Below are 57,671 nucleotides of genomic sequence, written 5' to 3'. Positions count from 1 at the left end.
CCTCATCGGCGTCGCCCTGGCCGCCGCCACCCTCACGGGCTGCACCGAGGAGGCCGGCGGTGGCGCTGCCGCCGCCGGGGACGGCGCCGCCTGCGACCCCGCGGACGTCACCCTCGTCGGCCAGGTCCGCAACGAGTCCAACCCCTACGAGGCCGCGTGGCTGGACGGCGGTGACGCCTTCGCCGAGCAGGTCGGCCTCACCCAGGAGCGCCTCACCTACGACGGCGACTCGACGCGCCAGCAGGAGCAGATCAGCCAGCTGCTCGCGGGCGACACGGAGTGCCTCGTCATGAACATCCTGCCCAACGGTGACTCCGACACCCCGCCCATCGTGGAGGGGGCCGAGGAGGCGGGCGCCTACCTCGTCACCCAGTGGAACAAGCCGGCCGACCTGAACGTCACCGACTACGACCAGTGGCTGTCCCACATCACCTACGACGGCGTCGAGTCGGGCAAGCAGATCGGCGACGCGCTGGCCGAGGCCATCGGCGGCTCGGGCGGCATCGTCGCCCTCCAGGGCATCCTGGACACCGGCGCCGCCAAGGACCGGTTCGCAGGGCTCGAGGAGTCGCTGGCGGCCAACCCGGACGTCGAGCTGCTCGACGACCAGACCGCCAACTTCTCCCGCGCGGAGGCGCTGGAGGTCACCAAGACGCTGCTCACCAAGCACGGCGACGACGTCAAGGGCATCTGGGCCGCCAACGACGACATGGCACTGGGTGCGCTCGAGGCGCTGCAGCAGGCGGGTCGCGACGACGTGGCGGTGGTCGGTATCGACGCCGTGCCGGACGCGCTCACCGCGATCCAGGACGGCACCATGACGGCGACCGTCTCCAGCGACGGCCCCTGGCAGGGCGGTATCGGCCTCGCCATCGGCTACTGCGTGGCCACGGGCGAGCTCGCCGCCGAGGACATCGCCGACGATGACCGCGCCTGGTTCGCCGAGCAGTTCCTCATCCAGCAGGACAACGTCGCCGACTTCGTCTCCCCGGAGGTCAGCGAGGACGACTTCGCCTGCGACAACCTCTTCAGCCGGTCGCAGGGCGCGATCTCGTGACCATGGCACCCCCCACCGAGAAAGGCACAGGGGCCGGCACAGAACCCGGCACCGACGTCGTGCCTGCGCAGCGCCCCCGGCCTCGGCGGGGGGTGTCGCTGCGGGACGCCGGTCCGCCGATCGCCCTGGTCGTCATCTTCGGCGTCTTCGCAGTCCTCAGCCCCGACTTCCGGACCGTCTCGAACGTGCAGAACGTCCTCGACGCCGCGGCGGTGCTCGCCGTCGTGACCTGCGGCATCAGCTTCGTGCTGATGATGGGGTCGATCGACCTGTCGGCTCCAGGAATCATGGGGGCGGCCGCGATCACCGTCGCCCTCCTGGCCGCCAACAACCGCAACGACAACGACCTCGGGCTGCTCGCGGTCGTGATCGCCGTCCTCCTCGCCGCCGTGCTCGGCTGTCTCAGCGGGCTCGCGCTGGTCGTGCTGAAGGTGCCGTCGTTCATGACCACCCTCGGCATCTCCGCGGTGGGTCTCGGCCTGGCCACGCTCATGTTCGCGGGGGTCCAGCCCAACGTCTCCGACCCGATGCTGGAGGGCTGGGCGGTCGAGCGGTTCGGTGGCCTGGCCCGCCTGACCTGGATCGCGCTGGCCTGCGTGCTCGTGGGCTGGCTCGTGCAGCGGTACACGCGCCTGGGCCGGTACGCGTTCGCGATCGGCGGCGCCGAGGAGGTGCTCGCCCTCTCCGGGGTGCGGGTCGCGCCCTACAAGGTGGCGGTCTTCACGATGGCCGGCGCGTTCTACGGCCTCGCCGGCGTGCTGGTCACGAGCCAGCTCGGCGCGGGGCTCGTCCAGGCGGGCAGGGGCTACGACTTCTCCGCCATCACCGCCGCCGTCGTCGGTGGCACGCTGCTCACCGGCGGCCGCGGCGGCATCCTGCACTCCACCGTCGGGGTGCTGCTGGTGACGGTCCTGACGAACGGCCTCGTCCAGGTAGGGGTGAGCCCCTACTGGCAGGGCGGGGTCCAGGGCCTCATCGTCGTCGCGGCAGTAGCCGCCGCCGTCATCCCACAGCGTCGTAGGAACCAGGTGACCAAATGACCAGCAACCTGCAGGCCCAGCCCGCCTCGACGGTGCCGGCACCCGTGCCAGCCCTCGAGGTGCGCGGCCTGGTCAAGCACTACCCGGGCGTCAAGGCGCTCGACGGCGTCGACCTGGTCGTCCGCCAGCACGAGGTGCTCGGCCTGGCCGGTGAGAACGGTGCGGGCAAGTCCACGCTGCTCAAGGCACTGGTCGGCCTGGTGCGGCCGGACGGCGGCGAGATCTGGGTGCGCGGCGAGAAGGTGCGGCTGCGGAGCATCATGGAGGCCGCCGACCACGGCATCGGGATGGTGTTCCAGGAGCAGTCGCTCGTCCCCAACCTGACCGCCGCCGAGAACATCGTGCTCGGCAGCGAGGGGCCGGGCGTGCGCCGCGGCGTCTACCGCTGGAACACGATGCGCAGGCTCGCGCAGGAGCAGCTCGACAAGATCGGGTCGCACATCGACCCCCTCGCGCGCACCGACACCCTGAGCTTCGCCGACCGGCAGATGGTCGAGATCGCCAAGGTGCTCCGTATCGAGGAGCGCACGTCCCACCCGCCGGTGATCATCCTCGACGAGCCCACCTCGGTGCTGGAGTCCAAGGAGATCGAGACCCTGTTCACCCAGGTGCGCAGGCTGCGCGAGTTCGCGTCCGTCGTCTTCGTCTCGCACCGGCTCGACGAGGTGCTCGACGTCTGCGACCGGGTCGCCGTGCTGCGCGGCGGCCAGTCGGTGGGCGAGCTGCCCGCCGCGGACGCCGCCCCGGCCGAGCTGCACCGCATGATGATCGGCTCCACCGGGTCCGACGACCACTATCACGGTGCTGCCGCCGAGGGAGCCGACGATCGGTCCGGCGAACCCAGCAGGCCCCGCCTCGTGGTGCGCGGCCTGACCGGCAAGACCTTCCGGGACGTCGACCTCGACGTGCACGCGGGGGAGATCGTCGGCATCGTCGGCGTCCACGGCTCGGGCCGCGAGGACGTGTGCCGGGCGCTGTTCGGCGCCGAGCCCACCACGTCCGGCGAGGTGGTGCTCGACGGCGAGAAGCTCGACCTGTCCGGCACCCGCGCGGCCTGCGCCGCCGGCGTCGGCTACGTGCCCGCCGAGCGCAAGACCGAGGGCATGGTGGGCCCCATGTCGGTGGCCGACAACATGACCCTCACCAAGCAGCACGCCCGCTGCACCGGCCCCGTGGTACGGCCGCGCAAGCAGGCCACGCTGGTGGACCGGTGGATCGAACGGCTCTCGATCCGCACCCCGCACCGGGGCACCGCGATCCAGCGCCTGTCGGGCGGCAACCAGCAGAAGGTCGTGCTGGCCCGCTGGCTCGTGGCCGGCGACGTCCGGCTGCTGCTGCTCGACCACCCGACCCGCGGCCTCGACATCGGGGCCCGCTCGGAGGTGTACCGCCTGATGCGGGAGCTCGCGGCCGGCGGCGTCGCCACGGTGCTGCTCGCCGACAGCCTGGAGGAGGCGATAGGCATGTCCGACCGGATCATCGTGATGAGCGACGGCCGCGCCACCGCGGAGGTCCCCGCCCCAGCGGGCGGCAAGCCGACCCCGCTCGACCTCGTCAAGGAGATGGTCTGACCGTGTCCGCACCCGTCCTCACGACGCCGGCCCCCGACGCCGTCGTCCTGGCGCGTCCCACCGTCGGTCAGCGCCTGACGTCGTTCATGCCGGTCATCGCGCTCGTCGTGCTGCTCGCGGCGCTGACGATCGCCGACCCCGGCTTCCTGACCCTGAACAGCCTCACGGCAGCGGTCCGGACCTCGGCGCCGCTCGTCGTGCTCGCGGCCGGCGCCACCCTGGTGGTCCTGTGCGGTGGCATCGACCTGTCGATCGCCGCGCTCTGCTCGCTCGCGACGGTCTTCTTCGCGCTGTGGCTGCCCGACCTCGGCGGGCTCACCACCGTCGCGATCATCGCGGCCACCGCCGCCATCGGGGCGCTGCAGGGTGCGGCCCACGTGCTGCTCCGTATCCCGTCCTTCATCGTCACCCTCGGCGGCATGAGCATCTTCGCCGCGATCGCCCTGGTGATCTCCGACGCCGGGCCGATCCGGGTGGTCGACCGGGACGCCACCAACTGGCTCACGCTCTACGTGGGCGGCGTGGTGCCGATGGCGTTCGTGGTCGCGCTGGTGGTCGTCGCGGTCGTCTCGCTGGTGCTCCGGCTCACCCCGCTCGAGACCTGGGTCCGCGCCACCGGGTACTCCGAGTCGGCGGCCCGGCTGGCCGGCACCCCTGTCGACCTGGTCAAGGTCGCCGCGTTCACCGTCTCGGGTGCGTGCGCGGGCCTGGCCGCCGTCATGCTGGTCTCCCGGAACTTCAGCGGCAGCCCGTCGATGGCCGACAACCTGCTGCTGCCTGCGGTCGCGGCCATCGTGGTGGGTGGCACGGCGATCACAGGCGGCCACGGCTCGCTGTGGCGCAGCCTCGCCGGTGCGCTCGTGGTGACCCTGCTCCGGGTCGGGCTGCCGATCGTCGGCGTGCCGTCGGCGTGGGAGCAGATCCTCTACGGGGCGATCATCGTCGCCGCCGTCGCGCTCACCCTCGACCGGTCGAAGGTCCTGATCATCAAGTAGCCGCGCCCCTGCCTCAGTCCCACGAACGTCCTCGAACCCTAGAAACCACGGAAGGCTCTCATGTCCGAGAATCCCCAGCTCCTGCCCGCCGTCTCCTCGTTCCTCTCCTCGCCCAGGCAGCTGCTGATCGACGGCGAATGGGTGGACGCCAAGGATGGCCAGACCTTTGCGACGGTCAACCCCGCGACCGAGGACGTGCTCGTCCAGGTCGCCCAGGCCTCCGCCGTCGATGCCGACCGCGCGGTGACGGCCGCCCGCAACGCCTTCGAGCACGGCTCCCCGTGGTCGAGGATGACGCCGCGCGACCGCTCGCACCTGCTGTGGCGCATCGGCGACATGATCGACGAGCGCACCGAGGAGTTCGCGCAGCTCGAGTCGCTCGACAACGGGAAGAGCCTCGCGTCCGCCCGCGGCGACGTCGGCGTGGCCGCCGAGCTGTTCCGCTACTTCGCGGGCTGGGCCACCAAGATGGAGGGCACGACGATCCCGATGTCGGTGCCCGGCCGCGACTTCCACGCCTACACGCGCCGCGAGGCGATCGGCGTCGTCGCGGGCATCGTGCCGTGGAACTTCCCGCTCACCATGGCGGCCTTCAAGATCATCCCGTCCATCACGGCGGGCAACACGGTGGTGCTCAAGCCCGCCGAGCAGACGCCGCTCACCGCGCTCCGGCTCGGCGAGCTGCTGCTGGAGGCCGGCGTCCCGGCCGGTGTCGTCAACATCCTGCCCGGGTTCGGGGACGCCGGCGCGGCCCTGGTCGACCACCCCGGTGTCGACAAGGTCGCCTTCACCGGTAGCACCGAGGTGGGCAAGAAGATTGCCGCCGGCGCCTCGAAGAACCTCAAGAAGGTGTCGCTGGAGCTCGGCGGCAAGGCGCCCAACATCATCTTCGCGGACGCCGACCTGGACGCCGCGATCGCCGGCGCAGCGCTGGCCGGCTACTTCAACGAGGGCCAGTGCTGCGTCAACGGCTCGCGCCTGTACGTCCAGCGCGAGGTGTTCGACCAGGTGATCGAGGGCGTCGCCGCGGCGGCCAAGGCCATCAAGGTCGGCGACGCGTTCGACCCGGCGACCACCATGGGGCCGCTCGTCTCGCAGGAGCAGCACGAGAAGGTCATGGGCTACGTCCGCGGAGCGGTCGCCGACGGCGCGACGCTCGCCGCGGGCAGCCCGGAGTCGGCCGCCGACCGCGGCTACTTCTTCTCGCCGACCCTCATCACCGACGTCACCGAGCAGATGGCGGTCCAGACCGACGAGATCTTCGGCCCCGTCATCACCGCCATCCCGTTCGACAGCGAGGACGAGGTGGTCGCGGCCGCCAACAACACGGTCTACGGCCTCGCCGCGGGCGTGTGGTCGAAGGACATCGGCACCGCCCACCGGGTCGGCGGCAGGCTCCGGGCGGGCACGGTCTGGCTCAACACCTGGCACGCGGACGACGTCACCCTCCCGCGGGGCGGCTTCAAGCAGTCCGGCTGGGGCCGCGAGCTGGGGTCGTTCGGCCTCGACGACTACACCGAGCTCAAGACGGTCATCGCAGAGCTGCGCTGACCGTCCGCCGCGGTCCGGGCGGCCGGCCCTGCACGGGCCGGCCGCCCGGGTCGCCGTCATACCCCCTCACAACCCCGTGCGAAAAGGGATTCAACGATGAACCTGCTACGCAGACCTGACCTGCGGCGCCCCGGGCGCCGCCCCCGCCGGGCGCCCGCGCGCCTGGCGGCCATGCTGGCCGCCCTCGCGGTGGCCGTACCCCTCGGGAGCGGCGTCGCGCAGGCCGCCCCCGACACGTCCGCGCAGGCCGCGGTCGGCTCCGTCGACGACGGCGTGCTGCGGGTCCTGCTGTTCTACAAGCCCAACTTCCACGCCTCCCACGTCCAGGCCCGCCAGGCCGTGCGCGACCTCGCCACGCAGCTGGGCACCGAGTACGACCAGCCGGTCGAGATCCAGGAGACCGAGGACCCCGCCGCCTTCACCACGGAGAACCTCGCGACCAAGGACACGGTGGTCTTCGCGCAGACGGGCGGCGTGCTGTTCAACGTGGCCCAGCGCGCGGCGCTCGAGGCCTACATCCGCGGCGGCGGCGGGTACATGGGCATGCACTACGCCGGCTGGTCGGTCGGGCAGAGCGAGCACGACGTGAACCCGTTCTACGCCCGGCTCGTCGGCGCGATGTCCGAAGGGCACCCGGAGAACCCGGCGGTCCGCCCCGGCCGCGTGGTCGTCACGGACGCCGCGCACCCGCTCACCCAGGGGCTGCCCGCCGACTTCACGCGCAGCGACGAGTGGTACGACTGGCTGGTCAACCCGGCCCCTCACGTGCGCACCCTGCTCAACGCCGACGAGTCGTCGTACGGCGGCGGCAACAACGGCACGGACCACCCGATCACCTGGTGCCAGGAGATCGACGAGGGCCGGTCGTGGTACTCGGGGATGGGCCACGAGGGCACCGCGTACGCCGAGGCGCCGATCCGCACGCAGATGAAGAACGGCCTGGCCTACTCCGCGGGCCTGCTGCCCGCAGACTGCTCGCCGCCGGACAAGTCCGAGCAGGGCGCCTGGAGCGGCGTCACGCCCTGGCCGCTGGTCCCGATCAACGCGGCGCTGACGTCCGACGGCAAGGTCCAGTCGTTCGGCAGCGTCTCGTCGGGCTGCACCGACGGCACGCCCTACGACTTCGGCGGCAACTCGTGCGTCACGCAGGGCGGCCAGATGGAGATCGACGTCTGGGACCCCGCTGAGCCGCGCACCACCGCGAACGTGAGCGACAACGTCGTCACGAACTCGACCTACACCGACCTGTTCTGCTCGATGCAGGTCCAGATGCCGCACCGGCGGGCCACGATGACGGTCGGCGGTGACGACAGCCTGGGCGGCAACGCGCCCAACGACGGGTCGCTCGGTGTCACGAGCTACACGACGAACCAGGGCCTGCGCACCGAGGCCCCGATGAACTTCCCGCGCTGGTACCCCACGGGGACCACGCTGCCCGACGGCTCCGTCGTCGTGCAGGGCGGCAGCCTCGAGGGTGGCCCCGGCGGCCCCGGCGTGCTGACCCCGGAGATCTACACGCCGGACGAGGGCAGCTCCTGGAAGCTCCTGGAGGGCGCCACCAGCGCCGCGGCGTACGGCGACGGCGGGAACGGCAACGGGCCCGACGAGAACCGCTGGTGGTACCCGCGCGCGTTCGTCGCGCCGGGCAGTGGCAACGTCTTCAACATCACCGGCACGCAGATGTACGAGCTCGATCCATCGGGCGACGGCGAGGTCATCCTCCGGGGCACCCTGCCGGCGGACGTCGCCAACCAGGGCGGCCTCGGCAACCCGGTCGGCGCCACGTCGACGGCGACCATGTACCGCCCCGGCAAGATCCTGCAGGTGGGCGGCGGCTGGTGGGCCAACGGCGGGGGACCGGCCGGTGCTCGCGCAGGCTTCACCGTCGACATCACCGGCGGCACCGACGCCCCGGTGGTCGAGGCGACCGAGCCGATGAGGCACCAGCGCCACTGGGCCACCTCGACCGTGCTGCCCGACGGCAACGTGATCGTCACCGGCGGCTCGCGGGACAACAACGGCAACGGTGGCTACGTCACCACCGCCGAGATCTGGAACCCCGACACCGGCAGGTGGACGGTGGTGGACGTGCCCTACGAGCACGCCCGCCTCTACCACTCGACCGCGCTGCTCCTGCCGGACGGTCGCCTGATGGTGGGCGGCGGCGGCACGCCGGGCCCGCGCAACTACACGGACGTGGAGTTCTACTCCCCGGCCTACCTGTTCGACGGCAACCAGCCGGCGGCGCGTCCGGAGGTCACGGGCGTCCCGAAGAAGGTGGGCTACGACGGCACCTTCGACGTGCAGGCCGACGCCGGGGTCTCCCGGGTCACGCTGGTCCGCAACGGGTCGGTGACGCACGGGTTCAACAACGACCAGAACTTCCAGGACCTGGCGTTCGCCCAGGAGGGCGGCAACCTCACCATCGAGACGCCGGTCGACGGCACCTACGCCCCGCCCGGTGCATACATGCTCTTCGTGTTCGACGAGGACGGCACGCCCTCGGTGGCCGACATCGTCCAGATCGACCCGACGGTCGAGATGGACGCCCGGGCCCCGCACCTGGTCGACCAGCTCGAGTACCCGCGCATCCCGGCCGAGTGGCGCTCCGCCAACCCGCCGGCAGTGGTGGACGTCGAGCCCGGCAACGGCCGGATGTCCCCGTGGGAGGTCGACAGCGAGGTCCAGCTGGTCCGCGCCGCGGCCTCCAGCCAGGGCGGCCTCGGCGGCACCGGCTACCACCTCGGTATGGGCAGCGAGGGCAGCCTGACGCGCACGGTCCAGGGTCTCGACCCGGGCCGTGAGTACCGCCTCTCGCTGCGCTACGCCCGCGACAGCCGGTCCGCCGGTACAGCACCCGGCACGGCAGACCTCTCGATCGGCGACCTGTCGGCGACCCTGTCGGCGGCTCCGGACCTTTCGTCGCAGAGCAAGTTCGGCAAGTACGTCGGCACCTTCGTGGCCGGCGCACGGTCGCAGGACCTGACCATCACCGCCGGGGACTCCGGCGCGGGCGTCATGATCGACGACCTGGTGATCGTGGGCTCCGACCCCGGCGCCTCCGACGTCCCCGTGCACTACGAGTTCGAGGAGGGCTCCGGTACTCGGGCCGCCAACAGCGGGACCGACATGGCCGTGGGTGCTGCCACCCTGACCGGCGCGACCGGCTGGAGCGAGAACGGCGTGTTCGGCGGCGCGCTCGGCCTCACCGGCGGCGCCAACGCCAACGCGGCGGACCTGCCGGACAACCTGCTCCAGGGCGAGGAGAACTTCACCACCTCGTTCTGGGTGCGGCCCGACACCAAGGCGAACTGGATCGGTCTGTTCCACCTCGGGGACGGCCTCGCGGACGCGGGCAGCTTCTTCCAGATCCAGATGCAGACCAACGCCGCCGGTGCCACCGGCCTCGCGGCCACGTTCAAGGCCAAGGGCGCCGCTCTGCAGGAACGGGTCTACGCCACGCCGACCCGTGACGTCGTGGCCGGCGAGTGGAACCACGTCGCGTTCACCCGCCAGGGTGCGACCGGCACGCTCTACCTCAACGGCGAGCCCATCGCGTCCCGCGACGACCTGACGATCGACATGACCGACGTCGGGCCGACGGCCAACAACTGGCTGGGCCGCAACGGCTTCCCGGACCCGGCGTACGACGGCCTCATGGACGACGTCCGCGTCTACTCCTCGACCCTCGGCGACGCCGAGATCGCGGCCCTGTACGACGACGGCACCGCGCTCGCCACGACCACGACGGTCACGGTCGAGCCGGTCTCCCCGTCGCCGTTCGCCGAGCCGGTCACGGTCACTGGTGCCTTCACGGCCGCGAGCGGCGGAGCCCCCGCGGGCGTCGCCGAGCTGTGGGTCGACGGCTCCCGCCTCGGGGGTCAGGCCGACGTGGCCGACGGCGCGGTGTCGTTCACCGACGTCGCGCTCTCCCCGGGTGAGCACGACGTGGAGGTCCGCTTCCTCGCCGACGACGGGTGGCGCGACTCCGCGCAGACCGTCAAGCACACGGTCGAGCGACCGCCGCCCGGCGAGGGGACGCCGATCCACTACGCGTTCGACGAGGGCCAGGGCACGACGGCGGCCAACACCGGCCTGGACAGCTCGGTCGGGTCGGCGACGCTCGGCGGGTCTGCGGGCTGGACCCCTGACGGGCGGTTCGGTGCGGGTATCAACCTGCCCGGCGGCGCGTCGGGCACGGGCAACCAGGTAGAGCTGCCGGACAACCTCGACGCGGGCATGGACGACCAGTTCAGCGTGTCGATCTGGGCCCGCCCGGACGCCCTGCCCACGTGGGTGCCGCTGCTGCAGATCGGCAGCAGCACCGACACGTTCTTCCTGCTCCAGTCCAACACGCAGACCAGCGGAGCCACCGGCTTCGCCGCGACGTTCAAGGCGCCGGGCACCCCGGGCAGCGCCCAGGAGCGTCTGGTGCTGGGCCAGGGCAACGACCTGCCGCTGAACGAGTGGACGCACGTGGTGTTCACCCAGAGCGGGTCGGTCGGGAAGATCTACTTCGACGGCGAGCTGCAGGCCACGCGCAACGACTTCACCGTCAGCATCGGTGACATCGGCGTGGGCGGGCAGACGACGACCAACCTCATCGGCGGTACCAGCTGGCCGGACGCCCGCTGGGACGGCCTGGTCGACGACTTCCGGATGTTCGGGTACGAGCTGACCGCCGAGCAGGTGGCCCAGCTGACCGCCGGCCCGGCGGCCAACGTGGCCCCGGTCGGCGCCGCCGATGCCTATGGCACCGTCGAGGACGAGCCGCTCACGGTGGAGGCGCCGGGTCTCCTGGCGAACGACACCGACGTCGACGGCGACGACCTGACCGCTACCGGGCTCACGCAGCCGGCCCACGGCGACGTCGTCCTGGAGGCGGACGGTTCGTTCACCTACACGCCCGACAGCGGGTACTTCGGGACGGACACCTTCACCTACAAGGCGTCCGACGGCGCGGCGACGTCGGCGGCGACGATCGTGACCATCACCGTCGAAGAGGGTGAGCAGCCGCCGGTCAACACGGCACCGGTGGCGGGTGCCGACGCCTACGCCGCCGTGGGCGGGCAGCCGCTCATCCTCCCGGCGCCGGGTGTGCTGGCCAACGACACGGACGCCGACGGCAATGTCCTCACCGCCACCGGGGTGACCCAGCCCGCCAACGGCAAGGTCACGCTGGCGGCGGACGGGTCCTTCACCTACACCTCCGACGCCGGGTTCTCCGGCAAGGACGTCTTCACCTATCGGGCCGACGACGGGGAGGACCTCTCCGCGGCGGCCACGGTGACCATCACGGTGAAGTCACCGGCGGTGACGGCGGTGGCCGGGGTCGCCCTGCCGATCACGTACGGCACGGCGGGCACGGTCTCGGTGGCGGTCTCACCGGACACGGCGACGGGCTCGGTCGAGCTGTTCGACGGCGAGACCAAGCTCGCGACGGCCACCATCGCGGACGGGCGGGGAACCCTCGTCCTGCCTGCCACCTCGCTCCGGCCCGGGGTCTACGACCTCACCCTGCGCTACGGGGGCGACACCGATCACCGGGCGTCGTCGTCGAGGGTCCGGGTAGTGGTGGAGAAGGTGATGCCGACCATGGAGATCACGGCGGCGAAGGCCGCCGGGAACAAGGCGGTCGTCACCGTGTCGCTCACCGCACCGTACGACGTCCGGGTGACCGGCCAGGTGCGGCTGGCCGTCCAGGGTGGGCAGACGCTCACTGCGGCGATAGAGAACGGTCGAGCCCGGTTCGAGGTGCCCCGGCCACGGAACGGTGACCTGACGCTGACGTCGACCTACCTCGGCAGTGAGCTCGCGCTCGCGGCGGAGACCAAGGTGACGCTCAGGCTGAAGTAGGAAGCAGCGTGGGCCCGGAGGACGAATCCTCCGGGCCCACGCTGTCTCACTTTCTTCGAGGTCAGTCGTCCGCGAGGGCGGCGACCACGCCCGCGCGGCTCTCGTCCTCGCTGGCGAGCACGCCGCCGTTGGCGACGATGTCGGGGGTGATCTCGCTGAAGACCATGCGGACGTCCTGGCGGCGGGCGCCCAGGATCTCGACGGCGCTCTCGGCGACGGCCTTGGCGAACTCGCGACGCTGGTCGAGGGTGCGGCCGGCCAGCAGCTCGACGGTGATGTTGGGCATTTCTTCCCTCCGGTGGCGGCCGCTCCGCACACTGCAGCGTGTTCACGGAGGCGACCTTGGTTCGGTGACATGAACCACCGTACGTGTGCCGGAACGCGTCGTCTACGTTTTCGCCCATCGAGTTCACACTCTTGACAGCGGTTCGACCCGCTGGTTTGGTGTGCGAACCATCTCCACCCAGGAGTCACCATGAATCGCAGGACCGCCCTCCGTCGCGCGACCCTGACCGGACTCGCCGCCGCTGGCATCGTGGCCCTCGGGACGACGTCGGCGATGGCGCACGTGACCATCACCCCGTCCACCACGGCGGCGGGCGCGACGGCCGACCTCCGCGTCGAGATCCCCCACGGGTGCGTCGGGTCGGCGACGACGGCGATCACCATCCGGGTGCCCGAGGGCGTCTCGGACGTGACCGCCTCCGGTACCGGCCGCTGGGCGGTCGAGCAGGCAGCGGACGCCGTGACCTGGACGACCGACGAGCCGCTCCCGGACGCCGAGCACGCAGAGGTCGAGTTCTCCGTGCGCCTGCCCGACGACGACGGCGCGACGCTCGTCTTCCCCGTCATCCAGCGGTGCGAGCAGGGCGAGGCGGCCTGGACCGAGGTCGCCGAGCACGGGGAGGGTCACGAGGGGCTCGAGAGGCCGGCGCCCGTCCTCGTCGTGACGCCCGGCGAGCCGGGGGCGGGGAGCGAGACCGCCGATGCTGATGCCGAGGCGAGTGCGAGTCCCGGTACCGAGGCACCGACGGAGACGGCGGACGCCGCCTCGCCCAGCGCGCCCGCCGGGACCGAGGTCGCCGGCGGCGCCGCGGACGCCGACGCGCGGAACCCCCTGATCGCCTACGGTGCGGCGGGCGTCCTGGTCGCGGGCGTCCTGGCGGGCGGGGCGGTCCTGCTGCGCCGTCGGCGACGCCCATGACGTCCCGGGGCGTGGGGCGGCGCAGCGGCAGCTGGCTGCTCCTGCTCGCCGTCGTCTGCGCGCTGCTGCTCGGCCCGGCAGTCAGCGCCTCCGCCCACGCGACCCTCGTGCGCACCGACCCGGCGCACGGCGCGGTGCTGGAGACCGCCCCCGAGCGGATCACGTTCGGCTTCAACGAGTCCGTGATCGGCGTCCCGACCGGGATCAAGGTGTTCGACGCGACCGGGGAGGAGGTCGCCTCCTCGGCCTCGGTGCGCGGGTCGGAGCTCTTCGTGGACCTCGACGAGGAGGTCGGCGAGGGCACGCTGGTGGTCGTCTGGCGCCTCGTGTCGGAGGACGGGCACCCGATCGGCGGCTCCCTGAGCTTCTCCGTCGGTGCCCCCAGCGACGTGGTGGACGTGCCGTCCGCCGACGCCGACGCGGGCACCGACGCGCCCTTCGCCCTCGGCCTGGTCCGCGGGCTCGGCTACGTGGGCCTCCTCGTGGCCGCCGGGGTGGCGGCCTTCACCGTCCTGTTCCTGCCGCGCGACGGCGGCGCCGACCGCTCGCGCGCGCGGCTCCGGCCGGTCGCGCGGGTGGCGGCCGGTGTCGCGGCGCTCGGCTGGGGGCTGGCCGTGCCGCTGGTCGCGCTGTACCAGCTCGGCGTGCCGGCCTCGGCGATCACCGAGGGCTCCACCTGGTCGGCGCTCGCGCCCGGCGAGTACGCCGTCCCCGCGGTCGTCGTCGCGGGGCTCGCGCTGGCCGCCGGGGCGCTCCCGGCGTCCGCCGCCCCCGGCCGGGCGAGGGCCACCCTCGTGCTGGCCGGCAGCGTGCTCGCGGTCACCGCGCCCGCGTTCACCGGGCACACGCGAGCCGCCACGCCCGAGGCCCTGGTGGTCGGCGTGGACGTGCTGCACCTGGCCGCGGGAACGATGTGGCTCGGCGGCCTCGTGGCGATCGCCCTCGTGCTCGGGGACCTCGCGCGCGGAGACTCCGGCGCCGTCGTGCTCGGCAGGTTCTCGGCCTGGGCCGCGGGGCTGCTCGCGGTGCTCGTGGTCGCCGGGACGTTCCTGGCCTGGCGGATCGCCGGGTCCTGGGACGCGCTCCTCGACTCCGGCTACGGGGCCCTCCTCCTCGTGAAGGTCCTCGCCGCGCTGGTCGCCGTCGCCATCGCGGCGTGGAACAGGTTCGCCCTGCTGCCACGCCTCCGCACGGCGCCACGCCCCGGCACCAAGCCGAGTACCAAGCCGGGTACCAAGCAGCGCGACCGGGGCTTCCCCGCCACGCCGCTGGTTCGGACGGCGCTCGCGGAGGCGGGGGTGCTGGTCGTCGTCCTGCTGGTCACCGGCTTCCTGGTGGACCGGAGCCCCGAGACGGCCGCCACCTCCGTCGAGGAGTCGGCGGCGACCGCAGGGGAGGACGTGGTGCTGGGCCAGATCTCGGCGCGGATCGCCCTGGATCCGCCGGCCGTCGGTCCGGCCACCCTCACCATCACGATGACCGACGCCCTCGGGGAGCCCGCCGAGGGCTACGAGGCGCCGCGGCTCAGCCTGAGGTCCGGCGAGGTGGATCTCGGAGAGGTGCAGGTCGCCTCGCTCGCTCCGGGTGTCTACGCCGGCGAGGTGGTGCTGCCGACCGGGGGCGAGTGGGAGGTGCAGGTGTCGCTGCGCACCACCGAGTTCGACAACCCGGTGCGGACGGTGACGTTCCGTGTGCCCTGACGTTCCGTGTGCCCTGACGTTCCGGGTGCCCTGACGGTCACACGGCGTCGAGCGGCGCTCCCACCGTGAGGTGCGGGGCCAGCGCGCGCAGGAAGTCGGCGGCGTCGAAGGCCGCTCCGGCCGAGACGACACCGGTGCTCCGGGCCCGCCCGGTGAGGATGCGGTCGACGGCTTCCACCGCGAGCGGGGCGCTGATGGCGTAGATGTCCTGGCCGGACGCGGTCAGCCGGCGTTCCGCCCCGCCGGAGCGGACGACGACGTCGACGACGAAGGTCTGTGCGGACCGGCCCCGGTCGTCCACGGCCGCCGGGGCGGCGGCGTCCGGTGCGGCGAGGTCCGCGGCGGCGACCGCGGTCATGTAGGTCGTCACCTCGGGGACCACCAGGTGGCTCGGGACGGTGACGACGTCGGCCATGGTGAACTCACCGATGACCCGCTGGGGTCCCAGCGGTTCCGGGAACGGCCACCGAAGGGTCGGGCGTGCGTCGTCGTGGTACTGCAGCCGCCCCTGGGTGAAGCGGACCCCGCGGCCGCCGCGGCGGCCGTCCGAGACCGTGCCCGCGGCGAGCGTGCCCGCCGTCGGGTGCCAGCTGCTGAGGCCGTAGGCGACGTGCACCTCGTCGGCCGCCGTCCAGTCGCCCGCCGCTACCGTCACGAGCAGGTCGCCCAGCCCGCCGAAGAAGGCCATCGCCGGGACCACGACGGTGCCCGCCTCGCGAGCGCGCTCCCCGAAGTGCTCGAACGTGTCGACGTTGGCCTCGATCTCGGCCGCGACGTCCACGTATGGGATCCCCGCCCGGAGCGCCGCCTCGACCACCGGGGCGGCGGTCGCCGCGAACGGCCCCGCGCAGTTGATCACGGCGGCCGCGCCGGCGAGCGCCCGGTCGAGCGAGGCGGGGTCGTCGGCGGAGGCCTGGCGGCTCTCGAGACCCGGCAGTGCCGAGGAGAGTGCCGAGAGCTTCGCGGGGTCCCGACCGATCAGGACCGGGACGTACCCCCGCCCCAGCAGCTCGGCGACCACAAAGCGTCCGGTGTGCCCGTAGGCCCCGAAGACTGCCACGTTCAGGTTCGTCGTCATGTGGACGATCCTGTCGCGGGCTCCGGCCGCTGCCCAGTGTCCAGAACGACATGATGCGTACACTTTCGGACATGACGCCCGCACCACGCTCCGTCGCGATCGCCGCCACCGACGGGATGCTCCACTTCGAGCTGGCCATCGCCTTCGAGGTCTTCGGTTCCGCGCCGGACGCCGTCCCCGGCCCCTGGTACGACGTCGCCGTGTGCGGGTCGCACACCGTGCGGGCGGGGCACTTCATGATCGAGCCGGACCACGGGCTCGACCGGCTGGCACAGGCGGAGACGGTGATCGTGCCCGCCGTGGCCGACGTCGACCAGGCGCCGCCGGGCGACCTCGTCGAGGCCGTCCGCGCGGCCCACCGGGCCGGCGCACGCGTCGCGTCCCTGTGCACGGGCGCGTTCGTCCTGGCCGCCGCGGGACTGCTGGACGGGCGGCGGGCGACCACGCACTGGGCCCACGCGCAGGACCTCGCCACCCGCTATCCCCGGGTGACGGTCGATCCCAGCGTGCTCTACGTCGACGAGGGCACCGTCCTGACGTCGGCCGGCAAGGCCGCGGCGATGGACCTGTCGCTGCACATGGTCCGCCGCGACCACGGGTCGGCGATCGCCAACGTGGTCGCGCGTCGCCTGGTGGTGCCCCCGCACCGGCCGGGCGGCCAGGCGCAGTACGTCGCGACGCCGGTGCCCGCGCGGGACGGGCACGCCCTCGCGGACCTGCTGCCCTGGATCGTGCAGCGGCTCGATCAGCCGCTCACGGTCGAGGACCTCGCCCGCCAGGCGAACATGAGCTCGCGCCACCTGGCCCGCAACTTCCACGCCGTCACCGGCACGACGCCGCTGCAGTGGCTGCTCACGCAGCGGATCGGGCGCGCCCGGGAGCTCCTGGAGTCCACCGACGACGGGATCGACACGGTCGCGTCCGCTGCGGGTATGGGGACGGCGGCCACGCTGCGCCGCCACTTCCAGCGAGCGGTGGGCGTCGCGCCCGACGCCTACCGGCGCACCTTCCGCACGGCACGCTCGGCCTAGCCCCTGCGGCCCGGCCGCGCTTGACCTTGTGGCTGCTGCAACCTCGATCCTGGAGTCATGCTCACCATCAGCGACTTCAGCGAGATGTGCTACCTGTCGCCCCAGACCCTGCGCTACTACCACTCCGAGGGCCTGCTGGTCCCGGCCGACGTCGATCCGCAGACCGGCTACCGCTCGTACACGTTCGACCAGGTCGAACAGGCGATGCTGATCACGAGCCTGCGTGGCACGGGGATGAGCGTCAAGCTCGTGCGGCGTGCCCTCGACGAGCCCGCAGAGGCGCCCGCGCTGCTGCGGGAGCACGCCGCCGAGGTGGCGGCCCAGCGGCAGCTGCAGGACGAGGCGATCAGCGACGCACGCATGCTCGTCGGCTCGCGGCCGGAGGCGCGCCTGCGGCACGTCCCGGAGGCGACGGTGGTGTCGCGGCTGGTGACCGTCGAGTCCGGGCTCGACCGGTACGACTGGGCGGCCGCCGAGGCCACGCTCGCCGCCGCCGTCGACGACCTGGTCGCGACCGTCGGGTCGTGCGGCGCCGTCGTCGCCGGAACGCCCTGGCGTGGCTGGACGCGCGGGACCGAGGAGCAGCGGCAGGGTGCCGACGGGCCGCCCTGGCTGGTGACCGTGCCCGTCGAGGCGGACGAGAAGGCGCTGGCGGCCCTGCCCGACGACGTGGGGGTGCACACCTTCGAGGCCCGCGAGGAGCTGTCGATCTTCCTCCCGGGCAAGAGCTCGATGGCCAAGTTCGCCACCGCGATGTCCCGCCTCACGACGCACCCCCTCGACGCCGCCTACGTCGACTTCTCCCGCATGCGCCAGGTGCTGCACGACGACGGCGTGGAGACGGCGATGGCCGTGCGGCAGCTCGAGGACGCCGACCTGGCCGGATGATTCTTCGTTGAACGAGCCCGAGGCCTGTGCGAGGGTGAAATTGACACCCACACGAAAGGATCGAGGCACATGGACCGGCTCAGTGACGACTCCTGGGAGCTGCCCGGCGTGTTCGAGTACGAGGGTCAGCCCGTCCGCTGGCACGCGATCGGTGCCGGCGAACCGCTGGTGCTGCTGCACGGCACCCCGTTCTCCTCCGTCGTGTGGCGGCGCATCGCCCCGCTCCTCGCGCGACGGCGCCGGGTGTACTACTACGACCTCGTCGGTTACGGACGCTCGCACAAGGAGGACGGCCAGGACGTCTCGCTCGGTGTGCAGAACCGGCTCTTCGAGAGGCTGCTCACGCACTGGGGGCTGGAGCGCCCCGACGTGGTCGCGCACGACTTCGGCGGGGCGACCGCGCTGCGCACCCATCTGCTGGACGGGCGCGACTACCGGACGCTCACCCTGATCGATCCCGTGGCGCTCAGCCCGCACGGGTCGCCGTTCGTGCAGACCGCCCGCCGGCACGAGCAGGCGTTCGTCGAGCTGCCTGCCTACATCCACGACGCGCTCCTGCGCGCGTACGTCGCGGGCGCGGTGCACCGCACGCTGTCGGAGGAGGAGATGCTGCGTTACACCACGCCGTGGACAGGGGAGGTCGGCCAGGCGGCGTTCTACCGGCAGATCGCCCAGATGCGGGACGAGTACACCGACGAGATCCAGGACCGCTACGACGAGATGCGCTGCCCCGTCACGATCCTGTGGGGCGAGCAGGATGCGTGGGTGCCGCTGGAGCGAGGGCGGGAGCTGGCGCGGCGCATCGGTGGGGATCTCCGGACCGTGGCGTACGCCGGGCACCTCGTCCCGGAGGACGCGCCTGAGGCGGTCGTCGCGACGGTGCTCGAGGCCCTGGGCGAATGACGCGTGGGGATCCCGCCCGAGCGGGATCCCCACGCGGACCCGGCCGGCGATCAGCCGGAGATGTTGCCCTGCACGCGGTAGCCGGCACCGTCGCCGGAGATCAGGACGTCGATCGGTTGCGGCCGGTACGGCCCCACGTTCAGCTGGGAGCTGGACATGGCCGGGAGCAGCTGGCCGAGCGAGTCGTCGACTCCCGCGAACACGTGCGCGTGGAACCCGATGATGTCGTCGGGGTCCGTGAAGGACTGGAGCCAGATGCTCAAGCCCTCCCACACCGAGACCTTGAGCGCACTGATGACGTTCTGCACGGCCGTCCCGAGGTTCGCCCGCACCTCGCCGGCGATCACGTCGGGTTCGGCGAGGAGGTTCGACACGAGCTGGCCGCCCTCGACCAGCCGGGCGAGCTCGTTGTGCAGCGCGTCCTTGAGCTTGTCGATCTGGTCCCGGATCTCGCCGAACGGCGTGGCGTCGCTCTCCAGCGCGATGACGAACGCGCCGAACACCTCGGGGAAGGTGCCGGCTATCAGCGCGTCCCGCGACACGATCTGGATGCCGGGGAAGAAGAGCTCTCCCATCGACGCCGGGACGCCGACGGAGTCGCCGGCGTCGTCGAGGTCGTCGAGCTCGTGCAGGTCCCTGCCCCAGAACACCTGGGTGCTGCCGGGCGTCCGGAACCGCGAGCGGAAGCCGACGGTCACGAGGTACGGCTCGTCGCCGTCGCTGAGGAAGCCGTCCTCCTGGACGTCGTCCGCGACGATCCGTTCGATCCGGAAGCGCACTCCAGGCGGGACGGTGATGGGGAACCAGTTGTCGGCGACGCCGGACCACGGGTGCCCGTCGTGCCACCACGACGAGTAGACGCGCCCGTCGTTTCCCGTGATGAACAGGTCGAGGTGGTTGGGGAACCGGGCGACCGCGGCGATGGGTGCGCCGGCGGGGAAGAATCCGCCGATGGCTCCCCAGTTGTCTGCGGCGCCGGACCAGTTGTGGCCCTCGTGCCACCAGGAGGTGTAGACCCGCCCGTCGTTGCCGGTGATGAACAGGTCGAGGTGGTCCGGCGTCCGGGAGACGGCGGCGACGGGTGCGCCCGCGGGGAAGAATCCGCCGATGGATGCCCAGTTGTCTGCGGCGCCGGACCAGTTGTGGCCCTCGTGCCACCAGGACGTGTACACGCGCCCGTCGTTCCCCGTGACGAAGACGTCGAGGTGGTCGGGCACCCGGGCGAGTGCGGCCAGCGGCGCGCCGGGCGGGAAGAATCCGCCGATCGACGCCCAGTTGTCTGCGGCCCCGGACCAGTTGTGGCCCTCGTGCCACCAGGACGTGTACACCCGCCCGTCGTTCCCCGTGATGAACAGGTCGAGGTGGTTGGGGAACCGGGCGACGGCGGCGATGGGTGCGCCGGCGGGGAAGAACCCGCCGATCGGCGTCCAGTTGTCGGCGACACCGGACCAGGGATGGCCCTCGTGCCACCAGGACGTGTAGACCCGTCCGTCGTTCCCGGTGACGAACAGGTCCAGGTGGTCGGGTGTGCGGGAGATGACGGTGATGGGCGCACCGGGCGGGAAGAACCCGCCGATCGGCGCCCAGTTGTCGGCGGCGCCCGACCAGGGCTGGCCGTCGTGCCACCAGGAGGTGTAGACCCGGCCGTCGTTGCCGGTGACGAACAGGTCCAGGTGGTTCGGCATGCGGCTGACCGACGCGACGTGCGCGCCGGCCGGGAAGAATCCGCCGAGCGAGAACTTCCCCGACCAGGGCAGGCCGTCGTGCCACCAGCTTGATGTGACGCGCCCGTCGCCCTCGATCCAGAACACGTCGAGGTGCTCCGGGACTCGGGCGAGCGCGCTGATTCCGTTGGCCATCATTGGCTCCTTGCGCGGATGGTGCATGTGAGATCGGACAGGGGGCGATCGACGCTTGCGGGCCCGTCCGGCGCCAGTTGCTCCACCACGTAGGGAGTTCTTCCGATGGCGTTTGTGCCTGTGCAGGTCAGGGGCCAAGCCCCCGCTGACCGGCGTCGGCCCGCCGTCAGAGCGAGGTGCCGGTTTCCTGCGCGAGCACCTGGAGAAGCCGGTCCTGGAAGGCCGTGTCGTGAACCGCCGCGTGCGGCTCCCGGCGCTCCTGGTGGTACCAGTAGCCGCCGGTGGTGAGCGCCTCCGGGTCGTCGCTGGTGACCAGCCACTCCTGGGTGCGGTGGCCCAGCTCGAGATCGTCCGGCGCGCCCGGCCCACCCATCCGCGTCGGTACCCAGCCCGGGTCGACGGCGTTGCTCGGCACGCCGGGGCGCAGGCGTGCCACGGCGGCGGCCAGGGCGGTGACGAAGAGCTTGCTGTCGCCGTACGAGCCCGGCGTGCGGCCCGACCAGTCGACGCCGTCCAGCACGGGGCGGCCGCTGAAGTGCGAACCGCTGCTGAGATACACCAGGCGGCGAGGCCCGGGCAGCAGGGCCGTGAGGAGGTACGGGGCGACGACGTTCACCGGCATGACGGCGCGCCCGCTCCACACCCCGGCGTTGTGCACGACGGCGTCCAGCGGGGCGGCGTCCGCCAGCTCGGCGGCGATGGCGCGCACGGCGTCCCGGTCGGCGAAGTCGCCCACCACGACGTGCGCACCCCGGTCGACGAGGTCGCTCAGGTCCGCGGCACGGCCCGGGTTCCGGGCGTGCACCACCACCTCGTGCCCCTGCGAGAGAAGGGTGTCGGCCGCCGTGCGGCCCAGTCCGTCCGCGGAGCCGGTGACCAGGATCCGGCTCATGGCTGCACCTCGTACGCGCACTGGTTCATGGTCTCCACGCTACGACGTCAGCGAGGGTGCTTGCCTTCGAGCGCGCTCGAAGGCCTAGCGTCCCCGGCATGACGAACAGCGAGAAGACCAGCGAGAAGACGTGGCTCATCACCGGCGCCAGTTCGGGCCTCGGCCTTGCGCTCGCCGAGACCGCGCTGCGCGCCGGTGAGCGGGTGGTCGGGACCGCCCGGCGGACCGGCCGGTTCGACGCGCTCCGGGCCCGGTACGGCGACCGGCTGCTCGCCGTGGAGCACGACGTGCGCGACACGGACGCCGCGGCCGCCGTCGTGCAGCGGGCGCTCGACGAGTTCGGGCGGATCGACGTGCTCGTCAACAACGCCGGCGCCGGCCAGGTCGGAGCGGCCGAGGAGATCACCGACGACCGGCTGCGGGACATGCTCGACCAGCACCTGTTCGGCCCGGCGGCCTACGTGCGCGCCGTCCTGCCGCACCTGCGGGAGCGCGGCTCGGGTGCGATCGTGCAGATGAGCAGCCAGGGCGGGCGCATGTCGTTCCCGGCGGTCGGCAGCTACTCGGCCGGAAAGTTCGCGCTGGAGGGCTGGTCCGAGGCGCTCGCGGGCGAGGTCGCCCCGTTCGGGATCAGGGTGCTGATCGTGGAGCCCAGCCGGTTCCGTACGGAGTTCAACGCGCCGGAGGTGCTCGTGACGGCGGCCCAGGACCCGTCCTACGCGGCGGTGACCGGGGCGGTGCGCGCCAACATGGCCGACGCCGACGGCATCCAGGAGGGCGACCCGGAGCGTGGCGCCGCCGTCATCCGCGACGTGCTCGGCGCCTTCGACGCGCCGCTGCGGCTGCCGCTCGGCGCCGAGGCGGTACGCAACCTCCGGCGCGTCTACACGGAGGCGCTCGACGACGTCGAGAAGTGGGCGGGCGCCAGCGCGTCGGCGGACTTCCCGGGTGTGCCCGCCGCCGTGCGCGCGTTCTGACCGTGCCGATCTAGGGTGGCGGGCATGGCGATGGACGAGCTGATGTCGCGGGCGCTGGCGGCGCTGGGGGAGGACGGCGCGCCGTCGGTCGAGGTGATCCACGCCCTGGCTGACCTGGACGCGTCGACCGAGCCGATGTCCATCGCCGAGGCCGCAGCCCACCTCGACGTCTCGCCGCACACGCTGCGCTACTACGAGCGGGCAGGGCTGGTCGAGGTCGGCCGCGACTCCGCGGGCCACCGTGTGTACGACGCCGCCGCGATCCGCCGCCTGGTGTTCCTCACGCGGATGCGGCTCTCGGGTATGCCCATGCGGGACCTGCAGCACTACATCGCGCTGGTCGACGCCGGGGAGCAGACCGAGCCCGAGCGCCTCGACATCCTGCTGGAGCACCGGGACACCATCCGGCGGCGGATCCGGGAGCTGACGCTCTCGCTGGCCGCCACGGAGTACAAGATCGCGACCTACGGCGGGTCGACAGGCCCGGAGGTCTAACGGCCGATCGAGAACGGGGTTGTGTTCGATCTGGGGCCTGTCAAGAACACAACCCCGTTCTCGCCCGCGTCTGTGGGACGTGCGCGATACGTTGGCGCCATGGCAGTCGTCCTTCATCGTGCTCCGCGCACGGACCTGCTCGCGCGGGGCCTGGGGGACCTGCTCGCCGCGCCTCTTGCGGACCCGTTCGCGACCGAGGTCGTCGTGGTGCCCGCCCGCGGCGTCGAACGCTGGCTCGCGCAGCGGCTCAGCCACCACCTCGGTGCCGCTGATGGGCGGGACGACGGCGTGTGCGCCGGCGTGGACCTGCGCTCGCCGCACTCCCTGTTCGCCGAGGTCACGGGCACCCGGGACGACGACCGATGGGCGCCGGAGGCACTGACCTGGCCGCTGCTGGCGGCGATCGACGCGAGCCTCGACGAGCCGTGGGCCGGGCTCCTCGCCCAGCACCTCGGGCACGGGATGCCGGGGGAGGAGGGGGACCTGCGACGCGGCCGCCGGCTCTCCGTCGCCCGCCGGCTCGCGCGGCTGATGGCGGGCTATGCGACCCAGCGTCCGGCGCTGGTCGCGGACTGGGCGGCGGGCCGCGACACCGACGGGTGCGGGCGCGCCGTCCCCGCCGACCTCGCGTGGCAGCCGCCGCTGTGGCGCGCCCTGGCCGAGCGGGTGGACGCCGATCCGCCGCACGTGCGGCACGCCGCCGTCGTCGAGCGGCTGCGGGCCGAGCCCGGTGAGTTCGACCTGCCCGCGCGGGTGTCCCTGTTCGGGCACACGCGCCTGGCCGCGAGCGAGGTCGAGCTGATCGGCGCGCTCGGCGCGCACCGCGACGTGCACCTGTGGCTGCCGCATCCGTCGGCGCCGCTGTGGTCGGCGCTCAAGGATCTGGGCGGGCCCGTCGACCGGGCAGCGGACCGCTCCCACGAGCGGGTCGGACACCGCCTCCTGGCCACGCTCGGCCGTGACACGCGCGAGCTGCAGCGCACCCTGTCGGCGATCGAGCTGCGCGACGAGCCGGTCGTGGGTGAGCCCGGCGCCGACGGCGAAGCCGAACCGCCGTCCACCCTGCTCGGGATGCTCCAGCACGACCTGCGCGCGGACGCCGTCGGCGATGCGGGAGCGCGCCTGCTCGACCCCGCCGACCGCTCGGTCCAGGTGCATGCCTGCCACGGGCCTGCGCGCCAGGTCGAGGTGCTGCGCGACGTGCTGCTCGGCCTGCTCGCCGACGACCCGACGCTCGAACCGCGCGACGTGCTCGTCATGTGCCCCGACATCGAGACGTACGCACCCCTGGTCACCGCCGCCTTCGGCCTGGCGGACGTCGTCGGCCCGCAGGGCCACCCCGCGCACGGCCTGCGGGTGCGGCTCGCCGACCGCGCGCTGGACCGGACCAACCCGCTGCTCGCCGTGGTGATGCGCCTGCTCGACCTCGCCGGTGGCCGGGCGGGGGTGGGCGACGTCGTGGACCTGGCCCACGCCGAGCCGGTGCGCCGCCGCTTCGGGTTCCGCGACGACGACCTGGAACAGCTCGCGGGGTGGGCGCGCGAGACCGGCGTGCGGTGGAGCTTCGACGCCGGGCACCGCGCCGACTTCGGCCTGGCCGACTACGGGGCCGGCACCTGGCAGGAGGGCATGGACCGGCTGCTCGCCGGGGTCGCGATGTCGGACGACACGGGCACCTGGCTCGAACGCACCCTGCCGCTGGACGACGTCGGCAGCGGGCAGGTCGAGCTCGTCGGCCGCCTGACGGAGCTGGTGGAGCGGCTGCGGGACGTCACCGACGCGCTCGTCGGCGGGCACCCGCTCGACCACTGGCTCACCGCGCTCGAGGACGGCGTCGCCGCGCTCACCACGGTCCCGACGTCCGACGCGTGGCAGCTCGCGCAGGTGCGGCGCGAGCTCGCCCGCGTGCGGGACGACGCGACGGACCTCGCGGTGTCCCTGCGGCTGCCGGACGTGCGCGCGCTGCTCGCCGACCGCGTGGCCGGGCGTCCGACCCGGTCGAACTTCCGCACCGGCACGCTGACGGTGGCCACGCTCGTGCCCATGCGGTCGGTGCCGCACCGCGTCATCGCCCTGCTGGGACTCGACGACGGCGTGTTCCCGCGCGTCGGCATCACCGACGGCGACGACGTGCTGGCCCGCGAGCCGCGAACGGGCGAGCGCGACCCGCGCAGCGAGGACCGGCAGCTGTTCCTCGACGCCATCCTCGCCGCCACCGAGACCCTGGTGGTGACCTACAGCGGCGCCGACGAGTACTCGGGCCAGGAGCGCCCGCCCGCGGTGCCGTTGGGTGAGCTGCTCGACGCCCTCGACGAGACGGCGCGCACGCCCGACGGGCGCCTGGTGTCCCGGGCCGTGACCGTCCGGCACCCCCTGCAGCCCTTCGACCGGCGCAACGTCGAGCCCGGGGCCCTCGTGCCCGGCTCCGCCTTCACGTTCGACCGCGCGGCCCTGGCGGGGGCCCGGGCCGCCGCCGGCCAGCGCACCCCGGCGGGGCCGTTCCTGGCCGCGCCGCTCGCACCGCTGACCCTGGCGGGCCCGGCAGCGGCGGACGACGGCGTCGTCCCGCTCGACAAGCTGCTCGAGTTCTACCGTTCGCCCGCGCGCGGGTTCCTCGTCCAGCGCCTCGACGTCGGCAGGTCCTGGGACGAGGAGCCGCTCGACGACGGGCTGCCCGTCGAGCTCGACGGGCTCGGCCGCTGGGCAGTGGGGGAGCGCGTGCTGCGGGACGTGCTGTCCGGCGTCGCGCTCCCCGACGCCGTCCAGAAGGAGTGGCGCCGCGGGCAGCTGCCGCCCGGACGCCTCGGCTGGCGCCCCCTGGTCGGCATCGCCGCTGAGGTGGGGCCCCTCGCCGACGCCGCCGCGGGTGTGCGCGCAAGCCCCGCCAGGGTCGTGGACATCGACGTCGACCTGGGCGGCGGACGCAGCCTGCGCGGCTCGGTGCCCGGCGTGCACGGCGACCGCCTCGTGGCGGTGTCGTACGCCCGGCTCGGTGGCCGGCAGCGCCTGGGGACGTGGATCCGGCTGCTGGCGCTCGCGGCGTCCGACGACGACCGCCCCTGGGTCGGCTACGCGTTCGGCCGGCCGACGAACCAGCGGTCGCGCAAGACCTGGCAGGGGTCCCGGCTGGGGCCGCTGGACCATACGGCCGTCGACCTGCTGCGCGACCTCGTCGCGCTGCGCGACAGCGGGCTCACCGAGCCGCTGCCGCTGCCCGTCAAGGCGTCGGCGGTCTACGCCGAGGAGCGCAGGAGCCGCGCCGACCCCGCCGACGCGCAGTTCCGGGCCGGGCAGACCTGGACCGGCCAGCTGGGGCCCGGCGGACGCCTCGACGGGGAGTGCGCGGAACCCGAGCACGTGCGGGTCCACGGCCCCAGGGCTGCGCTGCCCGGGACCGGCGCGGAGCCGCGGCCCGGCGAGGAGCACCCGGGGGAGACCACCCGCTTCGGCGCGCTGGCGATGCGTGTCTGGAGCCCGCTGCTGGAGAACGAGAGGTTCAGCGACTGATGGACGTCTTCGATCTCACCGGGCCGCTGCCGCGCGGCACGGCGCTGCTGGAGGCGAGCGCAGGCACCGGCAAGACCTTCGCGATCGGCGCGCTCGTGACCCGGTACGTCGCAGAGGGCGTCGTACCGCTCGACCAGATGCTGGTGGTGACCTTCGGCCGCGCCGCTACCCAGGAGCTGCGCGACCGGGTACGTGGCGCCCTGCTGCGGGCCGAGCGTGCGTTCGCGGCCGCCCTCGCGGGCGGCGACACCGGACCGGTCGATGAGGTCCTGGCGGCGCTGCTCGACGTCGACGCCGCCGAGCGGGCAGCCCGGCACCGGCGGCTGGCCGACGCCCTGGCCGCGTTCGACCACGCCACCATCGCGACGATCCACCAGTTCTGCCAGCTGGTGCTGCGCTCGCTCGGCGTCGCCGGGGACACCGAGCCCGGCGCAGAGCTGGTCGAGTCCCTGACCGAGCTCACCGTCGAGGTCGTCGACGACCTCTACCTCCAGCGCTACGGCAACGCCCCCGAGCCGCCGCCCTTCGACCGGGCCTGCGCCCTCAAGGTCGCCACCGCCGCGGTCGAGGACCCGCGCGCCGCGCTCGCCGACGCCGACCCGGCCGACGCCGTCGGCTCGGCACGCGTCTCGTTCGCCCGCGAGGTGCGCGCCGAGATGGAGCGGCGCAAGCGCCGCCTCGGCATCCTGTCGTACGACGACCTGCTCGGGCGGCTCGCCGACGCCCTGGACCCGGCGACTGCGGACGGCGGTGCCGCCGTGGGCGCACGCATGCGGGAACGCTGGAAGGTGGTGCTGGTCGACGAGTTCCAGGACACCGACCCGGTGCAGTGGCAGGTGCTGGAGCGGGCCTTCGGCGCGGGGCAGATGGAGGGCCAAGCGGAAGCCCGGACGCACGCGATGGTCCTGGTCGGCGACCCCAAGCAGGCCATCTACGCCTTCCGCGGCGGCGACGTCGTCGCGTATCTCGACGCCGCCCGGGGCGCCGCCACCCGGGCGACGCTGGGCAGCAACTGGCGTTCGGACGCGCCGCTGGTCGAGACCCTGGGGGTGCTGCTGGGCAACGCGGCGCTCGGCCACGCGGAGATCGTGGTGCACGAGGTGAAGGCCAAGGGCGGGGACAGCCGGCTGGCCGGGGCGCCGCACCCCGCGCCGTTCCGGCTGCGGCAGGTGCTGCGCGAGGGCCTGCCCAAGGTCCGGAGCAGCGCGATCCAGGTCGGCGCCGCGCGGCAGCACGTCGCCAAGGACCTCGCCGCCGACGTCGCCGGGCTGCTCGCAGCGGGCGCGACGTGGGACGGGCGCCCGCTGGTGCCGGGCGACGTCGCCGTCCTCGTGTCGGCGCGGGTGCACGGCCGGCTCGTGCAGGACGCGCTCGCCGAGCGCGGCGTCGCGGCCGTGATGCCCGGCGGCGACGTGTTCGAGACGCCCGCCGCCGACGAGTGGCTGACCCTGCTGGAGGCGCTGGAGTCCCCGCACCGCTCGGGCCTGGTGCGCGCGGCGGCCCTCACGCCGTTCCTGGGTCGCACCGCCGCCGACCTCGACGAGGGCGGCGAGGACCTGACCGCCCGCGACGCCGACACCCTGCGCGGCTGGGCGATCCTGCTCCGTCACCGGGGCGTCGCCGCCCTGCTGGAGGCCGCCGAGGAGCGCGGGCTGAGCGCCCGGGTGCTGGCTCAGGCCGAGGGCGAGCGGCTGCTGACCGACGTCCGCCACCTGGGGCAGCTGCTGCACGAGGTGAGCGTCACCGAGTCGCTCGGCCTGACGGCCCTGCTGGCATGGTTCCGCGACGAGCGGCGCCGCACGGGCACCGCCGAGCGGCCGCGGCGCCTGGACTCCGACGCCGCCGCCGTGCAGATCGTCACGGTGCACGGCAGCAAGGGGCTCCAGTACCCCGTCGTCTACCTGCCGTTCGGCTACGACAACTACTCGCGCCCGGTCGAGATCGCGCTCTACCACGACGACCGCGGCGCGCGGACGATCGACGTCTCCGGCTCCGGCGCGCACTGGGACGCCCACTGCGCCGCGCACCGCGCGGAGGAGGACGGCGAGGAGCTCCGCAAGCTCTACGTGGCCCTGACCCGCGCGCAGTCGCAGGTCGTGGCGTGGTGGGCGCCGACGTCGAGCACCCCGACGAGCGGGCTGCACCGCCTCCTGTTCGGGCGCACCCCCGGCACGCGCGAGGTCCCGGGCACGCAGCCGGTCAAGGACGACGACTACGCGACGCGCGTCCTGGGGCTGCTCGAGGAGCTGGGCGGCCCCGCGGCCGAGGTCGCGGAACCCGCCGAGGCGTCGGCACCCGCACCGGCGGACGGGCACACGCCGTTCGAGGCCCGCGCGTTCGACCGCGCCGTCGACACCGAGTGGCGGCGCACCTCCTACAGCGGGCTCATCGCGGCGGGTGACGACGCACCTCACGTGGGCAGCGAGCCCGAGGCGGCGGGCAAGGACGACGAGCCGGCCGCACCCGAGGCAGACGTCGAGGAGCCGACGACGCCCGACGGCGGGACGTCCCCCATGGCGGACCTGCCCATGGGCGCCGCGTTCGGGTCGCTGGTGCACGCCGTGCTGGAGGACGCCGACCCGTTCGCGCCCGACCTGCGCGCCGAGCTGCTGGACCACGTCACGGAGCAGCTGCGCTGGTGGCCCGTGCAGGCCGACCCCGAGGCGATCACCGAAGGGCTCCTGCCGCTGCACCGCACGCCGCTCGGCCCGCTGGCCGGCGGTCTGACGCTGGGCGAGATCGGCCTGCCGGACCGGCTGCGGGAGCTGACGTTCGAGCTGCCGCTGAACGGCGGCGACCTCGGTGCCGACCTGGGCGGTAGCGACCGGGCCGAGGCCAGGCTGGGGGACCTCGCCCCGCTGCTGCGCGCCCACCTGCCCGCCGACGACCCGCTCGCCGCCTACGCCGACCGGCTGGAACAGCCCGCGCTCGGGGACCAGACGCTGCGCGGCTACCTCACCGGCTCGATCGACGTCGTGCTGCGGCTGCCGTCCGGGCGGTTCGTCGTCGTCGACTACAAGACCAACTTCCTCGGTCCCGCCGTCGCCGACTACTCACGAGACCGGATGGCCGAGGCCATGCTGCACTCGCACTACCCGCTGCAGGCCCTGCTGTACGGCGCGGTGCTGCACCGCTACCTGCGCTGGCGGCTGCCCGGCTACGACCCCGACACCCACCTGGGCGGGACGCTCTACCTCTTCGTGCGCGGCATGGCGGGGCCGGACACCCCCGACTCGGGCGGCGGCTCCGCTGCGGACGGCAGTCCCATGGGCGTGTTCTCGTGGCAGCCGCCGACGGCGCTGCTGGTCGCCCTCTCCGACCTGCTCGCCGGAGCCGCAGAGGAGCAGGCCGCATGACGCCCGCGATCGAGCGCTGGACCAGCGACGACCCCCACGACGCCCGGCTGGCGCTGGGCGCGACCGGGCTGCTGCGCACCTTCAATCACGCCGGCGTGCTCACCGCCGCCGACGTGCACGTCGCACGCCGCACGGCTGACGTCGTCGGCGAGGACGACGAGACCGTGCGCCTCGCCGTCGCGCTCGCGGTGCGGGCGGTGCGGCAGGGATCGGTGTGCGTGGACCTGGGTGGGTTCGACGACGGTGGATCCGACGGCAGCAGGGGCGCAGGCTCGACCGGTGCCTCGGACGAGGCGCCGCCCCTGCCGTGGCCCTCAGCCCACGGCTGGCTCGACCGCGTAGCGGCCAGCCCGCTCGCCGAGCGGTCGGTGGTGCGGGCCGACCTCGGCCTGCTCTACCTCGACCGGTACTGGCGCGAGGAGCGGCAGGTGCGCGACGACGTCGTCGCCCGGCTTGCCGCGCCCGCCCCAGCGGTCGACGAAGCCCTCCTCGAGGGCAGCGCCGCGCGGCTGTTCCCCGGCGACGCGTACGCCGAGCAGCGCGTGGCGGCGCTGTCCGCCGCACGTCGCCCGACGACCGTGCTCACCGGCGGCCCCGGCCGTGGCAAGACGACAACCGTGGCCGGGCTGCTCGCCCTGCTCGCGGAGCAGGCAGAGCACGCCGGCGGACGCCGCCTGCGCATCGCGCTCGCCGCACCCACCGGGAAGGCCGCCGCGCGCCTGCAGGAGGCGGTGGCCGACTCGCTGAGCGCTCGCCCGGAGGCCGGGCGGCCGGAGTTCACCGACGACGACCGGCGCAGGCTCGCCGGGCTCCAGGCGGGCACGCTGCACCGGCTGCTGGGCTGGCGGCCCGGGTCGAGCACCCGGTTCCGGCACGACCGCTCCAACCGCCTGCCCCACGACGTCGTCGTGGTCGACGAGACGTCCATGGTCTCGCTCACGCTCATGGCCCGGCTGCTGGAGGCCGTGCGGCCCGACGCGCGGCTCGTGCTCGTGGGCGACCCCGACCAGCTCGCGTCCGTCGAGGCCGGTGCGGTGCTCGCCGACCTCGTCGCCGGGCTGGGCGAGCGCGACGGCGGCGTCGTGTCGGCCCTGGTCACCGACCACCGTTCGGAGAGCAGGGCGATCACGCGGCTTGCTGCCGCGATCCAGGACGCCGATCCGGACGCGGTGCTCGCGGAGCTGACGGCGGGCGACGACGCCGTGGAGCTCGTCCACCCCGACGACACGGCCGGGCTCACCGCCCTCCAGGACGAGCTGACACGGCACGCCCTCGACGTCCGCGGCCTGGCACTGGCGGGCGACGCCGCCGGAGCGCTCGCAGCGGCCGACCGGCACCGCCTGCTGTGCGCCCACCGGGAGGGCTCGTGGGGTGTGGCGCACTGGAACCGGCTGGTCGAGCGCCGGCTCGGCGAGGCCTCCGGTGCCTACCTCGGCGCCGCGGTCGGCACCCAGTGGTACGCGGGACGGCCGGTGCTGATCACCGCCAACGACTACAGCCTCGGCCTGTTCAACGGCGACACGGGAGTGGTGGTGGCCGACGGCGAGCACCTGCGCGCCCACATCAGCGGTGGCGCGTCGTTCGCGGTCTCCCGCCTGGGCGACGTCGAGACGCTGCACGCCATGACCGTGCACAAGAGCCAGGGGAGCCAGGCCGAGGACGTGACGGTGCTGCTGCCGGACGAGACGTCGCCCCTGCTCACGCGCGAGCTGTTCTACACGGCGGTGACGCGGGCGCGGCGGCGGGTCCGGGTGGTCGGGACGCCGGAGGCGGTACGGGCGGCCGTCCTGCGCCGGGCGCGCCGAGCGAGCGGGCTGGCGGAGCGGCTGCGAGGTGACGCACCGACGGAGTAGGCCCACGGGGGGAGGGACTGTGGAATATCAGTCTCCGGGGGGAGGACGCGCGTACCACCACCTGCCTACGTTGGGGTCATGGCACACACCGGACCGGATGACCAGAGCGGCAACAAGACCGCCTCGCCCGCCGGCCGGAACTGGGGGGCCGGTGTCGCGCTCGGTCTGAGCATCGGCCTCGCGCTCGGCCTGGCGCTGGACAACCTCGCGGTCGGCCTGGCACTCGGTGTGGCGTTCTTCCCGGTGTTCGCGATGATGCGGGGCACCCCGGCGTCCGAGGACGAAGCCCCCGGTGACGGCACGAGGCCGCCCGGCAGCGACACCTGACAAGACGGCCTGCTGGAACCTGTCGAACAGCGACCAGAAGATCTTGTCCTGGGCGCCAGGCGTGGCCCGGCGCTGCGCCACGCCTCGGGGGCGGCACGTTGGTGCCGCCCCCGAAGGTAGGTGCGGGTCAGGCAGTACCGGTGACGGCGGTGCCGTTCCGGGTGACCGTGTACTGGAGGGTCTGGCCGCTCCGGAAGTGGAACGTCAGGGACACGGGCTCGCCGTCCTTGAGGCTGTCCAGGTATCGCTTGGTCAACGTGATGGTCCCGGTCTCGTAGTCGGGCCGGAAGTCGTCCCAGAACTCCGGGAACGTCGTCCAGTTGTGGAACCCGGCCCCGGTGCCGTCGTCGTACACCGACTCCATCGTGTCGAGCTGGTTGCCGTTGAACGTCGCGGGGATCACGAGCGACTCGTTGGTGCCGGTGGCGCTTTCGACGGCTGGGTCCTCAGAGGTGATCACGTGGAGCTTCCACGGCATGCCGCCGGAGAAGATGACCTGCAGCTCCGCGCTCGACCCGATCTCCCGGTCGCCGAGGACGCTCTTGAGCAGCTTTGCCTTGAGCGTGAGCTTGTTGCCGTACCGGGTGTAGTCGCGACCGGACTGCAGCGTGGTGTTCCCGAACTCGAGCTTCTTGAACTTGAGGCCGTTGAGGTTCAGGGTGACCGACCGGTCCTTGATCTTGCTGGAGGAGTCGAGGAACACGAGGTCGGTCGAGGCGGTGCCTGAACGACCGGTCCAGCCTCGGGTGATGTAGCCGAACTGCTCCTCGTCGCGCCACTCGCGCATGAAGCGGTCGAAGTGCGTGCCGTTGTCCCACCACATGGTCGTGATGCCCGAGGTGCGGGCCAGGTGGCCGAAGTGCTCGAAGAACTTCAGGTACTCGCCGCGCTCGACCTTGTTGTCGTAGTTGTCGAGCAGGCCGTACTCCCCGATGATGACCGGGATGTCCTTCGAGACGAAGGTGTCGACCTGGCTCTGGAAGCTCTCCTCCAGCAGGCCCTGCACCTCCTCGTTGTAGGTGGTGTACCCGGCGACGTTGACGCTGAACGGCCAGAACCCGTAGTTGTGGGTGGTGGCGGCCAGCATCGGGTCGTCGAGCGCCTCGATCTCGGCGACGAGGGCGTCCATGTGGACCTGGTCGGCTCCGGTGTTGATCGTCGGCAGCACCAGCAGGCGGTCGCCGTTCTCGCCCCCCGAGGAGCGCACGATCTCGTGGAACGAGCTGTTCAGCTCGGCGATGTGGCGGTGGCTCTCCTCGTTGCCCGAGGTGCCGGTGAAGCTCACCTCGTTGACCGACTCGAACATCAGCTCGCGCGGGTAGTCCTTGAAGGTGTCCGCGATCTGGGTCCAGGTGGCGTCGTACTGGGCCATCACCTCGTCGTGCTTCGTGGGCATGTGCGTCAGCCACTGCCATGAGTCGTGGTGCGTGTTGATCATGACGTAGAGGCCCTCCGCCAGGGCGAGGTCCACGACCTCCTGCACGCGCTCCATGGTCTTGGGCTCGACCGTGTAGTCGGGCGCGGGACCGGTGTGGTTGCCCCAGCTGACGGGGATGCGGACCGAGTTGAAGCCTTCGGCCTTGATGTCCCTGAAGAACGTGTCGTCGACGCGCGGGTTGCCCCATGCGGTCTCGTCGGCGCCGTCGCTGCAGCACTGTGCGTCGAGGGAGTTGCCGAGGTTCCAGCCCGGCTGCATGGCGGCGACGATCTCCGCGGCCGACGTCGGGGCGTCGGACTGGCTCCGCACGGGCGTCTGCGCACCGGCAGGGGCGGCGACGCTGGCCGACAGCGCCAGCCCGGCCGCCAGAGCGACGAGCTTCTTCCACGGGGGTCTCTTCACGGGTATGCCCTTCTTCGCGCATGGGTGGCTCGATGAGGGCGGTTGGCTCCCCGTCGAGCGGTCTGAGTGATCAGCGGCGATCGCTCGCCACGTAGTTCCGGCCCAGCATCCGCTCCGATTCCCTCGAAGCGCTTCAACAAAGTAGGGCGTTGGTCGGAGCCCGCGCAACCCCCAGTTTCAAGGTTAATCCATGCGAGATCGGTGAGGTCGACAGACGAAACCGATGTCGCCACGTCGAAGCGCTTCGAAACGAATGAGCAAGACCGTCGAAGGTCCAGGTGCTACCCGGGAGATCGAGGCCGTCCAGCGGCTCGTCACGGCGATCGTGGCGGCCGACGCTGAGCACGTCGACAGCGTCACCTTCAACGTGCATGACAAGCCGGCGATGCGCGACCATCTTCCTCCGCTCGCGCGCCGAAATTCGGATCGGCACATGGAGCCTCTAATCGGCCCGGCGAAGCGGTCGGCTGACAAGTGTGTGCGCGGTAGAGCGACCGGACCTGTCGTGCTCGTGGCCTACCTCGTTCCATCGGTGGTGGGCCACGAGCAAACACAGCGGTCTTGTGTGTCAGCTACAGGGTGGAGGCCGGTGCAGTGGAGTTCCCATTCGCGGACCGAACAAACTTGCTTAGTTTCTCGACCGAATCCTTAAGGTCGAGGACGTCCAGATGGGCTGGTGCGAGAAGGCGGGCGACTGCGTGAGATATGGCGACTTTGTCAAACTGTTTACCGTTCAGATTCTTCAAAGGGTTGGCGTGCTTATCCGCGGGCGGCTGAAACGCGACGGAATGGACTTCCTGGACCGCTATCGTCAGGATATCGCTCGGGATGTAGTTTTCGATCGTGTAACCGTTCGTGATCCACGCGAACCCCGGGCCTGAGTCCACCTCAAGGTACTCGCTAGCGATCCGCTGTTTTGTCGCTGCTATGTCCTTGTCGTGGCTAGACAAGTCTGAGTCGATAAGAACCATGCTAAACCGATTAAGGCGGCGGAGATTGATGAAGTCCGCAAACGATTCCTCGCTCGTGCTGAGGTGCGCTAAGAGCTTGCCACCGTAGAACATGACACTGTAGTCGATGCCTTCGGCGAGTTTCGGGTCTACGAGTTCAAGCCAGCGGCGAACGTATATGCGATCTGAGGGCCCTTCGACCCAAATGACACAGTTGGCCTGCTGAAGATCCGAAGGTCGGTAGCCAAGGTCATTACAGATCCGCACAAAATCGTGAGGACTGCGAGCCAGGGAGACTTGCGTGCCAGCTTCGGTTAGTTGCAAGTTATAGGCGGTTGCCCGTGCGTCGTCCAAGAAGTGGGACGAGTGGGTGGCGATCAGATACTGGTTGTCGGTCTCGTCAGTGAGGTAGCGCAGCAGCTTCTTCTGGAGGAGCGGGTGCAGATTCGTCTCTGGTTCCTCGATGCAGACGAGCGTTCTCGACGTGACGGTGGCTGCGGCCGCTAGGATCACCACCTGCTCTACTCCACTACCGAGACTGCTGAGTGGCAGGACTCGAGCCGAGGTCACCACTTGGATCGCCGACTTGTCGTGTGGAATGGACAGTCGCGCATCAGGGTCGCCGAGGACTGTCTGGACGAATCGGTTTATTGTCTGCCAGCGACTTTCGGAAGCTTGCCAATCGGTGTGCGTGGGAATCTGGAGTTTGAACAGTGCGTCGATAATGCCGCGACCCGAACCCCAGTCTGGATTGCCGCCGGAACCGCTGACGCGGCGATGCCCGCTTATTGTCATTACGGGTGGCATGACCGGTATCGGTATCGATCCGAGTAGTGCTCTCATTACTTCAGCGGGGTCCACACCTCCGCTGACCTTGAGTGCGCGGCGCACTTGCTCAAAGTCCGAATTCCAATTGGGCCACGCTTCGATTGCGGCGGTAACCTGTCGTTTTGTCGGGATAACTGTTCCGGGGTTTCCTGGCTCATAGTGCGGCCAGAACAGATGATCGTCATCCGAGAGTATCTGCATTAGTGACACGCAGACATCCTCGGCCGCGCCTCGCTGCAATGCGCTCTGTACGAGCTGATCGCTTGCCTCGGTGGGTTTGCTCACTATGCTTGGAATGCCAATTTCGAACTCTGGTTTTGTGGAGAATCCACGGGGTGTATCAAGCTCCGACATCTTCCACGTATTTGGTGCTCGGCCACGGCTGTCGCGTTTTCCCATGAGTGAAGGAAATACGTCCTGGACGATCCTCAGCACGTTAGATTTTCCGCTGTTGTTCACGCCAGCTAGTACAGTGACCTTCGTCGGCAGTAAGATCTGCTGCCATTCCGCGAAGGATCTGTAGCCAGCAAGTGCGATTCCTGGCAGTAGCGGTTCGTACGTGGGCTCCATTTGGCTCCCTAGCTGTGGAGTTATTGCGTGGGCGGCGCAGTAGGCCGACGTGATGCGTGCTGGTGTTCTTCGCCCGCAATCTCCCTGAGAGTGCGGGCGATTCGTAACCGCAAGGCAGACGGTGTTTTCTGTGTGGCTCCGACCGGCGTCGATCCGGTGACCCTTCGATTCTCAGTCGGTCTCCGACGTCTGCGGGCTCCTGTTGTACCGCTCCAGCGTCGCGTCGTCCGTCACGACGTCCATCAGGTCCAGCGCCCAGGGTCCGGAGTCGACATTGAGCTCCTTGTCGAAGCCAACCCACTTGCCGGCCATGGTGCGGCCAGTTGGATCAACGATGAGTTGCAACGCTCCGTGGTAGACCGCTCCGTGGTAGTAGCCGTCGACGGCTGTGTGCTCGGTCCAGGTGCCCGTTGCGACTCGTCCGCGCAAGGTCAGCGACAGGGACAAGGGGGAGTCGTTGGAGTCCGGAAGGCTCTCCACGGTGAGCTGATCGCCCTCCTGCCGGACGACCACATAGTGGTGCCGCGTGATCGGACCGCGCCCCGTGCTCTCGTAGGTGTAGTGGCTGTGCCAGACGCCGCCCAGGGCGGGCTGCTCCGGACTGCCCTGGTCAGACCGCTCCTCGTTCCCCATCCGGCCAGTCTGACGCAGATCGGCTCCGACGTCAGGGGCGTTGTGGAGTCGCGGTCGGCTGTCCGACGTTGGCTGCGTGCAACACTGCCGACATGCCGGTGCCCGCGTTGCTGCTCCCCTCGCCGGTCGAGGTGCTCGACGACGAACGCCTCGACGCGGCCGGCGTGCGGCTTCTGCTCAAGCGGGACGATCTGATCCACCCCGACCTGCCCGGCAACAAGTGGCGCAAGCTGAAGTACAACCTCGAAGCCGCACAAGCCGCCGGTGCTTCGCGGCTGCTGACGTTCGGTGGCGCCTACTCCAACCACATCCGGGCGGTGGCGGCTGCGGGGGCACTGTACGGGTTCGACACCGTTGGTGTGATCCGTGGCGAGGCGTATGACCCTCTCAATCCGTCGCTGCAGGTCGCAGTCGACCACGGCATGCATCTGACGTATCTGGACCGTCAGACCTACCGTCGAAAGCTCGACCCGGACGTGATTGCACGTTTCCGTAGGGAGTTCGGGGACTTCTATCTCATCCCCGAGGGCGGCAGCAACGCCCTGGCCGTGCGCGGGTGCGCGGAGCTGGTCGGTGAGATCACTGAGGACTTCGACGTCATCTGCTGCGGTGTCGGCACCGGAGGCACGCTGGCTGGAATCGCAGCAGGGCTCAAGCCTGGACAGCGGGCGATCGGCTTCTCCTCGCTGAAGGGCGGGGAATTCCTGTCCGATGACGTCGGCGCGCTCCAGCACGGGGCGCTCGGAGAAGTGACCGCGAACTGGGAGATCGAGACCGGCTATCACTTCGGCGGATACGCGAAGTCCACGTCTGAGTTGGCTGCTTTCATCGATGACTTCGAGTCCCATCACGGGCTGCGCCTGGACTGGGTGTACGTCGCCAAGATGGTGTGCGGGCTCTATGACCTGGTGGCCCAGGGCAGGTTTGATGCCGGGACGAAGCTCGTCGCGGTGATCACCGGGTTCCACTTCGAGACCCAGGTGCACTCCTAGCCTCTTCGTCACGGCCTTAGTGCGACGACGATGTCAGAGGCTGCCCATACGGTGCAGCCCATGAGCATGATTGGCGAGTACATGCGGCTGACGCCCCAGGACCTGGACAAGGCGCTGTCGGATCCCGAGTGGATACGCGATCTCATCGATGAGCTATGGGACTCGCAGAGTGCGGGCGGCGCGCTGGACACACGCTTGATGGATATCGACAAGGCGTGGCACGGTCTGGCGCTCGCCCTTGGGCGGGCGGGTGTGTCGATGGCTGCCGTCTACGGGGACGAGCCGGTCCCGGGCGTGGACGACTGGGGCTATGGGCCGCCGACATGGATGACCGTGGAGCGGGTCGCAGAGGTGTCAGCGGCGCTGAGCGGCTTGGACGCCGAGCAGACGATCGACGCCGTACCGCTCGCTGCTTTCGTCGACGCCGAGACCTATCCGGCCATATGGACTCAGCCGGATGCCAAGGACTATCTCGCTAGTCATCTGAAACAGCTCATAGAGTTCTTTGCTGAGGCCGCCGATGCCGGGATGGGCATGCTCATGTGGATCGACTGAGTGGTTGTTCGGCGTGGCGTGCAGACTGGGCAGATTCGCCACAGGGATCACGATCGTCACCGGTCGTGACTTCGAAACTTCGAGTCGTTCGTAGTACTCGCGCGCTGATGCTGGTGCACGCATGGCGACTCTGACAGCCTGGCCCGGTCTGTTGTGCCGAGGTGAGGATTTGCGATGTCTTCTGAGTCCATGGTCCGGTTCCGTTCTCTCGATGGGCTCGACCTGGTCGGTGACCTGACGGTCCCGGACGGGTCACCGACGATCGGCGTCGTGCAGGTTCATGGACGTGGGGTGACTCGGCACGAGGCGGGATTCTTCGATCGGATGGCAACGGGCCTCGCTGACGCCGGGGCGGCCGCTCTCCGGTTCGACGTGCGGGGGCACGGAGAGTCGGGCGGCACGCAGGAGGACCTCACCATCGCGGGAGTTCTCAACGATATTCGTGCCGCATTCGCCTATCTGAGGCAGGAGACCGGTGTGGAGCGCACCGCACTGATCGGCCAGAGCTTCGCCGGAGGCATCAGCGCCTACTACGCGGCCAAGCGCCCGGACGAGGTTGCCCGTCTGGTCATGCTGTGTCCTCGGATCGACTACAAGACGAGGACGATCGACAGTCGGCCCTACTGGTCGAATGACTACCTCGACGAGGTTCATGCCGACGCTCTCACCGAACAGGGCTTCCTCCAGTACGCCCCGACCTTCCGCCATGGGCGGGCCTTCCTCAACGAAGTGTTCTGGCTGCAGCCGCACACCGTGTTGGGGGACATCCAGGCACCGACGCTCGTCGTGCACGGCACGGCTGACACGCTCGTACCGATCGACACCTCGATCGCGGCCATGCCACTGCTGAACGCGGAATCTCAGCTGCTCCAGGTCGAGGGGGCGCAGCACGGGTTCGCCGTCGACGACGACCCGACCTACCTGGATCCGCAGAGTCGCGTGTGGCAAGCGCAGGTCATCCAGGCGGTCACGGAGTGGGTGACGGCCGAAGACTGAGGGCGTTGTTCAGTGCGGCAACCGAGTCTCGTGACTGCCATGGAACGAGCGCCGTCCGGGTCTCCTGGACGACGCGCTGCGTGCGCCGTGAGCCAGTGCGTGCCGCTGTGGACAGCGCTTCTCCGGCGCGCTGCGCGGCGAGGTCTGGCTCCGCGGCTTGTGCGAGTGCGACGGCTTGTCGGCTGCGGTAGTAGCCCATGTCCCGCACCGAGATGCTGGTCGTGGCCAGAGCCGTCTCGTAGAGCTCGGCGGCGTGCTCAGGCTTGCCGGCCTCGATCCAGCACGACGCCTCGCGCAGCATCAGACCGCCTCCCTGCGCGGCAGACCGGGCCTCGTCGAGAGCCCGTTCCAGATCGATCTGCTGGCCGACCATCAGTGCCCCGCGCGTCGCTTGGAGCAAAGCCTCGGCGCGGACGTGAGGTGCAAGTTGCCAGGGGCCGTTGAGCGCAGCGCGAGAGAGCATCACCACCTGGTGGCCTGCGCGGGACTCGAAGGCCATCTGCGACTTGCGCAGCAGGACGAACCCCTGCATCGACATGTCGCCGCCGAGCTGCGCGTACTCCATCGCCTGGTCGTACCAGTAGGAAGCCTGCGCGCTGTCAGCCAGGTCACGGAACAACCAGCCGGCGAACTCAGCGGCCTCAGCGCCTAGGGTCAGGATGACACCGCGGACGCCATCAGAGACGTGTGGCGCCACGGCTCGCAGGCCGCCGATGACACCAAGGGTGGACGGGAGCGCCGAGGCGGCGCCGTAGCGTCCGTCCAGGGCCTTGGCTGTCTCCAGCTGCAGCCTGAGCGCGTCGATCAGGCCTGTGTCGGCGTAGCGGGCCGGATCGGCGACGCCCTGACGCACACGTTCGGCCCACTCCAGCGTGGCATCGGTCGATAAACCCGAGGCGTACGCACCGGCTTGCGTGTCCCTGACCAGCTGGCGTTCGGCAGGGGAGAAGTGCTCCAGGTCCGCGTCGTCGAGCAGGTCTGCGACCGTGCAACCATGGCCAAAGGTCAAGGCGAGAGCGGCGAGGTTCTCCAGACTGGGCCGTGCACCGCCGTGTGGCCAGGACTCCCACTTGGAGATGCGAGAGTCGTCGATCCGAGCAGCGGTATTCACCGCCCGGTAAGCCCGGACCGCCTTCCACTGTTCCCAGCCCAGCGCATACCGCCATGCAGTACGCGGTCGGGCCCGGAAACGGAGCCCCATTTCGGACACGATCTGAGCGAACGGCGCACCGTTCGCCTGTAGCTGGCAACGCAGCCGCTCACGTTCGGCCTTCTCGCTGCGTGCCAATGGACCCCCGTCGCTCCGCCAGGTGATGCATTGGCATTCACCGCTTTCGTATAGCGCCAAGTATGGGCGAGCCGTTGCTACGCAGGTAGGTAGCGGTCGATTCGCCTGCGGAAATTTGCACCAGGAGCAATTTTCCGCGCGGCTTAGCCTATCCGCTGGCCCTTTGCCCTGGTCAGGACAGGTTGGTGAACTGTGCAGAAGTTTGCTCGGACGCCCAGGTCTTTCCGTGGCATCCCGCGTGAGGCTTTGCGGCATGGCCGCCCGGCCTTCCGAACTACCGGGAGACGCAGATGACACAGAGACCACCGCGAGAAGGACTAGGAACCTTGAACCGGTTTGTCCCGGTAAGCAACCTCGCTTCCGCCCGCTGCGTTCCAGCCAGCGTGACCCAGATCTGGAAGCGACGCCGACCATGAGCCATCAGGACACTCTCCAGAGCCGGACGATGCTGGCGGCGCTCGACATCGATGGCACCCTCGCGCGGTCAGGCATGACGCAGATCGCGCCGACCGTCAAGGCTGCGGTCGCTCGCTTCCGGGCAGACGGGCACCACGTGGTGCTGGCCTCGGGGCGATCCCTGGTCGGGGTCCTGCCCATCGCCACGGAGCTCGACCTGACCGACGAGTGGGTGATCGCGTCCAACGGTGCGATCACCGCGCGTCTCGACTCCCGGGTGCCTCGCGGCTACGAGCTCGAAGACGTGCGGAACTTCGACCCGGGGCCGGTCGTGCGGCTTGCGCGAACCATGCTTCCGGGCGTGCGGGTCGGTGCCGAACGGGTCGGGTGTGGCTATGACGTCACGCATCTCTTCCCGACGGGACAGCTCAACGGCGCCCAGCAGACCGTCCCGGCCGACTTGCTGGGGGAGCGGTCCACGACACGGCTCGTCCTGCGCGGTCCCGGCGTCGGTCGCCTCGTCGATCCTGTGCGCGCCGCCGGCCTGACTGCGCTTCTGGCGGAGCCGGACTGGGTGGACGTCACTGCTCCCGGCTTGAGCAAGGCGACCGCCCTGGAGAAGGTTCGTGCCAACCTGGGTGTGGACCCGGCGCGGACTGTCGCGATCGGCGACGGGGAGAACGACCTGGAGATGCTGCGCTGGGCGGCCCGCGGTGTGGCGATGGGACATGCGTCGAAGATGGTGCGGGCGGCGGCGGACGAGGTCACCGGAACCCTTGACCAGCACGGGGCCGCTGCCGCGCTGGACGCGCTCGACAGTGGGACGACGTCGGGGAGCGGTGTTGCACTTTCGTCGCCGCGAACCATGTAGGCGTATGAGACAAAGGAAAACTCTGTGGTGAGACCGAGGCCGGACGCCGTGTTCAGCGAGGTGTTCCGCGCGTCCTACCCGGACGTCCTCGCCTTCATCCGCCGTCGCACTGATCCTGCGCTCGCGGAAGATCTGGCCGCCGAGGTGTTCGCCATCGCCTGGGACCGATGGGCGGAAGTCCCTCGGGAGGTGCGCCCGTGGCTGTTCGGTGTGGCGCGCAACCTGGTCGCGAACGATCACCGCACGCAGGCCCGCCGTCGTCGCCTGGAGCTACGGCTGGGCAGCGAGCGGGACCCGGACCCGGACGACACGGCGTTCAGCGCCGCGGCCCTGGACCTCCGGTTGGCCTGGGCACGTCTGGACGACGCCGATCGTGAGGCGATCGCCCTGGTCGCCTGGGACGGGCTCACCGGCCGGGAGGCGGCCGCCGTGCTGGGTTGCACCCGAGCCGCGTTCTCCGTCCGGCTGAGCAGGGCACGCCGTCGGCTCAAGCGCACGATGGGCGACTCGGTCGACGAACCTGTCCGCTCTCTGACCACCCCGCACCTGACCGCTGCCTTCAAGGGAGAGCTGCCATGAACCACCTCATGAGCGACCGAACGTTCCGCCTGGTCACCGAGGCGAACCCCGTCCCGACGAGCACGCTGACCGCGCAGGAGAGCGACCGTGCGGAACGGCTGCTGCAGAACCTCACCGCGGCCTCGCGGCCCGCCCTTCCGGAAGCACCGAGGCGCTGGGGCACCAGGTCTCGTGCAGCGGTCGGCGGCGTCGTCGCGCTGCTGGCCGCCGTCGGGGGCGGATTCCTGGTCACCGCGCCGGCGTCGGCCGAGCAGGTCCTGCTCGAGGCGGCGAGCAACTCCGACCATCAGCTGGCGGATGGACCGCCATGCATCTGTACCGACATGGAGACCGGGGAGGCCTGCCAGTGCCCGAGCGATGACGAGGTCGGGCCCGGTGAGCCGGCGAGCAGTGACGGGTTCACGGTGACCGTGGAGAAGCTGCCTACCGAACCCGAGGCCCTCAGTGAGGCGCTGACGGAGCAGGGGGAGGTCACGGTGACGCCGATCGGCAAGCCGCACAGGCTGTGGACGGCCGCGACCGGCCTGTTGCGCGACGGCGAGGCCGAACCCGAGCTGCGCGGCGCACTGTGGGAGACGCTTGCCACCGTTCCGGGTCTCACCCTGGACGGCGGGACGACCGATGCCGTCGGCCGCGAAGGCACCGCGGTGAGCGTCGACTTCGACAGCCCGGGCCTGGGTGGCAGCGTCGTCGTGCTGGACCCGAGCGACGGCAGGCTGCTGGAGATCCGTCTGCTCGACGACGACGGAGCAGTGGTCCGGACCGAGACCGTCGTCGAGGGGGCGGACGGCGGCTCCGCGTCGACGCCGTAAGCGACGGTCCGCGGCCCAGGACCGGGCTTCGGGCGGCCCTGCTGAGGAAGTGCTGCCAGTGCTGTCACCCGCATCCCGGTGCGGGTGACAGCACTGGCTCTTCTGCGTTCCCGCCGTCACCGGACCGAGCTCGGGTGTCCGGCGGTAGACTCCTGGTTCTCCGGCAATCAAGCCGGGTGACGACCGTGCCCGCGATGGTTCACGGAGACGACCGGCAGCGTGTCGCCATCGGCGTGAGCACGAGGCCGCAGGCGGGGACCTACGCGGTGAACCGGCGGCCGATCGGAGCACCCCGGCCCAGGCTGTCTGCCTCACGGGCCGGCTGTCCGGCGTCCGACCGGTCCTCGGCCAGGCCCGTAGCGCCGCAGTCGCGTACGGATGCAGCGAAGGAGTAGATGTGGCACCACCAGGCCAACGCCGGTCCGGTCGCACGCGTACCGGATCCGGCGGCCAGCGGACCGGGTCAGGCGGCCAGCGCCGCCGCCCTCAGCGGCCCGCCGAGCAGGGGATGATCCCTGTGCTCGCCGAGGTCGCCCGCGAGGTCGACGGCGCAGTGCGGAGACCGCCGACGCGCCCGGCGGTCCGCACGAAGTTCCAGGTCGTCGCGCTGCTCATGCGAGAGGAACGGGCCCGGCTCAAGGCCGACGGCGCCCTGACCGACTCCAAGCGGAACCAGCAGCTCAAGCGGCTCGACGAGGTCGCGACGCTGCTGGCGAGGATCGCCGCCCGGGACACCTCCCTGCTCGAGCTGCTCGCCGAGGACGCCAAGGTCTCCGACGCAGCGCGCGCCTACAAGGCGACCGTGATGCGCGCCGGCGGCCTGGAGCCGCCGGAGGAGCCCCCGCCTGCCCCGCCGGCCGCGCCTGCGCCCGGTGCCGAGAAGCGCGTGGTGCCCCGCTCGGTGATCTCCCGCCAGCTCGCGAACCCGTTCCTCGCCCCGGACTTCGAGGCCGCGGCCGAGCGGGTGGCCCCGAAGGTCCGCCGACTGGCCGGCTGGGAGCTGCTCGAGCCGCTGTTCCGTTCCTTCGAGTACGCCGGTGCGGGCGCACCCGCCTGCATGCCGCTGCCCGAGCCCCGCTCGCTGTCGGCCCGCCACGGCCGCGAGCTGATGCGGCACCAGGCCCAGGTCGTCGAGGCCACGGCGCGCGGGCACCGCACCTTCCTGCTCGCCGACGAGCCCGGGCTCGGCAAGACCGCCCAGGCACTGCTCGCCGCCCAGGCGGCAGACGCCTACCCGCTGCTGGTCGTGGCGCCCAACGTGGTGAAGACCAACTGGGCGCACGAGGTCGGGATGTGGACGCCCCAGCGCCGGGCGACCGTGGTCCATGGCGACGGCGAGCGGATCGACGGGTTCGCGGACGTCGTGATCGTGAACTACGAGCTCCTGGACCGGCACGTCGGCTGGCTCGGTGACCTCGGGTTCCGCGGCATGGTCGTCGACGAGGCGCACTTCATCAAGAACAAGGGTTCCCAGCGCTCCCAGCACGTGCTCGCCGTCTCGGAGCGCATCCGCGCCCGGACCGCGCGGCCGCTCCTGATGGCGCTCACCGGCACCCCGCTGATCAACGACATCGAGGACTTCCGGGCGATCTGGCAGTTCCTCGGCTGGATCGACGACACGAAGCCGCTTGCCTCGCTGCTGACCGCCCTCGAGGGCACCGAGCTCACGCCGGCCGACCCGGGGTTCTACGCCGCGGCCAGGACCAGCGTCATCGACATGGGTATCGTGCGCCGCCGCAAGGCCGACGTCGTCGCCGACATCCCCGCCCGCCGGGTGGCGGACCTGCCGGTCGAGCTCGACGGCGCCGCCGGCCGGTCGATCCGTGCGGCCGAGGCAGCGCTCGCCGAGCGACTGGTGAGCCGCTACCGGTCCGCCGTGCAGGCGCGCGCCGAGAGCTCCGTCGGGGGCGACGGCGTCGAGGGAGAGATCGACCTGGACCTCGCGCGCCGGGTCGCAGCGGCAGAGCTGAAGGACTCGAGCTCGCGGGCCGACGGCGAGAACGTGTTCAGCATGGTCCGCCGGATCGGCCAGGCCAAGGCCGGGCTGGCCGCCGACTACGCCGCACAGCTCGCCCGCAACGTCGGCAAGGTGGTGTTCTTCGCCAAGCACGTCGATGTCATGGACCAGGCCGAGCAGACCTTCGCGGACCGCGGCATCGGCTACGCCTCGATCCGCGGCGACCAGACGCCGAAGACGCGCGAGAAGAACATCACCGCGTTCACGAGCGACCCCGACGTGTCGATAGCGGTCTGCTCCCTGACGGCCGCCGGGGTGGGGCTGAACCTCCAGGTGGCCTCCAACCTGGTGCTGGCCGAGCTGTCCTGGACCTATGCCGAGCAGACCCAGGCCATCGACCGGATCCACCGGATCGGCCAGGCGGAGCCCGTCACCGCCTGGCGGATCATCGCCGCCCAGACGATCGACTCCACCATCGCGGAGCTGATCGACAGCAAGTCCGGGCTGGCCGCCAGGGCACTGGACGGGGCGGGGGAGGACGACGTCGCATCGTCCACCGACGTGCAGCTCGAAGCACTCGTCACGCTCCTCACCGACGCGCTGGCCGCCGAAGGCACTGCCTGAAGCAACACCGCTCGAACCAGCAACGAGAGCCCGGCCGGTGGCCGGGCTCTCGTCATTCGTCGAGTCCTGGGACTCGTATCAGAACTGGTTGGGGTTGAACGGGATGCCGGACGGCTTGGCCCGGCTCAGCTCGGTCCCGAACCTGCTGTCCTGCAGCGGGAAGTTGGCCTTGCCCCACGACGAGTTGTTCAGCGTGTTACGCAGGCCGCCATCGAGCCTGTCCCAGCCGACCAGTGCGGGCTCGTCCCAGCCGCCGTCGCCCCAGGCCTCCGGCCGCTCACCGGACTTGGCGAGCCGCATGGAGTGAGTGTTGATGCCGCCGCCCTTGTGGTAGACCGCCTTGACGCGCACGCCGCTCTTCTCCGAGATGCTGTTCCACGCCGTGGTCTCGTACTCACCGTGGCCGGACACGGAGATGTAGGCGGGCGTGCCAGCGCCCTGCGGTACCCAGACCACGACGCCCTCCCAGTCATGGCGGTGCGACGTCGACGTGCAGCCGGCGCAGCTCATGTCCTTCTCGAAGTAGAGGGCGTAGGCGATCGCGCACCAGCCGTTGTTGCACGTGGCCCGCGAATAGGTGTTGGCGTGGCCGAGGTGGCCGCTCCGGCACTGGCCGGTCACTGGTCCGCTGTCGTCGAGGCCGCCGTTGAGCCTGCCGCTGCTGTCGATGGCCGCGGCGGGAAAGCAGCTGTCGCCGTCGTAGTCGAAGTACGGCTGGAAGGTCCGCTGGAAGTCCGTGGCGTTCGGCGGCAGCGGGTTCAGCACGGCGGCGGAGGCGACGGTCGGCATGCTGACGATCAGCAGGGCCGCGCCGACCATGGCCAGGAAGGTCCTGGCCAGGCGGGACGTTCTTGAGCTCACTGCAGCAAACATGATGGTTTCTCCGAATCAGTTGCACTGCGTCCGAGACTTCTTACCGGGCCTGCCGACACTGGCAGTCCAAGCCATCCAACGGTTTGCTAGGACATGACGTCCTAATGTCAAGACAATGTACCTGGGGTGAAAGTGCGTGTCACCCCCCAGCCTTGTGTCACATGCGGGCGCGCAGCACGTCGATCTCGCAGCCCGGCGCGGCAGGGTCGAAGCCGTGCTCGACCAGCCAGCGGATGGCCCCGAGGCTGCGCAGCGACCACCACGCGCGGATCACGTCGAGGTCGACGTCGGCGCCGTAGCCGGCGGCGACGTCGTCGAGGCGGTCCTCGTTCCCGAGCGTCAGGATGGCGAGGTCGAAGAGGGCGTCGCCCTGGCTCGCCTCCGTCCAGTCGATGATGCCGGTGACCTCGTCGCCGTCGACGAAGACGTGGGCGAGCTGCAGGTCGCCGTGGACGAACACAGGCGTCCACGGCCGGAGCGCGGCCTCGGCGACCTGGCGGTTGCGCGTGACCAGGTCCGCGGGGAGGGTGCCGCTGGTGACGAGCCACTCGCACTCGGCGTCGAGCTCCGCGGCGAGCTCGTCGACGGTCGGACCGGGCCACGGCGGCAGCGGCGAGTCGTGCAGCTTCCGCACGGCGGCGCCCGCCGCTGCCCACGCGGCCGGCGCCGCGGACGACGGTTCGCCGAGGCGGCCGAGCGCGGTGCCGGGGACGGTGGCGAGCGCGAGCACGGGTGGTTTGCGCCAGAGGATCTCCGGGGTCGGGACCGGCACCATGGCCATCGCCCGGACCTCGACGTCGGTGCGCGTCTGGTCGCCGTCGACCTTCAGGAACACGTCGCCGACGCGTAGGGTCGCGCACGCCTGATGGGCGACGACAACTTTCACCTCTTCCATGCCGGCCATGGTCGCGTGGAGCTGCCGCTGAAGTCATCGGTTTTGTTGGCGAGCGGCTGGGTGCTGGCTGCGGCGCGCTCACCTCGTGGTTGAAGCGCTTCGATGTGCTTTCGACGATCGAGTGCATCCAGGCGGGTCGGACGAGGACCAAGAGGCAGGCTTCAGGGGTTGCGCACTTTCAGACAAAAGCCATATCGTGTTGAAGCGCTTCGAGGGAATGGCCCCGTCGAAGCGGATGCACCCGTGCGCAACGATGAGCACACCGTGAACTGGCCCCCTTGGAAGAAGCTCGTCGCACCAGCGGCAGCGCCGGCACCGTCGCCGAGCCTCACCGCCCTTGCGCGAGTCCGACAAGCAGCTCCTTCGAGGCCGCTGCGGCCCGATCGAGCCTCGACGAAAGGAGCAGCGATGCCTCTTGTGAGACGAGCACCTCTCAGACTGCTGGCCACGTGTCTGGTCGCCGCGATGCTGGCGGTCGGTCTGTCTGCCACCGGCTGGACGACACGGGCCTCGGCCGACACCGTGACACCGCTGAACGCCTCGCAGATCGTCGCCGACATGGGCGCCGGCTGGAACCTCGGGAACAGCCTGGAAGCCAGCTCCAACGGGTACCCGAGCGAGACCGCATGGAACAACCCGGCCGTGACCCAGGCTCAGATCGACAGGGTGCGCGCGGCAGGGTTCAAGACGATCCGGATCCCCGTCTCCTATCTGAACGCCATAGGTTCCGCCCCGAACTACACCATCGACGCCGCCTGGCTGAACAGGATCCAGCAGGTCGTCGACTACGCCTACAACCGCGGCATGTACGTGGTGATCAACATGCACGGCGACGGCTACAAGAGCGTCGGCGGCTCCTGGCTCATCTGTGACGCGGCCGACCAGACGACGATCAAGGCCAAGTACCAGAAGGCGTGGCAGCAGATCGCCACCCGATTCCAGGCCTACGACCAGCGTCTGATCCTCGAGTCGATGAACGAGAACTTCGACGGGCAGTACGGCAACCCGACGCAGCCCTGCTACTCGAACATCAACAGCTACAACCAGATCTTCGTCGACACCGTGCGGCAGGCCGGGGGAAACAACAACCTGAGGTGGCTGCTCGTTCCCGGGTGGAACACGAACATCGACTACACCGCCGGTGACTACGGCTTCGTGATCCCGACGGACAGTCACAGGTCCTCGTCGATTCCCAGCAACGAGCAGCGGCTGATGATCTCCGTTCACTACTACTCCCCGTGGGACTTCGCGGGAGAGGAGAACGGCACCATCACCCAGTGGGGCGCGGGCGCCACCAATGCGTCGAAGAAGTCCACGTGGGGGCAGGAGGACTACATGGACTCGCAGCTGAAGAAGACCTACGACAAGTTCGTCACGCGCGGATACCCGGTGGTCGTGGGCGAGTACGGCGCGATCGACAAGTCCTCGCACGACTCGGCGAACAACCGGTACCGCCAGGACTTCGCGCGCACGCTGGTGGCCACGGCGAAGAAGTACGGCGCGAGCACCATCTACTGGGACAACGGCGTCAACGGGCAGTACGGGTTCGGGCTGTTCAACCGGTCCGCCAGCTCCGTGACCCAGCAGGGCATCATCGACGCCATCATGGCCGGCCTCGGCGGCACGGGCCAGTCCGGCTCGACGGCGATCGTCGGTGCGGCGTCGAACCGCTGCGTGGACATCCCGAACGCCTCGACGACGAACGGGACGCAGGCGCAGCTGTGGGACTGCGCGCAGCGTCCCAGCCAGGCGTTCACCCGCACGTCCGCCGGTGAGCTGAAGGTCAACGGCAAGTGCCTCGAGGCCGCGGGCTGGGGCACGGCCAACGGCACCAAGGCGGCGATCTGGGACTGCACGGGCGGCGCGAACCAGCGCTGGACCGTGAACACGAACGGCACCATCACCAACGCCCACAACGCGCTGTGCCTCGACGCCAACGGCCGGGCCACCGCGAACGGCACCCAGATCATCCTCTGGGCCTGCAGCGGCGCCACCAACCAGCGCTGGACCCTGCGCACGACCTGACCGCACAGGCATCGACGACTGCGGCCTCTGGCCAAGGGCGGCACCGCGACGCGGTGCCGCCCTTTGTCGTGTATCTCGCCGCCTCGGAACCGGCGTCTCGTAGAGGCCAGCGGGTGACCTCAACCGTCTCTACGTTTCGAGGTGTGGACACATCAACCAACACCCCAGCATCTCCGGAATACAACACCGTCAACGGATTCATCGTCGTGAAAGGCGCGGCCGAATTCATCGAGTTCCTGACCGAGGTGTTCGACGGTACCGAGAACGGCGAAGCGCACACGCCCGACTGGTACGCCGGCGACGGGACGCTCATCCATGCCGAGGTGCACATCGGCAACTCGGTGATCATGGTCGCGGACCGAAAGGCGGACTGGCCGTTCACCCCGGCGCTGACCCAGGTCTACGTCATCGATGCGGCGGAGACCATGCGCCGTGCCGTCGGTCGCGGTGCCACCGTCGTCACCGAGGTCTCTCCGTTCTACGGTGGTTTCGACATCGCCCGGTTCATCGACCCTTGGGGCAACGTGTGGTGGCTGTTCGCACCCGCAGCAGCCGGTCTCGCTCACGACGAATCCTCGTCGGACTGGGACGACCCGCAGCCTGGACCGGTCTACACGACGTTGCTTGACGCGATGCGACAGCTCACCGACCCCACCTGAACCAGACGCCGGCTATGTCCGTGCAGGACGGGAGATCGGCGGCATCCCGCTGAGGCGCTCGACCTCGGCGATCACCTCGTCGTCCGGGACATCGAGCCCGTCGACGCCGAAGCGGATCGGTGACCTGGGCTCGATCGGCCGGCCGTGCTCGTCGTTGAGCTCGGAGTCGAGATAGGCGTCCCGCACGTCCGGTTCGAGTCTCCGGAGGATCGCTTCGGGGTGCCGCACGGTCACGAACACGAGAAGCTCGTCGACCTCTTCGTGGATGTCGTCGGGGTCGTCCGGGTCGCGCTCGTCCTCGGTGAGCTCGTACAGGCCGTGGTGGCGGTAGACCTCCCAGGAGACGACGTCGGTCCAGCGGACCCGGAGCCCGCCCCAGGCGGTGAATCCGCCGTCGTCCAGCAGGAGCACGGGCTCGGGTGCCGGCTGTCGGCGTCGGCGGGCGGCCTGGACGATGACGCCGACCAGCGCGCCGGCACCGGAAAGGGCCAGGGCGCCGCCGGCGACGTATCCGAGAGCGTCGTCGCCGACGGACTCACTCGGGTCGAGGACGATCCAGACGAGAAGGAGCGTGCCGGCCAGCAGGATGCCCGCTGCCAGGAGCACTGCTCGTGCGAGAGGCATCGGCTCGGACCGGGCCAGATAGAACTCTCGAGACGCCATGCGGGGAATCTACCTGGCCGCGGAACGGCGTCAGCCGCTGGATGGCCGACGCCGTTCCGTGGTTCAGGTCAGGCGGTGGCGCGCAGCCACTGCTGGTTGTTGCCGCCGTTGCAGGGGTAGATCTTCAGGATGGTGCCGTTCGCCGTCGACTGTCCGGGGACGTCGATGCACTTGCCGCTGCGCCGGTCGACGATCTCGACGTAGCCGTTGCTCGTGTTCCGCAGCGTGAACTGCTGGTTGGTCCCGTTGTAGCAGTCGTACTGCTGGACCTCGGAGCCGTCCGCGGTGCCGGAGACGTCCAGACACTTGTTGGAGTGGACGGAGCGGATCCGGAGGTAGCCGGAACCGGCGTCCTCGAAGGCCCAGCGCTGCCAGTTCTCCCCGTTCCACGCGTACTGGCCGACGCGGGCGTTGTTGTTCAGGTTGGGGTTCTGGACGTCCATGACCAGGCCACTGTGCCGGTTGGTGACGCGTTCGCCGGATGCCCCGCTGTACGTCGTGTCGAGGATGACGGTGCCGTGCCGGCAGCCGTCGCAGCCGACCTGTGCCAGGCCGCTCCAGGAGGTGAGGTCGGAGCTCGTGGAGGTCCACATGCCGCCGCTGGGGTACCGGTCGATGTAGGCGCGGTACGAGCCGTTCTCCAGCTGCACGACCGAGGGACCCTCGTGGTACTGCTGCCACTGGTTCCCCTGGTTGGTCCAGGTGGTGAAGTTGGTCGAGGTCCACCGCTCGATCCACTTGGACGTCTCGTTCTTCACGAACGCGTGGTAGGTCGAGCCGCGCTTCACGATGTACGTGTCGATGTGGTTGGCGGGGATGCCGAGCCGGGTCGGGCCGCTCCACGACGTCAGGCCGCTGTTCTGGGCCGTGTACACGTAGGGCACGAACTGGTGGTCCGAGGTGCCGAGGCTGACGACGACGCGGACCGTGCCGCCCTCGACGTAGAACTCGGGAGCCCAGGTGTAGGCCGTGCCGCTCACGCCGGCCGGGACGGAGGCGACGTGCGTCCAGTTCCGCAGGTCCGTGCTGCGCGCGATGTTGAAGTGCGTCGACTGCGTGGTCCAGGACTGGACCGTGTAGGCGATGTAGTAGGTGCCGCCCGACTTGATGATGCTCGGGTCGCGCAGCGCGCCCGTCGGGCCCCGGAAGTTGGTGTCCGCGAGGGTGCTGAAGCTGGCCGCGTTCGAGGAGGTGTAGACCCACAGCTCCTGGTCGGCGGCGGCGTCGCCCTTGAACGTGGTGTAGATGTACGCGGTCGCCGCCTGGGCCGGGGGCGCGTTCACGACCTGGGCCACGGACAGGGCGATGGCGAGCACCGCGAGGAAGGCGAGCAGCCTGTGGCGCGCCTGGAGGAGAGGGACGGCGTGGGTCATGTGGACTCCTTTGTCGTGTGCCTGGACGGGCCAGGCGCCGTCGGTCTGTCGGGAGGGTCAGTCGACGAGCCGGAACGTGGCGTCCTGGCGTGCGGCGTCGGTGCCGATCGTGTCGATCCGGAGCGCGTAGTCGACGTGGCGGACGTACCGGTCGGGGTAGTTGTACGACTGGAACGAGGACCATCCGGAGCCGGCCAGACCGGCGACCTGCCTGAACGTCGCGTCACTCCGGAACGTCGAGGACCCGTCGTTCGGGGCGAGGCGCAGCACGTAGTTGTCGTGCCGCAGGTAGTAGCCGGGATAGTTCTCCGACTCGAACGAGACGTACCCCGAGCCGCTGTTCGCCAGGCCTGCGACGACGCGGAACCTGCCGTCGAGCGCCGGGCTCACGTTCGGGTCGATCCGCACGGAGAAGTCGGCGTGACGGACGTAGCGGTCCTGGAAGTTGTAGGACTGCAGGCGGCGCACCGGAACGGCGCCCGGGTTGCTGTTCTCGCCGGACGGGCCGGCCAGGGTCGTCGAGGTCGAGACGGGGACGCCGAGGTTCGGGGTGCCGTCCGGGTTCCAGGAGATCCGCTGGGCCCGGCTGGTGCGCGTGGTGCCGCACCCCTGGGAGGACGAGGAGTTCGCGTGGTAGACGATCCAGTCCTCGGTGCCGTCCGGTGACTTGAAGAAGGTGTGGTGGGCGGGCCCGTAGACCCCGTTGGCGTCGCTGCGCTGGAACAGCGGCGTGCTGTTCTTGGTCCACGAGCTCCTGCTGAGCGGGTCCGGTCCGGTCAGCTCCAGCATGCCGATCTTGTAGTCCGGGGTGGCGCAGAAGCTCGCCGAGTAGGTGAGGAACGTGCGGCCGCCGCGCTGCAGCACGGTCGGGCCCTCGTTGACCGGGTTGCCCTGGGTCTCCCACGAGTGCGTGGGCTGGGAGATCAGGGTGCCGTGGGCGGCGACCGTCCACGGGTTCGTCATCCGGGAGATGTACAGGTTCTGGGTGGCGCCCGACTCGAAGCTGCCGTTGTTCGTGAAGGCGGAGAACACGAAGTAGTTGGTGCCGCCAACGGTCATGACGCTGCCGTCGATCGCCCAGCCGTCGTTCGGCATGAGGTCGAGCTTGCCCTTGTAGGTGTACGGACCCATCGGGTCCGACCCCGCGCTCTCGAGCACGTGCTGACGCTGGCCGCCGCAGCACGAGCTGGGGCCGGCCGAGTAGTACAGGTACCACCTGCCGTTGAGCTGGTGCAGGCTCGGGGCCCACATGTTCGACGTCGCGCCCGGCTGCGACATCTGGAACACCCGGGTCTCTGCGGCGGTCTTCAGGCCGGCCAGGGTGGGCGACCTGCGGAGGTAGATGTCGCCGGTCCACGTCGTGGCCGCGTAGTAGTAGTTGCCGTTGTGGTAGCCCAGCCACGGGTCGGCGCTGTTGGGCGTGCCGACCAGGGGGTTCTGGAACGTCGAGCCGGGGGCAGCCGTGGCGACCGTGCCCGACACGGTCAAAGGGAGCAGGACGGCGAGCGCCGCCAGAGCGGCGAAGAACAGGGTTGCGCCACGACGTCGACGGCGTGGCTGATGCGCAGGTGCGTTCATGTCTCTCCTCCTTGAGAGCGGATGTGAGCGTTAACATCCGGGTGAAGTCTCCCGGGCCTGTGAAGGCGTGTCAATGGCTCGTGGCGGAGGCGAAGTGAACCCATAGGTTCCGGGGCGGTCCCGGAACCTATGGGTGAGAACCTGTCAGGCTCCGTTGCTCACGGCGACAGGTGTGCAGCTCGACCTGACCGCTGCACCTCGGACCACCACGCGTCGAAGTCGACGCCCCTCTCCTTCGCGCGTTCCTCCAGACCGGCCTTGGTCGGGGGCCGGAAGGGCTTCGGCTTGATCTTGCGGTCGGCGTCGGCGTACGTCCGCTGAAGCTTCGCCTGCGCCGCTGCGCCGTCCTGCGCCTTGGCCAGCACCTCGCTGGTCACGCTGACGCTCGCGCCGGTCAGGACGCCGCTGACCAGCGGCGTGTAGCCGTTGGCGTGACCGAGGCGGTTGGGGTGGAAGGACTCCTGCTGCGGGTTCGAGTAGCCGTTGATCCACTCGGTCGAGTCGCACACGGCGTGGCCGGTGAAGCGGCTGACCGGGTTGACGAAGGTGAACCCCCTGGCGGAGGCGGCCATAGAGGTGACCGAGTTGATGTGCACGACGGCGTTGTTGAGCGCTGCCTGGTCCTCCGGGCTGAAGAAGGTCGCCAGGTTGCAGTCCTCGCCCATGAACATCTTCGGGTAGCCGACGACGACCACCTTCGAGCTGGGTGCCCTCGTCCTGATGGCGGCGTAGAGCGTGTTGAGCCGCCCCGGGAGGGTGGTGGAGATGAACGTACGCGCCGCGGCGACCGTCCCGGCGCAGTCGCTGGCCCATGCCGGGAGGGCGCACTCGGTGAGCACGTCGGTGAATCCGGCGTCGTTGCCGCCGATCGAGATGGTGACGTACCTCGTGCTCGAGCCCAGGGCGCTGAGCTGGTTGTTCGTCACGTCAGCCACTACCGCTCCCGAGCAGGCCCGGAAGTTGAGGCTGTAGCTCTTCGCCGCTGCGGTCAGGCTGGCGTAGGCGTAGACCGAGCGCAGGCACTGGGTGCCGTCGTCGATATAGGCCCTGGTGCCCGTGCCCGAGGAATAGGAGTCGCCGAGGGCGACATAGGACTCGCCGGCGGCGTACGACGGCAGGGCCGACGTGGTCACCAGTCCGACCGTGGCAAGGCTCGTCGCCGCCATGGCGGCGACGATGCGGAACAGGCGTTGCTTCATTGAGTTGCCCCCCGAGGATTCGTCGAGTCACTCCAGGCATGACCCGATCTCTCCCTTTATAGGAGGTTTCGCCCCATCTGCACAGTGTTTGGCAAATGAACAACTCAATGATTCTTCAGTCAAGCGTCAAGAGAAGGTCAGAGTCGTCGAAAGAGGCGGCGTAGCGGAACTGGTCGGGAGACCCGAAGGTTTGCGAGCAGGCCGATGCCCCGGCCGCTCCCGACCGGGGCATCGTTCCTTGGTGCTCGTCAGCTCACGGTCAACGGGCCGAACGGCACCTCCAAGACGGAGTCCGCGAGGTTCACGAGCGAGGACGCGTTGCCGAGCACGTTCCAGATCTCGACCTTGATCGTGCCGTCGGTGAGGTCGCCGAGAGTACCTGCGGAACTCTCCATCGCCTGGTTCACCGAGGTGTAGCGCTCGAAGCCGGGAACCGGGTCCGTGGCGAAGTACCTGTAGGTCTCCACCCGGTCGAAGGAACCGTCGCCGCTGAGGTCGTAGGAGACGCGCAGTCGCGTGCCGTTGCCGACATTCGCTCCTGCGTCCACGCCGAGATCGAAGGCGGTGCGCAGGCCGCCGAAGTCGCCCGTGACGTGGTCCAGCGTGGCGGTGAGCCCGGTACCCGGATCGCCGACAGCGTCCGGTCCCGAGCGCGCGCCGAGCACGGCCGTGGAGGCGGTGCCGGGTTCGGTGACGAGGGCACCGCCTGCCGTCAGGTAGAACGTCGTCGCGGCCCGAACGGGCGGATCTGTCGGATCTGTCGGATCTGTCGGGTCCGTCGGGTCGGTGCCGCTCGGGGCGCCGCCCCCGCTCCACGTATGAGCACCCGAGGTGACGGTCTTCCCGGCAGGGACCGCGAGCGAGGTCCCGTCCGAGAACCGCACGGTGCGGGGCGACTGCGTGATGTTCGAGGCCACGTAGGTGCGCGCCCCGTTCTTGGTGAAGACGGCCGCCAACGGGGAGTTGGCGGTCACCGCGGGGTCGACAGTGCCCAGCGCGGCGACGTTGGCGATCCAGTGGTACGTGTGCGCGCGGCTCTCGCCCTCCTCGACCGGGTACTCGCGGTCGGAGTCGAGTGCGGCGAGCGCTCGCTGACCGTCCCCGAGCGCGAGATACGACCACAGGAGGTCCTGCCAGACCGTGGGACCGCCGTTGTTGGTCGCGACCATCTCGTCGTAGTTGTCGACGACGTCGTCGGGGCGCAGGCCCAGGTAGAGATGGCCGCCAGTGATCGGCAGCGTGTTGATGCCCTGGATCATCTCGGCCTCGCCGCTGAACCAGGTCGCGTACGCGCCGCCGCTGCCCCAGATCATGCCTACCGTCGAGTGCCCGAAGGCGTCGGGCATCGCACCGGACCCGTCGAACCAGTACTGCTGGATCGCCGCCGTCTGCGTGGCGTAGAGGTAGATCCCGGCGTCACGCGTGGCGTCGTCGCCGGTAGCGGTACCCCACTGGATGAGACCGTTCGCGAAGTTCTGGCCCTCCGAGCTCGACTCCTGGTTGTTGCCGTTGACGAACGCGCCGTGGCCCGCCGCCCAGTCGTGGCCCGCGTAGATGTCGAAGTCCCGGAGATACGGGTACCGCAGGTCGGTGCGGTCGAAGTTGTTGGCATCCGCGATCAGCTGGTCGACCATGCCGCCGAACTGCTGGTCGGTCGCCCACGCCGGATCGAACCGGGCCAGCGTGGCGGCCGCGACGATGAAGTACCCGTAGTGGAAGTGATGGTCGTTCAGCTCCTTGTCCGACCCGTATCCGGCCGGGAAGCCCACCAGGGTGCCCCAGTTCTCGTTGTACGCGAACAGCTGCTCCGTCTCGCCGGCGCTCGCCGTGAACCAGTCCGTGAGCGTGGCCTCGATCTGTGCGAGCGCCGCATCGCGCACGCTCGTGCGGTCGAGCTGGTCGGCGATCTCCGCGATCCGCACGGCGCGGCCGAGCGCCTTGCCGGTCCAGTAGGTGTCGCCACCGTCGATGCTCATCGGGTCGCCGGCCTCGGCGTCGAGCAGGGCGTCGAGCCGCGCGTTCGCGTCGCCCGCTGCGGTCGCGACCGCAGGGACCTCCGGCAGGACGCCGGTGAAGGGGGTCTCCGTCGTGAACGACGTCGCTCCGACCAGCGTGTTCATCGTCCCGCGTGCGGACTGGTAGTCGCGGTCGGATGCCGCGCCGCCGCCCGGCCCGTCGCCGGTAGACCCCTCGAGGTACACGTCCTGGTGCGGGTAGAGCGCGACGACCGTGCCCGCGTTGCTGCCCTCGTGCGCCTCGGTCTCGAAGGAGTAGGTAGTACGCACGATGCTCGTGGCCTCGTCGTAGACGTAGTCCGCGCGGGTTCCGGTCACCTCGACAGAGGCGTACGGGGCGTACGCGTTCGCCTGGGCGGT

General features: G+C 70.6%; 41 protein-coding genes (2 of these 41 cut by a window edge). 26 read left to right on the top strand and 15 right to left on the bottom strand.

The features are described 5' to 3' along the window. The 6 genes from AB0I32_RS02835 to AB0I32_RS02810 form a co-directional block, all read left to right on the top strand. Window positions 1–1,057, top strand: the 3' portion of a protein-coding gene (locus AB0I32_RS02835) for a sugar ABC transporter substrate-binding protein (RefSeq protein ID WP_357502619.1). Its footprint begins 29 nt before the window's first position; 1,057 of the gene's 1,086 nt are visible here — the last part of the coding sequence; its start codon lies beyond the left edge, outside the window; its stop codon occupies window positions 1,055–1,057. A 2-nt stretch (window positions 1,058–1,059) separates the two neighbouring features. Further along, window positions 1,060–2,097 (top strand): ABC transporter permease, encoded by a 1,038-nt coding sequence (locus AB0I32_RS02830; protein WP_357502705.1) that lies wholly within the window; start codon window positions 1,060–1,062, stop codon window positions 2,095–2,097. Further along, window positions 2,094–3,668 (top strand): sugar ABC transporter ATP-binding protein, encoded by a 1,575-nt coding sequence (locus AB0I32_RS02825; RefSeq protein ID WP_357502617.1) that lies wholly within the window; start codon window positions 2,094–2,096, stop codon window positions 3,666–3,668. The genes AB0I32_RS02830 and AB0I32_RS02825 overlap by 4 nt, the downstream gene beginning before the upstream one ends. Window positions 3,669–3,670: 2 nt before the next feature. Beyond that, window positions 3,671–4,663 carry an ABC transporter permease gene (locus tag AB0I32_RS02820; protein ID WP_357502615.1) on the top strand — a complete coding sequence of 331 codons (993 nt, stop codon included), beginning with the start codon at window positions 3,671–3,673 and terminating at the stop codon, window positions 4,661–4,663. 60 nt (window positions 4,664–4,723) lie between these two features. Then, window positions 4,724–6,214, top strand: a complete 1,491-nt coding sequence (locus AB0I32_RS02815) for an aldehyde dehydrogenase family protein (protein WP_357502613.1) — start codon at window positions 4,724–4,726, stop codon at window positions 6,212–6,214. Window positions 6,215–6,310: 96 nt separating this feature from the next. After that, entirely contained in the window at window positions 6,311–12,070 is a 5,760-nt protein-coding gene (locus AB0I32_RS02810; protein WP_357502611.1) for a LamG-like jellyroll fold domain-containing protein, read from the top strand. 61 nt (window positions 12,071–12,131) lie between these two features. Here the strand turns inward: AB0I32_RS02810 and AB0I32_RS02805 are convergent, their stop codons facing one another. Then, window positions 12,132–12,356, bottom strand: a complete 225-nt coding sequence (locus AB0I32_RS02805; RefSeq protein ID WP_357502609.1) for a tautomerase family protein — start codon at window positions 12,354–12,356, stop codon at window positions 12,132–12,134. 189 nt (window positions 12,357–12,545) lie between these two features. Between AB0I32_RS02805 and AB0I32_RS02800 the strand changes: the two genes are divergently transcribed. Then, the gene (locus AB0I32_RS02800) at window positions 12,546–13,274 is read left to right on the top strand and encodes a YcnI family protein (RefSeq protein ID WP_357502607.1); all 729 of its coding nucleotides are present in this window, start codon (window positions 12,546–12,548) and stop codon (window positions 13,272–13,274) included. Then, window positions 13,271–14,974, top strand: a complete 1,704-nt coding sequence (locus AB0I32_RS02795) for a CopD family protein (protein WP_357502605.1) — start codon at window positions 13,271–13,273, stop codon at window positions 14,972–14,974. Before AB0I32_RS02800 ends, AB0I32_RS02795 begins: the two co-directional genes overlap by 4 nt. Before the next feature lie 37 nt (window positions 14,975–15,011). Here AB0I32_RS02795 and AB0I32_RS02790 read toward each other — a convergent pair whose 3' ends face one another. Beyond that, the gene (locus AB0I32_RS02790; protein ID WP_357502603.1) at window positions 15,012–16,052 is read right to left on the bottom strand and encodes a saccharopine dehydrogenase NADP-binding domain-containing protein; all 1,041 of its coding nucleotides are present in this window, start codon (window positions 16,050–16,052) and stop codon (window positions 15,012–15,014) included. Between the two features lie 71 nt (window positions 16,053–16,123). On the opposite strand from AB0I32_RS02790, the gene AB0I32_RS02785 reads away from it, so the two are divergent. From AB0I32_RS02785 to AB0I32_RS02775, 3 genes are all read left to right on the top strand, one after another. Then, window positions 16,124–17,083, top strand: a complete 960-nt coding sequence (locus tag AB0I32_RS02785) for a helix-turn-helix domain-containing protein (RefSeq protein WP_357502601.1) — start codon at window positions 16,124–16,126, stop codon at window positions 17,081–17,083. A gap of 57 nt (window positions 17,084–17,140) precedes the next feature. Beyond that, window positions 17,141–17,971 carry a MerR family transcriptional regulator gene (locus AB0I32_RS02780; protein ID WP_357502599.1) on the top strand — a complete coding sequence of 277 codons (831 nt, stop codon included), beginning with the start codon at window positions 17,141–17,143 and terminating at the stop codon, window positions 17,969–17,971. A 69-nt stretch (window positions 17,972–18,040) separates the two neighbouring features. Beyond that, window positions 18,041–18,874, top strand: coding sequence for an alpha/beta hydrolase (locus tag AB0I32_RS02775; RefSeq protein WP_357502597.1), 834 nt, complete (start codon window positions 18,041–18,043; stop codon window positions 18,872–18,874). Between the two features lie 50 nt (window positions 18,875–18,924). On the opposite strand, the gene AB0I32_RS02770 is transcribed toward AB0I32_RS02775, so the two are convergent. Both AB0I32_RS02770 and AB0I32_RS02765 read right to left on the bottom strand, forming a co-directional pair. Continuing rightward, complete coding sequence (locus AB0I32_RS02770) at window positions 18,925–20,733, bottom strand: hypothetical protein (RefSeq protein ID WP_357502595.1); 1,809 nt, start codon at window positions 20,731–20,733, stop codon at window positions 18,925–18,927. A 166-nt stretch (window positions 20,734–20,899) separates the two neighbouring features. Beyond that, complete coding sequence (locus tag AB0I32_RS02765; protein WP_357502592.1) at window positions 20,900–21,625, bottom strand: SDR family NAD(P)-dependent oxidoreductase; 726 nt, start codon at window positions 21,623–21,625, stop codon at window positions 20,900–20,902. A gap of 98 nt (window positions 21,626–21,723) precedes the next feature. Here AB0I32_RS02765 and AB0I32_RS02760 point away from each other — a divergent pair, with 98 nt between their 5' ends. From AB0I32_RS02760 to AB0I32_RS02735, 6 genes are all read left to right on the top strand, one after another. After that, window positions 21,724–22,602 (top strand): SDR family NAD(P)-dependent oxidoreductase, encoded by an 879-nt coding sequence (locus AB0I32_RS02760; RefSeq protein ID WP_357502590.1) that lies wholly within the window; start codon window positions 21,724–21,726, stop codon window positions 22,600–22,602. A 24-nt stretch (window positions 22,603–22,626) separates the two neighbouring features. Further along, on the top strand, window positions 22,627–23,097 hold the full coding sequence (locus tag AB0I32_RS02755) for a MerR family transcriptional regulator (protein ID WP_357502588.1): 471 nt from the start codon (window positions 22,627–22,629) through the stop codon (window positions 23,095–23,097). A gap of 99 nt (window positions 23,098–23,196) precedes the next feature. Then, the gene (gene recC / locus AB0I32_RS02750) at window positions 23,197–26,604 is read left to right on the top strand and encodes an exodeoxyribonuclease V subunit gamma (RefSeq protein WP_357502586.1); all 3,408 of its coding nucleotides are present in this window, start codon (window positions 23,197–23,199) and stop codon (window positions 26,602–26,604) included. Further along, window positions 26,604–29,960 carry a UvrD-helicase domain-containing protein gene (locus tag AB0I32_RS02745; protein ID WP_357502584.1) on the top strand — a complete coding sequence of 1,119 codons (3,357 nt, stop codon included), beginning with the start codon at window positions 26,604–26,606 and terminating at the stop codon, window positions 29,958–29,960. Before recC ends, AB0I32_RS02745 begins: the two co-directional genes overlap by 1 nt. Next, window positions 29,957–31,813, top strand: coding sequence for an exodeoxyribonuclease V subunit alpha (gene recD / locus AB0I32_RS02740; protein WP_357502582.1), 1,857 nt, complete (start codon window positions 29,957–29,959; stop codon window positions 31,811–31,813). The genes AB0I32_RS02745 and recD overlap by 4 nt, the downstream gene beginning before the upstream one ends. Before the next feature lie 78 nt (window positions 31,814–31,891). Continuing rightward, a complete protein-coding gene (locus AB0I32_RS02735) occupies window positions 31,892–32,140 on the top strand; it encodes a hypothetical protein (RefSeq protein ID WP_357502580.1) in 249 nt (82 codons plus the stop codon). Window positions 32,141–32,267: 127 nt separating this feature from the next. On the opposite strand, the gene AB0I32_RS02730 is transcribed toward AB0I32_RS02735, so the two are convergent. The 3 genes from AB0I32_RS02730 to AB0I32_RS02720 all read right to left on the bottom strand — a co-directional run bounded on the left by AB0I32_RS02730 (window position 32,268) and on the right by AB0I32_RS02720 (window position 36,961). Beyond that, a complete protein-coding gene (locus AB0I32_RS02730; RefSeq protein ID WP_357502578.1) occupies window positions 32,268–33,980 on the bottom strand; it encodes a cellulase family glycosylhydrolase in 1,713 nt (570 codons plus the stop codon). A gap of 572 nt (window positions 33,981–34,552) precedes the next feature. Next, window positions 34,553–36,328 carry an AAA family ATPase gene (locus AB0I32_RS02725; protein WP_357502576.1) on the bottom strand — a complete coding sequence of 592 codons (1,776 nt, stop codon included), beginning with the start codon at window positions 36,326–36,328 and terminating at the stop codon, window positions 34,553–34,555. A 171-nt stretch (window positions 36,329–36,499) separates the two neighbouring features. After that, the gene (locus tag AB0I32_RS02720; RefSeq protein ID WP_357502574.1) at window positions 36,500–36,961 is read right to left on the bottom strand and encodes a hypothetical protein; all 462 of its coding nucleotides are present in this window, start codon (window positions 36,959–36,961) and stop codon (window positions 36,500–36,502) included. Between the two features lie 92 nt (window positions 36,962–37,053). Here AB0I32_RS02720 and AB0I32_RS02715 point away from each other — a divergent pair, with 92 nt between their 5' ends. The 3 genes from AB0I32_RS02715 to AB0I32_RS02705 all read left to right on the top strand — a co-directional run bounded on the left by AB0I32_RS02715 (window position 37,054) and on the right by AB0I32_RS02705 (window position 39,504). Further along, the gene (locus AB0I32_RS02715) at window positions 37,054–37,953 is read left to right on the top strand and encodes a pyridoxal-phosphate dependent enzyme (RefSeq protein WP_357502572.1); all 900 of its coding nucleotides are present in this window, start codon (window positions 37,054–37,056) and stop codon (window positions 37,951–37,953) included. Between the two features lie 60 nt (window positions 37,954–38,013). Beyond that, window positions 38,014–38,508, top strand: a complete 495-nt coding sequence (locus AB0I32_RS02710; RefSeq protein WP_357502570.1) for a YfbM family protein — start codon at window positions 38,014–38,016, stop codon at window positions 38,506–38,508. A 189-nt stretch (window positions 38,509–38,697) separates the two neighbouring features. Further along, on the top strand, window positions 38,698–39,504 hold the full coding sequence (locus tag AB0I32_RS02705) for an alpha/beta fold hydrolase (protein ID WP_357502568.1): 807 nt from the start codon (window positions 38,698–38,700) through the stop codon (window positions 39,502–39,504). Here AB0I32_RS02705 and AB0I32_RS02700 read toward each other — a convergent pair. Next, on the bottom strand, window positions 39,476–40,792 hold the full coding sequence (locus AB0I32_RS02700; RefSeq protein WP_357502566.1) for a hypothetical protein: 1,317 nt from the start codon (window positions 40,790–40,792) through the stop codon (window positions 39,476–39,478). The two genes, AB0I32_RS02705 and AB0I32_RS02700, sit on opposite strands and share 29 nt — an antisense overlap. A gap of 412 nt (window positions 40,793–41,204) precedes the next feature. Between AB0I32_RS02700 and AB0I32_RS02695 the strand changes: the two genes are divergently transcribed. The 4 genes from AB0I32_RS02695 to AB0I32_RS02680 all read left to right on the top strand — a co-directional run bounded on the left by AB0I32_RS02695 (window position 41,205) and on the right by AB0I32_RS02680 (window position 46,031). Continuing rightward, window positions 41,205–42,059: an HAD hydrolase family protein gene (locus tag AB0I32_RS02695; RefSeq protein ID WP_357502564.1), complete on the top strand. Its 855-nt coding sequence runs from the start codon at window positions 41,205–41,207 to the stop codon at window positions 42,057–42,059. A 24-nt stretch (window positions 42,060–42,083) separates the two neighbouring features. Further along, a complete protein-coding gene (locus tag AB0I32_RS02690; protein ID WP_357502562.1) occupies window positions 42,084–42,638 on the top strand; it encodes a sigma-70 family RNA polymerase sigma factor in 555 nt (184 codons plus the stop codon). A gap of 8 nt (window positions 42,639–42,646) precedes the next feature. Continuing rightward, window positions 42,647–43,450 (top strand): hypothetical protein, encoded by an 804-nt coding sequence (locus tag AB0I32_RS02685; RefSeq protein ID WP_357502560.1) that lies wholly within the window; start codon window positions 42,647–42,649, stop codon window positions 43,448–43,450. Between the two features lie 508 nt (window positions 43,451–43,958). Beyond that, window positions 43,959–46,031, top strand: coding sequence for a DEAD/DEAH box helicase (locus AB0I32_RS02680; RefSeq protein ID WP_357502703.1), 2,073 nt, complete (start codon window positions 43,959–43,961; stop codon window positions 46,029–46,031). Window positions 46,032–46,109: 78 nt separating this feature from the next. Here the strand turns inward: AB0I32_RS02680 and AB0I32_RS02675 are convergent, their stop codons facing one another. Together AB0I32_RS02675 and AB0I32_RS02670 are read right to left on the bottom strand one after the other, a co-directional pair. Continuing rightward, the gene (locus AB0I32_RS02675; RefSeq protein ID WP_357502558.1) at window positions 46,110–46,892 is read right to left on the bottom strand and encodes an NPP1 family protein; all 783 of its coding nucleotides are present in this window, start codon (window positions 46,890–46,892) and stop codon (window positions 46,110–46,112) included. A 169-nt stretch (window positions 46,893–47,061) separates the two neighbouring features. Next, window positions 47,062–47,799 carry a phosphotransferase gene (locus AB0I32_RS02670; protein ID WP_357502556.1) on the bottom strand — a complete coding sequence of 246 codons (738 nt, stop codon included), beginning with the start codon at window positions 47,797–47,799 and terminating at the stop codon, window positions 47,062–47,064. Window positions 47,800–48,207: 408 nt separating this feature from the next. On the opposite strand from AB0I32_RS02670, the gene AB0I32_RS02665 reads away from it, so the two are divergent. After that, window positions 48,208–49,824, top strand: a complete 1,617-nt coding sequence (locus AB0I32_RS02665) for a cellulase family glycosylhydrolase (protein WP_357502554.1) — start codon at window positions 48,208–48,210, stop codon at window positions 49,822–49,824. A 113-nt stretch (window positions 49,825–49,937) separates the two neighbouring features. Continuing rightward, a complete protein-coding gene (locus AB0I32_RS02660) occupies window positions 49,938–50,483 on the top strand; it encodes a VOC family protein (protein WP_357502552.1) in 546 nt (181 codons plus the stop codon). Between the two features lie 12 nt (window positions 50,484–50,495). Here the strand turns inward: AB0I32_RS02660 and AB0I32_RS02655 are convergent, their stop codons facing one another. From AB0I32_RS02655 to AB0I32_RS02635, 5 genes are all read right to left on the bottom strand, one after another. Next, entirely contained in the window at window positions 50,496–51,146 is a 651-nt protein-coding gene (locus AB0I32_RS02655) for a hypothetical protein (protein ID WP_357502550.1), read from the bottom strand. 68 nt (window positions 51,147–51,214) lie between these two features. Then, window positions 51,215–52,519, bottom strand: a complete 1,305-nt coding sequence (locus AB0I32_RS02650) for an RICIN domain-containing protein (RefSeq protein WP_357502548.1) — start codon at window positions 52,517–52,519, stop codon at window positions 51,215–51,217. 57 nt (window positions 52,520–52,576) lie between these two features. After that, a complete protein-coding gene (locus tag AB0I32_RS02645) occupies window positions 52,577–54,097 on the bottom strand; it encodes a family 43 glycosylhydrolase (RefSeq protein ID WP_357502546.1) in 1,521 nt (506 codons plus the stop codon). Window positions 54,098–54,255: 158 nt separating this feature from the next. Next, window positions 54,256–55,296, bottom strand: coding sequence for an SGNH/GDSL hydrolase family protein (locus tag AB0I32_RS02640; RefSeq protein ID WP_357502544.1), 1,041 nt, complete (start codon window positions 55,294–55,296; stop codon window positions 54,256–54,258). Window positions 55,297–55,544: 248 nt separating this feature from the next. After that, window positions 55,545–57,671, bottom strand: the 3' portion of a protein-coding gene (locus AB0I32_RS02635) for a glycosyl hydrolase (protein ID WP_357502542.1). It continues 747 nt past the right edge of the window; only the last 2,127 of its 2,874 coding nucleotides appear in the window; its start codon lies off the right edge, out of view; the stop codon is at window positions 55,545–55,547.

This window comes from Promicromonospora sp. NPDC050249 (assembly GCF_040656015.1).
Lineage (GTDB): Bacteria > Actinomycetota > Actinomycetes > Actinomycetales > Cellulomonadaceae > Promicromonospora.
Note: the sequence above shows the minus strand (reverse complement) of the source record. Positions and strands in the feature narration are given on the sequence as shown.

Bases quoted from the DNA above. Each gene is read 5' to 3' on its own strand.
- AB0I32_RS02830 (WP_357502705.1), top strand. From the start codon at position 1,060: ATGGCACCCCCCACCGAGAAAGGCACAGGGGCCGGCACAGAACCCGGC.
- AB0I32_RS02825 (WP_357502617.1), top strand. From the start codon at position 2,094: ATGACCAGCAACCTGCAGGCCCAGCCCGCCTCGACGGTGCCGGCACCC.
- AB0I32_RS02815 (WP_357502613.1), top strand. From the start codon at position 4,724: ATGTCCGAGAATCCCCAGCTCCTGCCCGCCGTCTCCTCGTTCCTCTCC.
- AB0I32_RS02810 (WP_357502611.1), top strand. From the start codon at position 6,311: ATGAACCTGCTACGCAGACCTGACCTGCGGCGCCCCGGGCGCCGCCCC.
- AB0I32_RS02805 (WP_357502609.1), bottom strand. From the start codon at position 12,356: ATGCCCAACATCACCGTCGAGCTGCTGGCCGGCCGCACCCTCGACCAG.
- AB0I32_RS02800 (WP_357502607.1), top strand. From the start codon at position 12,546: ATGAATCGCAGGACCGCCCTCCGTCGCGCGACCCTGACCGGACTCGCC.
- AB0I32_RS02795 (WP_357502605.1), top strand. From the start codon at position 13,271: ATGACGTCCCGGGGCGTGGGGCGGCGCAGCGGCAGCTGGCTGCTCCTG.
- AB0I32_RS02790 (WP_357502603.1), bottom strand. From the start codon at position 16,052: ATGACGACGAACCTGAACGTGGCAGTCTTCGGGGCCTACGGGCACACC.
- AB0I32_RS02785 (WP_357502601.1), top strand. From the start codon at position 16,124: ATGACGCCCGCACCACGCTCCGTCGCGATCGCCGCCACCGACGGGATG.
- AB0I32_RS02780 (WP_357502599.1), top strand. From the start codon at position 17,141: ATGCTCACCATCAGCGACTTCAGCGAGATGTGCTACCTGTCGCCCCAG.
- AB0I32_RS02775 (WP_357502597.1), top strand. From the start codon at position 18,041: ATGGACCGGCTCAGTGACGACTCCTGGGAGCTGCCCGGCGTGTTCGAG.
- AB0I32_RS02770 (WP_357502595.1), bottom strand. From the start codon at position 20,733: ATGGCCAACGGAATCAGCGCGCTCGCCCGAGTCCCGGAGCACCTCGAC.
- AB0I32_RS02765 (WP_357502592.1), bottom strand. From the start codon at position 21,625: ATGAGCCGGATCCTGGTCACCGGCTCCGCGGACGGACTGGGCCGCACG.
- AB0I32_RS02760 (WP_357502590.1), top strand. From the start codon at position 21,724: ATGACGAACAGCGAGAAGACCAGCGAGAAGACGTGGCTCATCACCGGC.
- AB0I32_RS02755 (WP_357502588.1), top strand. From the start codon at position 22,627: ATGGCGATGGACGAGCTGATGTCGCGGGCGCTGGCGGCGCTGGGGGAG.
- recC (WP_357502586.1), top strand. From the start codon at position 23,197: ATGGCAGTCGTCCTTCATCGTGCTCCGCGCACGGACCTGCTCGCGCGG.
- AB0I32_RS02745 (WP_357502584.1), top strand. From the start codon at position 26,604: ATGGACGTCTTCGATCTCACCGGGCCGCTGCCGCGCGGCACGGCGCTG.
- recD (WP_357502582.1), top strand. From the start codon at position 29,957: ATGACGCCCGCGATCGAGCGCTGGACCAGCGACGACCCCCACGACGCC.
- AB0I32_RS02735 (WP_357502580.1), top strand. From the start codon at position 31,892: ATGGCACACACCGGACCGGATGACCAGAGCGGCAACAAGACCGCCTCG.
- AB0I32_RS02725 (WP_357502576.1), bottom strand. From the start codon at position 36,328: ATGGAGCCCACGTACGAACCGCTACTGCCAGGAATCGCACTTGCTGGC.
- AB0I32_RS02720 (WP_357502574.1), bottom strand. From the start codon at position 36,961: ATGGGGAACGAGGAGCGGTCTGACCAGGGCAGTCCGGAGCAGCCCGCC.
- AB0I32_RS02715 (WP_357502572.1), top strand. From the start codon at position 37,054: ATGCCGGTGCCCGCGTTGCTGCTCCCCTCGCCGGTCGAGGTGCTCGAC.
- AB0I32_RS02710 (WP_357502570.1), top strand. From the start codon at position 38,014: ATGAGCATGATTGGCGAGTACATGCGGCTGACGCCCCAGGACCTGGAC.
- AB0I32_RS02705 (WP_357502568.1), top strand. From the start codon at position 38,698: ATGGTCCGGTTCCGTTCTCTCGATGGGCTCGACCTGGTCGGTGACCTG.
- AB0I32_RS02695 (WP_357502564.1), top strand. From the start codon at position 41,205: ATGAGCCATCAGGACACTCTCCAGAGCCGGACGATGCTGGCGGCGCTC.
- AB0I32_RS02685 (WP_357502560.1), top strand. From the start codon at position 42,647: ATGAGCGACCGAACGTTCCGCCTGGTCACCGAGGCGAACCCCGTCCCG.
- AB0I32_RS02680 (WP_357502703.1), top strand. From the start codon at position 43,959: ATGATCCCTGTGCTCGCCGAGGTCGCCCGCGAGGTCGACGGCGCAGTG.
- AB0I32_RS02670 (WP_357502556.1), bottom strand. From the start codon at position 47,799: ATGGAAGAGGTGAAAGTTGTCGTCGCCCATCAGGCGTGCGCGACCCTA.
- AB0I32_RS02665 (WP_357502554.1), top strand. From the start codon at position 48,208: ATGCCTCTTGTGAGACGAGCACCTCTCAGACTGCTGGCCACGTGTCTG.
- AB0I32_RS02655 (WP_357502550.1), bottom strand. From the start codon at position 51,146: ATGGCGTCTCGAGAGTTCTATCTGGCCCGGTCCGAGCCGATGCCTCTC.
- AB0I32_RS02650 (WP_357502548.1), bottom strand. From the start codon at position 52,519: ATGACCCACGCCGTCCCTCTCCTCCAGGCGCGCCACAGGCTGCTCGCC.
- AB0I32_RS02645 (WP_357502546.1), bottom strand. From the start codon at position 54,097: ATGAACGCACCTGCGCATCAGCCACGCCGTCGACGTCGTGGCGCAACC.
- AB0I32_RS02640 (WP_357502544.1), bottom strand. From the start codon at position 55,296: ATGAAGCAACGCCTGTTCCGCATCGTCGCCGCCATGGCGGCGACGAGC.